Annotated in this window: 57 protein-coding genes (2 of these 57 cut by a window edge); 30 read left to right on the top strand and 27 right to left on the bottom strand. The window is 68.2% G+C overall.

The annotated features are described in order from the left end of the window. Together FVP33_RS03405 and FVP33_RS03400 are read right to left on the bottom strand one after the other, a co-directional pair. Window positions 1–60, bottom strand: partial view of a sensor histidine kinase gene (locus tag FVP33_RS03405; RefSeq protein WP_147782231.1) — the start only. 1296 nt of this gene lie to the left of the window's left edge; 60 of the gene's 1356 nt are visible here — the first part of the coding sequence; the start codon lies at window positions 58–60; its stop codon lies off the left edge, out of view. Further along, window positions 57–731, bottom strand: coding sequence for a response regulator transcription factor (locus FVP33_RS03400; protein WP_147782230.1), 675 nt, complete (start codon window positions 729–731; stop codon window positions 57–59). Before FVP33_RS03400 ends, FVP33_RS03405 begins: the two co-directional genes overlap by 4 nt. A gap of 185 nt (window positions 732–916) precedes the next feature. On the opposite strand from FVP33_RS03400, the gene FVP33_RS03395 reads away from it, so the two are divergent. The 5 genes from FVP33_RS03395 (at window position 917) to FVP33_RS03375 (ending at window position 7117) form a co-directional block, all read left to right on the top strand. Further along, on the top strand, window positions 917–2548 hold the full coding sequence (locus tag FVP33_RS03395; RefSeq protein ID WP_147782229.1) for a S53 family peptidase: 1632 nt from the start codon (window positions 917–919) through the stop codon (window positions 2546–2548). Between the two features lie 42 nt (window positions 2549–2590). Beyond that, window positions 2591–3688, top strand: coding sequence for an ATP-binding cassette domain-containing protein (locus FVP33_RS03390; protein WP_147782228.1), 1098 nt, complete (start codon window positions 2591–2593; stop codon window positions 3686–3688). Then, on the top strand, window positions 3685–4560 hold the full coding sequence (locus FVP33_RS03385) for an ABC transporter permease (RefSeq protein ID WP_147782227.1): 876 nt from the start codon (window positions 3685–3687) through the stop codon (window positions 4558–4560). The genes FVP33_RS03390 and FVP33_RS03385 overlap by 4 nt, the downstream gene beginning before the upstream one ends. Window positions 4561–5135: 575 nt before the next feature. Continuing rightward, the gene (locus tag FVP33_RS03380) at window positions 5136–5759 is read left to right on the top strand and encodes a potassium channel family protein (RefSeq protein WP_187270562.1); all 624 of its coding nucleotides are present in this window, start codon (window positions 5136–5138) and stop codon (window positions 5757–5759) included. A gap of 143 nt (window positions 5760–5902) precedes the next feature. Continuing rightward, window positions 5903–7117 carry a GAF domain-containing protein gene (locus FVP33_RS03375; protein WP_147782226.1) on the top strand — a complete coding sequence of 405 codons (1215 nt, stop codon included), beginning with the start codon at window positions 5903–5905 and terminating at the stop codon, window positions 7115–7117. Window positions 7118–7135: 18 nt separating this feature from the next. Here the strand turns inward: FVP33_RS03375 and FVP33_RS03370 are convergent, their stop codons facing one another. Continuing rightward, window positions 7136–8941 carry a gamma-glutamyltransferase family protein gene (locus FVP33_RS03370; RefSeq protein WP_147782225.1) on the bottom strand — a complete coding sequence of 602 codons (1806 nt, stop codon included), beginning with the start codon at window positions 8939–8941 and terminating at the stop codon, window positions 7136–7138. Between the two features lie 221 nt (window positions 8942–9162). On the opposite strand from FVP33_RS03370, the gene FVP33_RS03365 reads away from it, so the two are divergent. Together FVP33_RS03365 and FVP33_RS03360 are read left to right on the top strand one after the other, a co-directional pair. Next, complete coding sequence (locus FVP33_RS03365; RefSeq protein WP_147782224.1) at window positions 9163–10281, top strand: GAF domain-containing protein; 1119 nt, start codon at window positions 9163–9165, stop codon at window positions 10279–10281. 152 nt (window positions 10282–10433) lie between these two features. Then, on the top strand, window positions 10434–11249 hold the full coding sequence (locus FVP33_RS03360; protein WP_147782223.1) for a Pr6Pr family membrane protein: 816 nt from the start codon (window positions 10434–10436) through the stop codon (window positions 11247–11249). Here the strand turns inward: FVP33_RS03360 and FVP33_RS03355 are convergent. Further along, window positions 11173–12582: a flavin monoamine oxidase family protein gene (locus tag FVP33_RS03355; RefSeq protein ID WP_147782222.1), complete on the bottom strand. Its 1410-nt coding sequence runs from the start codon at window positions 12580–12582 to the stop codon at window positions 11173–11175. The two genes, FVP33_RS03360 and FVP33_RS03355, sit on opposite strands and share 77 nt — an antisense overlap. Before the next feature lie 74 nt (window positions 12583–12656). On the opposite strand from FVP33_RS03355, the gene FVP33_RS03350 reads away from it, so the two are divergent. Next, window positions 12657–13823 carry a cation:proton antiporter gene (locus FVP33_RS03350; protein WP_147782221.1) on the top strand — a complete coding sequence of 389 codons (1167 nt, stop codon included), beginning with the start codon at window positions 12657–12659 and terminating at the stop codon, window positions 13821–13823. 145 nt (window positions 13824–13968) lie between these two features. On the opposite strand, the gene FVP33_RS03345 is transcribed toward FVP33_RS03350, so the two are convergent. Beyond that, entirely contained in the window at window positions 13969–14658 is a 690-nt protein-coding gene (locus FVP33_RS03345) for a Pr6Pr family membrane protein (protein ID WP_147782220.1), read from the bottom strand. A 33-nt stretch (window positions 14659–14691) separates the two neighbouring features. Next, window positions 14692–16125, bottom strand: coding sequence for a lipase maturation factor family protein (locus tag FVP33_RS03340; protein WP_425460930.1), 1434 nt, complete (start codon window positions 16123–16125; stop codon window positions 14692–14694). Window positions 16126–16162: 37 nt separating this feature from the next. Between FVP33_RS03340 and FVP33_RS03335 the strand changes: the two genes are divergently transcribed. Next, a complete protein-coding gene (locus FVP33_RS03335; protein ID WP_147782218.1) occupies window positions 16163–16651 on the top strand; it encodes an 8-oxo-dGTP diphosphatase in 489 nt (162 codons plus the stop codon). A 21-nt stretch (window positions 16652–16672) separates the two neighbouring features. On the opposite strand, the gene FVP33_RS03330 is transcribed toward FVP33_RS03335, so the two are convergent. The 3 genes from FVP33_RS03330 to FVP33_RS03320 are packed head-to-tail and all read right to left on the bottom strand — an operon-like array spanning window position 16673 to window position 18804. Then, window positions 16673–16879 carry a DUF6186 family protein gene (locus FVP33_RS03330; protein ID WP_147782217.1) on the bottom strand — a complete coding sequence of 69 codons (207 nt, stop codon included), beginning with the start codon at window positions 16877–16879 and terminating at the stop codon, window positions 16673–16675. Next, on the bottom strand, window positions 16876–17469 hold the full coding sequence (locus FVP33_RS03325) for a hypothetical protein (protein ID WP_147782216.1): 594 nt from the start codon (window positions 17467–17469) through the stop codon (window positions 16876–16878). Before FVP33_RS03325 ends, FVP33_RS03330 begins: the two co-directional genes overlap by 4 nt. Before the next feature lie 9 nt (window positions 17470–17478). Beyond that, a complete protein-coding gene (locus tag FVP33_RS03320) occupies window positions 17479–18804 on the bottom strand; it encodes a GNAT family N-acetyltransferase (protein WP_147782215.1) in 1326 nt (441 codons plus the stop codon). Between the two features lie 251 nt (window positions 18805–19055). Here FVP33_RS03320 and FVP33_RS03315 point away from each other — a divergent pair, with 251 nt between their 5' ends. After that, window positions 19056–20363, top strand: a complete 1308-nt coding sequence (locus FVP33_RS03315) for a M18 family aminopeptidase (RefSeq protein ID WP_147782214.1) — start codon at window positions 19056–19058, stop codon at window positions 20361–20363. 4 nt (window positions 20364–20367) lie between these two features. Next, on the top strand, window positions 20368–20655 hold the full coding sequence (locus FVP33_RS03310) for a putative quinol monooxygenase (RefSeq protein ID WP_147782213.1): 288 nt from the start codon (window positions 20368–20370) through the stop codon (window positions 20653–20655). On the opposite strand, the gene FVP33_RS03305 is transcribed toward FVP33_RS03310, so the two are convergent. Both FVP33_RS03305 and FVP33_RS03300 read right to left on the bottom strand, forming a co-directional pair. Continuing rightward, window positions 20652–21176: a DUF6226 family protein gene (locus tag FVP33_RS03305; protein ID WP_147782212.1), complete on the bottom strand. Its 525-nt coding sequence runs from the start codon at window positions 21174–21176 to the stop codon at window positions 20652–20654. The genes FVP33_RS03310 and FVP33_RS03305 overlap by 4 nt on opposite strands. A gap of 37 nt (window positions 21177–21213) precedes the next feature. Then, entirely contained in the window at window positions 21214–21645 is a 432-nt protein-coding gene (locus FVP33_RS03300) for an HhH-GDP family DNA glycosylase (protein ID WP_147782211.1), read from the bottom strand. A 159-nt stretch (window positions 21646–21804) separates the two neighbouring features. On the opposite strand from FVP33_RS03300, the gene FVP33_RS03295 reads away from it, so the two are divergent. After that, window positions 21805–22626, top strand: a complete 822-nt coding sequence (locus FVP33_RS03295; protein ID WP_147782210.1) for a DUF4433 domain-containing protein — start codon at window positions 21805–21807, stop codon at window positions 22624–22626. A 22-nt stretch (window positions 22627–22648) separates the two neighbouring features. Here the strand turns inward: FVP33_RS03295 and FVP33_RS03290 are convergent, their stop codons facing one another. Then, window positions 22649–23011, bottom strand: coding sequence for a hypothetical protein (locus tag FVP33_RS03290; RefSeq protein ID WP_147782209.1), 363 nt, complete (start codon window positions 23009–23011; stop codon window positions 22649–22651). Window positions 23012–23033: 22 nt separating this feature from the next. Next, window positions 23034–26429, bottom strand: a complete 3396-nt coding sequence (locus FVP33_RS03285) for a DEAD/DEAH box helicase (protein ID WP_147782208.1) — start codon at window positions 26427–26429, stop codon at window positions 23034–23036. 155 nt (window positions 26430–26584) lie between these two features. Between FVP33_RS03285 and FVP33_RS03280 the strand changes: the two genes are divergently transcribed. The 5 genes from FVP33_RS03280 to FVP33_RS03260 all read left to right on the top strand — a co-directional run bounded on the left by FVP33_RS03280 (window position 26585) and on the right by FVP33_RS03260 (window position 32177). Beyond that, window positions 26585–27892: an HsdM family class I SAM-dependent methyltransferase gene (locus tag FVP33_RS03280; protein WP_147782207.1), complete on the top strand. Its 1308-nt coding sequence runs from the start codon at window positions 26585–26587 to the stop codon at window positions 27890–27892. After that, window positions 27889–29040 carry a restriction endonuclease subunit S gene (locus FVP33_RS03275; RefSeq protein ID WP_147782206.1) on the top strand — a complete coding sequence of 384 codons (1152 nt, stop codon included), beginning with the start codon at window positions 27889–27891 and terminating at the stop codon, window positions 29038–29040. The genes FVP33_RS03280 and FVP33_RS03275 overlap by 4 nt, the downstream gene beginning before the upstream one ends. An 83-nt stretch (window positions 29041–29123) precedes the next feature. After that, entirely contained in the window at window positions 29124–29819 is a 696-nt protein-coding gene (locus FVP33_RS03270; RefSeq protein WP_147782205.1) for an endonuclease/exonuclease/phosphatase family protein, read from the top strand. Window positions 29820–29916: 97 nt separating this feature from the next. Continuing rightward, the gene (locus tag FVP33_RS03265; RefSeq protein ID WP_425460933.1) at window positions 29917–31359 is read left to right on the top strand and encodes a GntT/GntP/DsdX family permease; all 1443 of its coding nucleotides are present in this window, start codon (window positions 29917–29919) and stop codon (window positions 31357–31359) included. 14 nt (window positions 31360–31373) lie between these two features. Further along, window positions 31374–32177: an EI24 domain-containing protein gene (locus FVP33_RS03260; protein WP_147782204.1), complete on the top strand. Its 804-nt coding sequence runs from the start codon at window positions 31374–31376 to the stop codon at window positions 32175–32177. On the opposite strand, the gene FVP33_RS03255 is transcribed toward FVP33_RS03260, so the two are convergent. Then, the gene (locus FVP33_RS03255; protein ID WP_147782203.1) at window positions 32152–32790 is read right to left on the bottom strand and encodes a hypothetical protein; all 639 of its coding nucleotides are present in this window, start codon (window positions 32788–32790) and stop codon (window positions 32152–32154) included. The two genes, FVP33_RS03260 and FVP33_RS03255, sit on opposite strands and share 26 nt — an antisense overlap. A gap of 65 nt (window positions 32791–32855) precedes the next feature. On the opposite strand from FVP33_RS03255, the gene FVP33_RS03250 reads away from it, so the two are divergent. After that, window positions 32856–33323: a methyltransferase family protein gene (locus FVP33_RS03250; RefSeq protein ID WP_147782202.1), complete on the top strand. Its 468-nt coding sequence runs from the start codon at window positions 32856–32858 to the stop codon at window positions 33321–33323. Between the two features lie 53 nt (window positions 33324–33376). Here FVP33_RS03250 and FVP33_RS03245 read toward each other — a convergent pair whose 3' ends face one another. Continuing rightward, a complete protein-coding gene (locus FVP33_RS03245; protein WP_246142154.1) occupies window positions 33377–34003 on the bottom strand; it encodes a TetR/AcrR family transcriptional regulator in 627 nt (208 codons plus the stop codon). A gap of 62 nt (window positions 34004–34065) precedes the next feature. On the opposite strand from FVP33_RS03245, the gene FVP33_RS03240 reads away from it, so the two are divergent. The 5 genes from FVP33_RS03240 (at window position 34066) to FVP33_RS03220 (ending at window position 40122) form a co-directional block, all read left to right on the top strand. Beyond that, the gene (locus tag FVP33_RS03240; protein ID WP_147782200.1) at window positions 34066–35172 is read left to right on the top strand and encodes a flavin-containing monooxygenase; all 1107 of its coding nucleotides are present in this window, start codon (window positions 34066–34068) and stop codon (window positions 35170–35172) included. Window positions 35173–35212: 40 nt separating this feature from the next. Then, a complete protein-coding gene (locus FVP33_RS03235) occupies window positions 35213–36211 on the top strand; it encodes an LLM class flavin-dependent oxidoreductase (protein WP_147782199.1) in 999 nt (332 codons plus the stop codon). A gap of 70 nt (window positions 36212–36281) precedes the next feature. Further along, a complete protein-coding gene (locus tag FVP33_RS03230) occupies window positions 36282–36992 on the top strand; it encodes a DUF1294 domain-containing protein (protein ID WP_147782198.1) in 711 nt (236 codons plus the stop codon). Window positions 36993–37097: 105 nt separating this feature from the next. Then, window positions 37098–38285 carry a winged helix DNA-binding domain-containing protein gene (locus FVP33_RS03225; RefSeq protein ID WP_147782197.1) on the top strand — a complete coding sequence of 396 codons (1188 nt, stop codon included), beginning with the start codon at window positions 37098–37100 and terminating at the stop codon, window positions 38283–38285. Window positions 38286–38715: 430 nt separating this feature from the next. Beyond that, window positions 38716–40122, top strand: coding sequence for a recombinase family protein (locus FVP33_RS03220; protein WP_147782196.1), 1407 nt, complete (start codon window positions 38716–38718; stop codon window positions 40120–40122). A 170-nt stretch (window positions 40123–40292) separates the two neighbouring features. Here FVP33_RS03220 and FVP33_RS03215 read toward each other — a convergent pair whose 3' ends face one another. The 3 genes from FVP33_RS03215 to FVP33_RS03205 form a co-directional block, all read right to left on the bottom strand. After that, a complete protein-coding gene (locus tag FVP33_RS03215) occupies window positions 40293–40949 on the bottom strand; it encodes a rolling circle replication-associated protein (RefSeq protein ID WP_246142153.1) in 657 nt (218 codons plus the stop codon). 495 nt (window positions 40950–41444) lie between these two features. Beyond that, complete coding sequence (locus tag FVP33_RS03210) at window positions 41445–42572, bottom strand: hypothetical protein (RefSeq protein ID WP_147782194.1); 1128 nt, start codon at window positions 42570–42572, stop codon at window positions 41445–41447. Window positions 42573–42702: 130 nt separating this feature from the next. Continuing rightward, a complete protein-coding gene (locus tag FVP33_RS03205; RefSeq protein WP_147782193.1) occupies window positions 42703–43914 on the bottom strand; it encodes a DUF222 domain-containing protein in 1212 nt (403 codons plus the stop codon). 137 nt (window positions 43915–44051) lie between these two features. Here FVP33_RS03205 and FVP33_RS03200 point away from each other — a divergent pair, with 137 nt between their 5' ends. The 3 genes from FVP33_RS03200 to FVP33_RS03190 are packed head-to-tail and all read left to right on the top strand — an operon-like array spanning window position 44052 to window position 45014. Then, entirely contained in the window at window positions 44052–44252 is a 201-nt protein-coding gene (locus FVP33_RS03200; RefSeq protein WP_147782192.1) for a DUF2188 domain-containing protein, read from the top strand. 7 nt (window positions 44253–44259) lie between these two features. Further along, window positions 44260–44607, top strand: coding sequence for an MmcQ/YjbR family DNA-binding protein (locus tag FVP33_RS03195; protein WP_147782191.1), 348 nt, complete (start codon window positions 44260–44262; stop codon window positions 44605–44607). Then, the gene (locus FVP33_RS03190) at window positions 44604–45014 is read left to right on the top strand and encodes a PPOX class F420-dependent oxidoreductase (RefSeq protein WP_147782190.1); all 411 of its coding nucleotides are present in this window, start codon (window positions 44604–44606) and stop codon (window positions 45012–45014) included. The genes FVP33_RS03195 and FVP33_RS03190 overlap by 4 nt, the downstream gene beginning before the upstream one ends. On the opposite strand, the gene FVP33_RS03185 is transcribed toward FVP33_RS03190, so the two are convergent. Together FVP33_RS03185 and FVP33_RS03180 are read right to left on the bottom strand one after the other, a co-directional pair. Next, complete coding sequence (locus tag FVP33_RS03185; RefSeq protein WP_281289364.1) at window positions 44992–45636, bottom strand: M50 family metallopeptidase; 645 nt, start codon at window positions 45634–45636, stop codon at window positions 44992–44994. The two genes, FVP33_RS03190 and FVP33_RS03185, sit on opposite strands and share 23 nt — an antisense overlap. Before the next feature lie 97 nt (window positions 45637–45733). Continuing rightward, window positions 45734–46735: an HNH endonuclease family protein gene (locus FVP33_RS03180; protein WP_147782188.1), complete on the bottom strand. Its 1002-nt coding sequence runs from the start codon at window positions 46733–46735 to the stop codon at window positions 45734–45736. A 133-nt stretch (window positions 46736–46868) separates the two neighbouring features. Between FVP33_RS03180 and FVP33_RS03175 the strand changes: the two genes are divergently transcribed. Further along, a complete protein-coding gene (locus tag FVP33_RS03175; RefSeq protein ID WP_147782187.1) occupies window positions 46869–47840 on the top strand; it encodes a 1-phosphofructokinase family hexose kinase in 972 nt (323 codons plus the stop codon). A gap of 48 nt (window positions 47841–47888) precedes the next feature. On the opposite strand, the gene FVP33_RS03170 is transcribed toward FVP33_RS03175, so the two are convergent. Further along, complete coding sequence (locus FVP33_RS03170; RefSeq protein ID WP_147782186.1) at window positions 47889–48137, bottom strand: glutaredoxin family protein; 249 nt, start codon at window positions 48135–48137, stop codon at window positions 47889–47891. A gap of 248 nt (window positions 48138–48385) precedes the next feature. On the opposite strand from FVP33_RS03170, the gene FVP33_RS03165 reads away from it, so the two are divergent. Then, window positions 48386–49171, top strand: coding sequence for a nuclease-related domain-containing protein (locus tag FVP33_RS03165; protein ID WP_147782185.1), 786 nt, complete (start codon window positions 48386–48388; stop codon window positions 49169–49171). Window positions 49172–49259: 88 nt separating this feature from the next. Further along, the gene (locus FVP33_RS03160; RefSeq protein ID WP_147782184.1) at window positions 49260–49472 is read left to right on the top strand and encodes a DUF1653 domain-containing protein; all 213 of its coding nucleotides are present in this window, start codon (window positions 49260–49262) and stop codon (window positions 49470–49472) included. Window positions 49473–49483: 11 nt separating this feature from the next. Here the strand turns inward: FVP33_RS03160 and FVP33_RS03155 are convergent, their stop codons facing one another. Further along, entirely contained in the window at window positions 49484–49834 is a 351-nt protein-coding gene (locus FVP33_RS03155; protein ID WP_147782183.1) for a YciI family protein, read from the bottom strand. A gap of 193 nt (window positions 49835–50027) precedes the next feature. Between FVP33_RS03155 and FVP33_RS03150 the strand changes: the two genes are divergently transcribed. After that, window positions 50028–51806 carry an MFS transporter gene (locus FVP33_RS03150; RefSeq protein WP_246142150.1) on the top strand — a complete coding sequence of 593 codons (1779 nt, stop codon included), beginning with the start codon at window positions 50028–50030 and terminating at the stop codon, window positions 51804–51806. Window positions 51807–51854: 48 nt separating this feature from the next. Here the strand turns inward: FVP33_RS03150 and FVP33_RS03145 are convergent, their stop codons facing one another. The 5 genes from FVP33_RS03145 to FVP33_RS03125 form a co-directional block, all read right to left on the bottom strand. Continuing rightward, complete coding sequence (locus FVP33_RS03145; RefSeq protein WP_147782182.1) at window positions 51855–52994, bottom strand: alkaline phosphatase family protein; 1140 nt, start codon at window positions 52992–52994, stop codon at window positions 51855–51857. A gap of 43 nt (window positions 52995–53037) precedes the next feature. Then, on the bottom strand, window positions 53038–54243 hold the full coding sequence (locus tag FVP33_RS03140) for a cation:proton antiporter (protein ID WP_147782181.1): 1206 nt from the start codon (window positions 54241–54243) through the stop codon (window positions 53038–53040). A gap of 16 nt (window positions 54244–54259) precedes the next feature. Then, window positions 54260–54748, bottom strand: coding sequence for a cation:proton antiporter regulatory subunit (locus tag FVP33_RS03135; protein WP_147782180.1), 489 nt, complete (start codon window positions 54746–54748; stop codon window positions 54260–54262). 62 nt (window positions 54749–54810) lie between these two features. Then, a complete protein-coding gene (locus tag FVP33_RS03130) occupies window positions 54811–55473 on the bottom strand; it encodes a histidine phosphatase family protein (protein ID WP_147782179.1) in 663 nt (220 codons plus the stop codon). Between the two features lie 25 nt (window positions 55474–55498). Beyond that, window positions 55499–55886, bottom strand: partial view of a glucodextranase DOMON-like domain-containing protein gene (locus tag FVP33_RS03125; protein ID WP_222706606.1) — the 3' portion only. Its footprint extends 2930 nt past the window's final position; 388 of the gene's 3318 nt are visible here — the last part of the coding sequence; its start codon lies off the right edge, out of view; the stop codon is at window positions 55499–55501.

The raw sequence follows: 55886 nt of genomic DNA, 5'->3' as shown, positions 1-55886 counted from the left end.
GATCACGAGACTGCCGATGGTGATGCGCCAACGGATCGACAGGCGGCGCAGGAGTCTCACTCCACGACCTCGAGCGCGTAGCCCGTGCCGCGGGTCGTGGTGATCCGGACCCCCGTGCGCTCCGCGTCGAGCTTGCGCCGCAGGTAGCTCACGTACTGGTCGACGATGTTGGGGTCGATGTTGTCCGCCGACCCCCACACCTCCTGGAGGATGGTGGGCCGCGTGACCGTGGATCCGGCGTTGCCGGCCAGGAGCCGGAGCAGCGTGAACTCCTTCGGACTCAGGGAGAGGGGGCGACCGTCGGCCGTCACGGTCAGCGCGAGCGAGTCGATCGTGAGGTTGCCCACGGTGATGGAGAGCTTCTCTGTGGCGGCGTCCCTTCGCAGCAGGGCCCGGATTCGGGCGCTCAGCTCGATGAAGGCGAACGGCTTGGTGAGGTAGTCGTCCGCACCCGAGTCGAGGCCGTACACGCGGTCCTCCACCGCATCCCGGGCCGTCAGAAGGAGGATCGGCAGCGAGCTGCCGGTCTCGCGGATCCGGCGGCAGATCTCGAAGCCCGACATCTGGGGCAGCATGACGTCGATCGCCGCGAGGGCGAAGTCGTCGTGCGCCACGGCGATGAGGGCGTCGATTCCGTTGTCGACGACGACGGTCTCGTAGCCCTCCGCCGTGAGCCCACGGTCGATGAGACGACCCATCTCCGGGTCGTCCTCCACAATCAGGATCTTCACAGCGCTTCTCTCCGGCAACCACTGCCTGGGCGCCGCCACACGGTCGTGGCGGCGCTCCAGCAATGTTCTCACCTTCGAGTGAACTCTCCCTCAGCGCACTCTCGCCGTGGACGCGGGTTGTAGATCGGCGGCAAGCGGTGTTGGCTGGGGGCAGCGAACACAACGATGGGTCGAGGCGGATTCCGATGGACCAGGACAACGAACCAGTGCAGCCAGCAGTGCGACCACCGGCAGCGCCGTCGGACGCGGGGCTCGAACTGCGGCCCCTTCCCGGAAGCGAGCGTGCCCCGGCCCGCGGGGTGGTGCCGGCCGCCGCCGAACTCTCGAGCGAGGGCACGATCGAGGCGACGGTGATGCTGCGACGCAGGAGAGCCGTGGACGCGGAAACCGTGCTCGCGGCTGCTCCGATGTCTCGGGAGGTGCTCGCCGAGTCGATGGGGGCCGACCCGCGCGATGTCGAGCTCGTCGCATCCACCCTGGAGTCGCTCGGCGTCACCGTCGTCTCCACCGACCTCGCCTCGCGCCGGGTGCGAATCTCGGGCACGGTCGCCACGATGGGCCGGGTCTTCGGCGTGCAGCTTCACGCCGTCACCAGCCTCGCCGCCGACGGCTCGCCGACCAGCCACCGGCATCGCACGGGAGGACTCATGGTGCCGGCGGCGCTCGACGGCGTGGTCACGGCCGTGCTCGGGCTCGACGACCGGCCGCAGGCGCGGGCGGAGTTCCGGGTCGCCGAGGCGCGAGCCGTTTCGGTGAGCTACACCCCGATCGAGCTCGGGCAGATTTATCGTTTTCCGCCCGGCACAGACGGCTCGGGCCAGAGCATCGCGATCATCGAACTCGGCGGCGGGTTCGCCCAGGCCGAGCTCTCGACCTACTTCACAAGCCTCGGCATCACGGGCCCCACGGTCACGGCGGTCGGGGTGGACGGAGCGAAGAACCAGCCGGGCAAGGACCCAGCCGGCGCCGACGGCGAGGTGCTTCTCGACATCGAGGTGGCCGGCGCCCTCAGCCCGGGGTCCGCGATGGTCGTCTACTTCGCCCCCAACACCGACGCGGGATTCGTGGATGCCGTGAGCGAGGCCGCCCACGCCGCGACCACTCCCACCTCGATGAGCATCAGCTGGGGCCAGAACGAGGACGCCTGGACCGAGCAGGCCCGCCGGGCACTCGACGACGCGTTCCTCGACGCCGCCGCCCTCGGCATCACGGTGACGGCTGCCGCCGGCGACAACGGCAGCTCCGACGGTGCGAACGACGACCGTGACCACGCCGACTTCCCGGCCTCGAGTCCCCACGTGCTCGCCTGCGGCGGAACGAGCCTGCGCGCATCCGCCGGCACCGTGCGGTCGGAGACGGTCTGGAACAACGGTGCGGGCGGGGGAGCCACCGGAGGGGGAGTGAGCGACGTGTTCACCCTGCCCGCATGGCAGCAGAGGGTGGGCGTGCCGCCGTCGGGAACCCAGACCGGCGGGCGCGGCGTGCCGGATGTCGCGGCCGTCGCGGATCCGAACACCGGCTATGCTGTGCTCGTGGATGGCGAGCACAAGGTCTACGGCGGCACGAGCGCCGTCGCGCCGCTCTGGGCTGCCCTCGTGGCGCGGCTCGCCCAGGCGACGGGTCGACCCCTCGGGCTGCTCCAGCCCACGCTCTACCGCGCCGCCGGCACTGGCGAGGGTGAGGCCGGCTTCCGCGATGTGATCTCGGGAAACAACGGCAGCTTCTCGGCGAAACCGGGCTGGGACGCCTGTACCGGCCTCGGGGTTCCGGACGGCGTCGCGCTTCTCGCGCTGCTCGAGGCGCAGCCCGCTCGCTGAGAGAGGTTGCCCGATGTCGGTGACGGCGGATACGTTCGCAGCATGACCTTCATCGAGGCCAGAGGCCTGAGCAAGACCTATTCCCCCCGCGGCGCGGGCCCGGTGCACGCCCTCGACGGGCTCGATCTCGTGGTACCGCGGGGAACGGTCACGGCCCTGCTCGGCCCGAACGGAGCGGGCAAGACTACGACCGTCAAGGTGTTGACGACCTTGATTCGACCCGACCACGGCACCGCGACGATCGACGGCATCGACGTCATCGCTCACCCCGACCGCATCCGCCCCATCATCGGCGTCTCCGGACAGTACGCGGCGGTCGACGAGAACCTCACCGGGTTCGAGAACCTCGACATGGTGGGGCGGCTCTACCACCTCGGCGCCCGGCAGTCTCGGGCAAGGGCTCGCGAGCTGATCAGCCTCTTCGACCTCGAGGAGGCGCAGAACCGACCGGTGAAGGGATTCTCGGGAGGCATGCGTCGGCGGATCGACCTCGCCGGCGCGCTGGTCACCCGCCCCAAGGTGCTCTTCCTCGACGAGCCGACAACCGGACTCGACCCGCGAAGCCGGCTCGGCATGTGGGACATCATCACGACTCTGGTCGGCCAGGGAACTACCGTGCTGCTGACGACCCAGTACCTCGAAGAGGCTGACCGGCTGGCCGACAGCATCTCGGTGATCGACGACGGAAAGGTGATCGCCGAGGGCACGGCCGACGAACTCAAGGCCTCGATCGGCGGGCAGCGGGTGGAGATCAACCTGGTCGACCCGGCCGACGCCCCCGTCGCCTTCGAGATCCTGCGGCGATTCGGCAGCTCGGAGCCCACGGGCAGTCTGGAGGGGCGGGAGTTAACGGTCAATGCAGTGGATGCCCCGGTCGCGCTGCAGTCCATCCTCGCCGAGTTCGGTGCACGCGACATCCGCCTGTTCGACGCGGGAATGCGTCGCCCCACCCTCGACGACGTGTTCCTCAAGCTCACGGGGCACATGGCCACCGAGGAGGACCAGGATCAGGACCACCAGGGAGGCAAGGCCGGCCGGGCCGGCCGGAAGAAGCCCGGCAAGGAGTCCGGGAAGACGGCGACCGGGGCGGACTCCGGCACGAACATGGCCAACAAGGACGAAGTGGGGGCGGCATCATGACCGAGGCGAGCCTGGCAGCCACGGACCGCTCCACCGCGCGCCAGCCGGAGTTCAGACAGCGGAACACTGCCGCGGCCATCGGCAACTGGTTCTCCGACGGCTGGATCACGACTCGACGCAACCTCATCAAGATCAAGCGGGTGCCGGACATCCTCGTCTTCACCACGCTTCAGCCGATCATGTTCGTGCTTCTGTTCACCTACGTCTATGGCGGCGTTGTCAAGATTCCCGGGAGCAACTACACGGAGTTCATCATGGCGGGAATCTTCGCCCAGACCGTCGTGTTCGGCTCCACCTACTCCGGATCGGCGATGGCGCAAGACCTCAAGGACGGCATCATCGATCGCTTCCGCACCCTGCCGATGAGCCCGTCGGCCGTGTTGATCGGGCGCACCAACGGTGACCTGCTGATCAATGCGATTTCGATGGCCGTGATGATGACGACGGGATTCATCGTGGGGTGGCGCATCCGGTCGAGCTTTCTCGAGGCGGCGGCCGCCGTGGCTCTCCTTCTTCTGTTCGCCTATGCCTTCTCCTGGGTGATGGCCTTCATCGGCATGAGCGTGCGCAGTCCGGAGGTCATCAACAACGTGTCCTTCCTCGTGTTGTTTCCGCTCACCTTCATTTCGAACGCCTTCGTGCCGAGCAACACCCTGCCGACGCCGCTGCGCATCTTCGCCGAGTTCAACCCGGTCTCGGCCCTCGTGCAGGCGGCGCGCGAACTCTTCGGGAACGTGCCGCCCGGCTCTCCCGTGCCGGACAACTGGGCCCAGCAGAACCCGGTGCTCACGGTCCTGATCGGAATCACTGCGCTGTTGCTGGTGTTCGTGCCGCTCGCGATCCGCAAGTTCGCCCAGGTGAGTTCGCGGTAGAGCTGAGCCACTAGGAGTACTGCCCAGGCAGGTTGGTTGATTGGGTGCGGCACTCGCTTGCCCTGGCGCGGGTTGTGCAGGACGGCTCCGCCGTTCACGGGCACACGCCCCGCAGACTCCAGTTATGCAGGACAGGTTGTGCAGGACGGCAGGCGGGTTCTGCAGGACGGCTCGGGCGGATGGCGAGGACGATGAGTGCAGAACCGACGGGAGCGCACTGCAGACCGGGAGTCTTCCGGTCGCCACACCCCTGCCGTGTCCTGCACAAGCTGTCCTGCATAACCAGAGTCTGTGGGGTAGGCGCCCAAGCCTCCGGGGCCCGTCCTGCAGAACACGGCCCGACCGTCGCGGGCGGCACCGCCAGAGGGCCGAGAAGGTCCGGCTTCAGGAACGCGTCGTCGCGGCGACCGGCGTGCGGCGGAGGGCGGCCGGGGCGGCCGCGACGGGGTCGAGGGACACGACCACGAGATCGGCAACGTCGCAGACGGCCAGACGCAGCGTGGGACAAGAGGACCTCGCTCACGTTCACCGACTGAAGCGAGTCGTCACGAACGGCCGGTGAGATCGCCCAAGTCGTGATCTGGGGCAGCTGGGGGCTCTTCGCCGTCGACTTTCTGATCAAGCTCGTGTTGGCTGAGGACCGCGCGCGCTGGTTCCTCGGCCACCTCATCGACTTCTTTCTCGTGGCCCTGCCCTTTCTCCAGCCGCTCAGGCTGCTTCGCGTGTTCACCCTCTTCGCGGTGATGCAGCGCATCTTCGGCAAGGCGCTGCGCGGACGGATCGCGATCTACGTCGTCGGCTCATCGGTGCTGTTGGTGTTCCTCTCAGCACTGGCGGTGCTCGAGGCTGAGCGTCCAGCGCCGCACTCGAAGATCACCAACTTCGGCGACGCGATCTGGTGGGCGTGCGAGACCGTCACCACCGTGGGGTTCGGTGACTTCGTTCCGGTCACGGTCGAGGGCAGGGTGGTCGCGGTCGGCCTCATGGTCTGCGGCCTGGCCCTCGTCGGGGTGATCGCCGCGACCCTCGCGTCGTGGCTCATCGCCCAGGTATCGATCGTCGAGGAGGTGGAGGCGCAGGAGACCCGCGCCGAACTCACCGAGCTGATCGAGATGGTCGGGGCGTTGCGCGTCGAACTCGCGCAGCTGAAGATCGCCAACCCGAGCGCGCCAGACGGATCGCCGCCCGGCCGCTCCTGACGCGTCCGGCGGCCCGCGGGCCCCGTGGCGGTGACATTGAGACACGGCGTTCCTGATGCGGCGGCGCGACGAGATGCTGAGCCTACAATGGGCTGTCGTGGTCGCTGTGCCACGACCTGGTTGTCTTGTCGGGGGGCATGCGGATGCTGTGGTGGTTCGTCTCCGCGCTCGCCCGCCCGGCGGTGCGACTGTGGACGACGACGATGTCCCGCTATTGGAGCGCCCTGCCCCGGCCGTCTGGGCTTCCCCAGGTGCACAGCGCCGGGAGTGCGCCGGACCAGATCCTGCTCATCGGCAACGGCCCGGCGGTCGGTCACGGCGTGCTGAGCCACGACCTCGCCCTTCCCGGCGCCCTCGCGCGGCAATTGTCGGCTCGCACCGGCAGGGCGGCCGACATCGACGTGCACGCCGACGGCACCCTCACCGCCGCAACCATCGTCGCCGCGCTCGGTTCCACGCGGCTGGAGCGATTCGATGCCGTCATCACGACCATCGGGCTCAACGAGGTGCTCGGACTGTCGTCCTGCCGCGCGTGGGAGAGCCACCTCGGCGCGCTCATCGACCATGTCGAATCCGCGTCACCGACCGGCCCCCAGTTGCTGATCGTCGGGGTGCCACCGATGGAGGCGATCTCGCACTTTCCCCGACCCCTGCGCGTGCTGTTCAACCACCACGCGCGACTCATCAATGCGCACAGTCGACGCGCGTGCTCGGGTCACGAGAGGGCCACCTTCGTGCCGTTCGTGCCTCCGGCGGCGACGGACACGGATCGTTACCGCGGCCGGGACACCTATGAGCGCTGGGCGGCACTCATCGTGCCGTGGCTCCACAACCGGATCGACCCGACCGATCGGTACGCGCGCACGGCCGGGCACGACGAGGAAGCCAGGCAGCGGGCCCTCGACGCGCTCGGTATCCTGGACACGGAGCCGGAGGAGGAGTTCGACGCCATCGCTCGCACGGCCAGGGACCTCTTCGGCGTCTCCGGCGCGGCGATCACCTTCATCGACCACGATCGGCAGTGGATCAAGGCGGCCACGGGCATGCCCAACGAGATGACGCCGCGAGCAACCGCCTTCTGCAAGGTGACGATCACCGGCACCGAGACCTTCGTCGTCGAAGACGCGACCGGGGACGCGCGATTTCGAGATCATCCGCTCGTGCGGGGCGAGACCCACCTTCGTTTCTACGCCGGGCAGGCGATCGAGTCATCCAATGGCCATCGCGTGGGCGCGTTGTGCATCGTCGACACGGAGCCGCGCAGCTTCTCCCGGTCGGACTCCGCCCTTCTGCGCTCGCTCGCCATCCGGGTGCAGCGGCAACTGTGGGCCCGGTCGGACCGCGACCTGGCCGGCTGACGAGCGTCGGCCGGGGTGCTACCGGCCGGCCGCGTAGCCCTGCGCCCCGCGGGGGTTCGCCGCGGCGCTGAGAACCCCGGTCGTCGGATCGATGCCGACGGCCGAGATGCGACCGAGCGTCCAGTCGCCGACCCGGGTGACCCGATGCCCACGGGCGATCAGGTCGTCGATCACCCCGTCGCCCAGTCGCCCCTCGGCCACGACGCCTCCCGGCTCCCAGGTGCGCGGCCAGAACGAGCCAGGATACGACGTGGAGTGGAACATCGGTGCGTCGATCGCCTGTTGGGGCGCATAGCCGCCGACGAGCGTGCGCAGGAGGTACAGCAGCTGCCACAGATCCTGCTGGTCGCCGCCGGGGGAGCCGAGCGCGGCGATCGCCTTTCCGTCCTTGAGCACGAGGGTGGGCGTGAGCGTGGTGCGAGGCCGCTTCCCCGGAGTCAGTGTCGACGGCGAACCCGGCTCGAGCCAGGTCATCTGCAGCCTCGACCCCAGACAGAACCCGAGCTCGGGAATGGTCGGGGACGACTGCAGCCACCCGCCGGAGGGTGTCGCGGCGATCATGTTGCCCCAGCAGTCGACTACGTCGATGTGACAGGTGTCCCCGCGGGTCTCTCCGCTCGAGGCCACCGTGGGCTCCCCGACTCCGGCGAAGCTCGGGTCGTACTCGGTGCGCAGGGTGGGCACGAACGCGTCGAAGCCCGGCACGGTGCCCGGCCGGAACTCGAGGGACGCCCGATCCGAGATGAGCGCCATTCGCGCCGCGCTGTAGTCGGCGGAAAGCAGGTGCTCGAGCGGCACCCGGCGATCGCCGTAATACGCCTCCCGGTCCGCCATGGCGAGCTTCTCGGCCTCGAGTATCGTGTGGGCACCGAGCGCCGTCGAGGGGTCGAGGTGCTCGTCGTCGAATCCCTCGAGGATCGCGAGCATCTGCAGCAGCGCCGGACCCTGACCCCACGCGCCGGTCTTGGCGATGGTGTAGCCGCGGAACGTCGCCGTGACGGGCGCCTCGAATCCGGCGACGAAGAGCTCGAGGTCGCGGGCGGTCATCACTCCCGCGTGGTCGGTGCCCGACGAGTGCCGGTGCGGTCGCCGCACGAATTTGTCGATCTCCCGCGCGACGAAACCGGTGCGCCAGGCGTCTCGCGCGGCGTCGATCCGAGACTGTCTGGTCGGTCCGCCGTCGGGATGGCTGGAGGTCTTCGCCACCTGCACGAGCCGTTCGAGCGTGCGAGCGTATGCCGGGTTGGTCACGATGTCGCCCTCGACGGGCGCACGGCCGTTCGGCATCCACTGGGCCGCGGATGTCGGCCAGTGCTCCGTGAACAGGTCGGAGACGGCGGCGATGGTCGCGCCAACGCGGGAGAGCACCGGATGCCCCTTGCGGGCGTACCCGATCGCGTAGGCCAGCACATCATCGAGTTCCCAGGTGCCGAGCTCGCGCAGCAGCAACAACCAGGCGTCCACGGCGCCGGGCACCGCCGCGGCCAGGGCGCCAGACCCAGGCACGAGATCCAGGCCCTCTGACCGGTAATGCTCCGGCGAGGCCCCCTCGGGAGCCGGCCCCTGGCCCATGAGAACGACCGCCGTGCCCGGGTCACGCGCCGTGGCGAAGAGCCCGGTCATGTCGCCCCCCGGCCCGTTGAGGTGGGGTTCGACGACGTGAAGCACGAACGCGCCGGCGACCGCCGCATCGAAGGCGTTGCCCCCGCGCTCCAGCACGGCCTGGGCCGATGCGGTGGCGAGCCAGTGCGTGGAGGCGGTCATCCCGAACGTGCCCGTGAGCGTCGGACGGGTCGTGAAGGCTTCAGGTGGGGTAAAGGTCACAGTGTTCCGAGAGTAGACGCCGTCTCGCGGATCCCGAAAGGATCCGGCGAAACCGGCCAGGTCGCGGGGCGGTAAGCCGAGCGAGACCCACGCCGCGGCGGTAGAATCGCCCAAACGACTGCCCAGACCCAGCAGACCGATTCTTCCGGTCGAAAGGGCTGAGGACTTTGCCTATAGTCACCGCACTTGTCCGACCGATCGCACGGGTGTGGCTCGCCTCGGTGTCCCGGGCATCTCTCGATCTGTCGAGACCCACAGGAACTCCGCAGGTTCATGCCGACGGAGTAGATGCCGACCGCATCCTTCTCGTTGCCGACGGGCCATCGGTCGGGCACGGCCAGCTTTCGCACGAGCTCGGCCTCGCCGGACACCTGGCCAGGAGACTCTCGGCGCTCACCGGGCGGGGCGCGGACATCGACATCGTCGCCGAGGGCAACCTGACCGCGGCCGGATGCCTCTCCACTCTGGCCGGCATGGATCTGTCGCGCTACGACGCCCTCGTCCTCACGATCGGAGCAAACGAGGCGCTCGGGCTGTCGTCGCTCGGCATGTGGCGGCGACAGCTCGTGGACCTGCTCGATCATGTGGAGAACACGGCTTACGGCGTGCCCACCTTCGTGATCGGCGTGCCGTCCTCGACCTCCCGCATCCACTTCCCGCGGATGCTCGCGCGGATCGTCGACCGGCAGGTGGTGCTCCTCAACGACGCGACGGCCGCCGTGTGCGTCGGACGGCCGACCGTCACCCTCCTGCCGTTCGACCCGCCGCTCTCCGCCGGCGGCAACCGCAATTCGAGCAAGTCCTTCGACGGCTGGGCCAGCCTCATCGCTCCCGCCATGTGGGAGAAGCTCGACATCGCGAGCGAACGGCCCCACGAAGTGCGCGCCCCGGCCGAGGTCGCCCTCCAACCGGCGTTCGACGACCTCACCGCGCTCGGACCGGAGTCCGAGGCCAGGATCAATGTCGTCACGGCGCTCGCCCGCAACCTCTTCGGCACGACCGGTGTTGCCATCGTGTTCAGGCAGGGGGACGACGTGTGGGTGAAGTCCTCGCTCGGAATGGAAGGCTCGGCAGACGCGAGGATCGCGGAGTTGTACCGTCTCACGTCCGGCGAGGTCGGACTCGCGGTCATCGAAGACACCTCGACCGACCCCAGAACCGCCCACAGGCCGTCCTCCGGCCAGGAGCAGATCCGATTCTTCGCCGCCTTTCCGTTCGCCTCCCCGGATGGACGATCGGCGGGGGCGTTGTGCATCGTCGACTCCGGTCCTCGCACCATGTCACGGCGCGAGGAGGGGCTGCTTCAGGCACTCGCCGGTCGGGTGCAGGAGGAGCTTTGATCCCGGCGCGCCGACGGCGACCTGTGCTGCGCGGGCTCGGACGCTGCGCGATGGCTGGCTCTCCGTGAGAGAACGCTCGAGGCGACGCGGCGCTCCGCACTGACCGCGACTGCCGATGAGGGGAACCCGGACGCGGGTTCGTAGACTGCCAGTTGCAGCGTGACGCGAGATTCGCGCGCGGTGCGGCGGAGGTGGGCGGCACGGTGACGGTTCGGGCGGCGTTGGGCGCCCTGCGACTCGGCATGGCCACGCTCTGCCTCGTGGCACTTGTGGCACGCTTCGTCTGGGGTCTCGGCTCGGCGACGTTCACCCCGGGCAACTTCTTCGCCTACCTCACCGTGCAAAGCAACATGGCATTCGTCGTGGTGTCCGTCATCACGGGCCTGATCGGCCTGAGAGGAGCGGATGATCCGACCTGGCTCGACACCACGAGGGCCTGCGTGCTCAGCCTGACCGTGTCTTCCGGGGTGGTGTTCGGCTTCCTCATCGAACAGGCCGGGGCCCGCGGCTTTCGCATCGACGTGCCGTGGTCCGACCAGGTGCTGCACTTCTGGCTGCCGGCAATAGCCCTGCTCGACTGGATCGCGGCACCCGGGCGACGGCGTGCCCTGTGGCGCACGGTGGCCGTCGTGCTCGTCTACACCGTGGGTTGGGGGCTCGTGACACTCGTCCGCGGCCCGATCGTGGGGTGGTACCCGTACTTCTTCCTCGACCCGGCCCAGGTGAGCGGACCGGGCGAATTCTTCCTCTTCGGCGGAATCGCCCTCACCCTCTTCGGCGGAATCTCCAGCGGACTGGTCGCAATCAGTCGAACCCGGCCGCTCTACGAACGATGGGCCATCGTGTCACGGTCCGGTGCGGCCAGTTCCGGTGCCGCTACCCCGGGCTCGGCTACTGCGAGTGGGGTTTCGAACCCGCGAAGGGCACGAGTGCGCGCAGCGCTGAGTCGACTACCTGGTCGTCGCTGAGCTGGGCAACCCGGCGGGCCGCGTCGCCGCCCACGATCCCGACGAGCACCGGCTCTCCCGTGACGGCCTCGAGATTGATCCAGCTGGTGAAGTCATCATCGGTGCCGACGAGGTTCCAGGCCGCGGCATCCGTCGACCAGAACGGCTTGTCGAACCTCAGCCACACCGTCTCCACCGCGCCCGAGCCCAGGGCCTGAATCGCGGCGCGGTGCGAGAACGGCAGGAGCGGCTCGAACGCGATGGAACCCTGCTGCAGCACGCCGAGCGGCACGGTGACGACCGCGCGGTCCACCTTGAGGGACTCCCCGGTGCCGAGCTTGAGGCTCACTCCCGAGTCGCTGTACGCCACTCCGACCACGGCCGTGGAAAGCGAGGTCTTCACGCCGTCGAGGGCGTCGGTGATGAGCGCATCGAACCCGCCCATGACGAGACGGTCGTAGTGCACGTCCTCGTCGATCCCGAACCAGCTGGACAGGCGGGAGTCGGTCGCGCCGTTGGTGGTGGCAAGCGAGGCCAGGTACTGGTCGAGCAAGGCGGTGCCGGCGAATCCGTCGATCGTGGAGGCGGCGGCGGTCTTGGCCGCTCCCGACCTCTCGAGCGAGGTCTTGAGGCTGGAATCGGTGGCCTGCGCGGCGGCCCAGTCCGTGGCGGTCTTCACGGCGGTCGGACCGACGGTGTTCACGGTCGAGGCGCTCGCCCCCGGGCGCGCAAGGAGCGTGCCGGTGAAGGGGTTCGTCTCCACGCCGAGGGAGGCGAGCCTGGTGAGCAGCGCGGCATCGGTTGCCTTGCCCAGTCGCCAGGCGCCCAATTCGACCGACAGTGGCCACGACTTGGATGTGCGGGTGTCTATGCGGCCGCCGATCCGGTTTCGCGCCTCGATCACCACCACGTTGTAGCCGTCGAGGGTGAGCAGTCTCGCGGCCTCGGCCCCCGCCGCACCCGCGCCGATGACCGCGATCCGCTCGCCCATCGTGGCGGCATCGGCGACGGCACCCGCGGCGCGCGCGCCGGAGTTCTGCGCGCCGAGAACGGTGCCAGGCAGGTCGTTCGAGGTGGCCTCGCCCGCGAAGAAGAGTCGGCCGATCACGGGCTCCCGCAGATCGTCGCGGTGCTGGGGCGTCGCTCCGACCGCGAGAAAACTGTGCGACCCCAGGCTGAACGGATCGGTCGTCCACTTGCTGCGCAGCATCCCCGCGGGCCGCGGAATGGCGATCGTGGGGCTCGGCGACGAGGTGGGTGTGGGAACCGGTTTGCCGTCGGTGCACGCCGTCAACACGAGCAGGGAGAGACCCGAACCCGCCCCGACCAGGAAACTGCGGCGACTGAACGACATTTCATCGCCACTGTACTCGTAAATGACAGGCCCAAGCCTCGGGCCAGGTCGCGCCAGGAAGCTAGTGTGACCCCATGAGCTTCTCTCTGCTGGCGCTCGTCGTGCTTGTCGGGCTGCTCGGTCCGGTGCTCGTCGGCCGCTCGTCGTGGCATCTGCCGGTAGTCGTCGGCGAGCTTCTCGGGGGGATCCTGATCGGCGCATCCGGGCTTCGGCTCATCGATGCGGGGGAACCCACCTTCACCGCCCTGGCCAACATCGGGTTCGCCCTCACCATGTTCGTCGTGGGCTCCCACATCCCGGTGCGGGATCAGGCCGTGCGGTCCGCTCTCGGCCGTGGCGCCGTCGGCGCAGTGCTCGCGGCGGTGGTTGCGGTGGCCGCGGGGCTGGCGATCGCCGCGCTGTTCGGAACCGGGCATCCTGCGCTGTATGCGGTGCTGATCGCCTCCTCGTCGGCCGCGCTCGTGCTCCCCATCGCCGCGGCGATCGGCCTCACCGGCCCATCGTCGCTGCAGCTTGTGGCGCAGGTGGCCATCGCCGACACGCTGTGCATCGTGGCTCTTCCGCTCGCGATCGACCCGGCGAACTCGGCTCCGGCCGCCCTCGGCGCCCTCGCGGTGATGGGGATCGCCGTGCTCGCGTTCTTCGGGCTGCTTGCCCTCGACCGCCTCGGCCTGCGCCAACGGGGACACAAGCTCTCTGAGCGTCGCAAGTTCGCGCTCGAGTTGCGGATCAGCCTGCTCCTGCTGTTCGCCCTCGCCGGCCTCGCCCAGCTCACGCACGTGTCGATCATGCTCGCCGGCTTCGCCCTCGGCCTCGTCGTCGCCGCGATCGGCGAACCGCGGCGGCTCGCACGCCAGTTGTTCGCCGTGACCGACGGATTCTTCGGACCGTTGTTCTTCGTCTGGCTCGGCGCCTCGATCCAGCTTTCCCACCTGGCCGCCCATCCCTTGATGATCCTGCTCGGCGTCTGCCTCGGGGCGGCGGCAATCGTGGCTCACCTCGCCGTTCGGCTGGTCGGGCAACCCCTACTGCTCGGGGTGATGGCCGCCGGTCAGCTGGGGGTGCCCGTGGCGGCGGCCACCCTCGGCACGCAGTTGCATCTCCTCCGGCCCGGCGAGGATGCCGCGCTGCTTCTCGGGGCACTCGTGACTGTCGCGGCCACGACGGTCGCCGGCAGCCTGCGGGCCAGGCGCACCGCGGGCCCGACCGACTCCGCGCGGCCCGGGGTTCCGGCCGAGTAGCGAGGACGGCAACCCCTCGCGGAGGGAGATGACGTGCCCTTCGGCGGGGTCACGGGCTCGCGGAGGGAGTCATGCCTCCCGCCGCCGGCCCATTTCTCCCGCCGGGACGTTCTCGGTGCTGCGGCGCGGGAGGCCGGGTGTGCCCCTAGGACGGCTCGTTGTCGGCGGCGGCACTGCTGGCAACACCCAGCCGAGGACGGCGGGCATCGACGCGACCGATCACGATCGCTGCCGAAGCGACAACGAGAATGAACGCCGAGATGCCCAGCACGTAGACGAGCACGCTCAGGATGCCGCCAGGGCCGCCCGGTTCGAGGAACGGGTACGGGTACCAGCCGGTCACCGCGCCGCGCAGCATCGTGAACGCGAGCCAGGCGAGCGGGTACGAGACCACGAGCCACAATCGCACCCAGCCCACCCGCGATCGCCCGGGAGCGAACAGCCAGTCGATCACGATCAGGATCGGCACCCAGACGTGCATCACCTCGTTGGGCCACTGCACTCCGTGATAACCCGTGCTCGGGATGTTGCGAAGCAGCACGTTGTACACGGCCGCGGTGATCACGGCGTAGGAGAGCACCGCCACGCGAACGCTGGTGAGCAGCTCCGTCTCCGCTCGTCCCCGCACGGCGAGCACGCCGGCGACGAGAAGCACCACAACGTTGATCAGGCTGGACTCGATGGTGAAGTAGGCGAAATACTCGCCGGGTTTGAACGCGTCGTGAAGCAGCTCGTCGGTGATCTGGGTGATGATCGCGGAGAGCACGAGCAGCCCGAGAACCAGTCTCAGTCCGCCAAAACTCCGGCGAAGGGGGGCGTCGGACACCGTCGTCATCCGCTCAGGCTATCCGCTCACGGTTCGCACCGGTCACTCGGGGGCCCGCAACGCCATGGGGGGCATCAGTTCCCGTCGCTGGTCGCGAATCCAGCGCTGTCCGGTGGCCCTCTTCTCTGCCCGGGTCGTGAACCGGTACCGGTAGCTGAGCACTCGCACCAGCCGCGGGCGGTCCCCGTGGAATGGGTCGCGTCGCAGCATGCGGAGCGTCGGCGGGTCCGCCTCGAGCAGCCTGGCAAGGAACGCGTAGAACCACCCCTCATGCACCGAACCGAGCGGCAGGAACCACATCAGCCAGTCCAGGCGCAGGTGGTACGGCGCCCACTGCCGCGGAATCCGTCGGAGATCACCCGGCTTGCCCTTGAACTCGTACTCGCTCCACGCGGTGTCATCGCCCGGGTCGTCGTCACGGGTCCCCTCGACGACGATCTCGATGCGGCGTCTCGTGACGGAGCCGAAGGCGCCGTAGGCGTTAACCAGTTGCCAGCGGTTGAAGCTCGCGTTCATGAGCTGCCGCCGGGAGAAGAAGTTCCTGATCGGCCAGTAGCTGAGAACCACGAGAAGCAGCGACACGACGAGCACGATCGCGAGCCACCAGATCGGACTCTGCGCCGATGCCCGGCCCAGCGGGATCAGCGGCAGCACGGCATGGGCGACCGGGTCGCTGATGGCCGCGAAGGCCAGAACGATGGTGATCCAGTTGAGCCAGGCGAAGTTGCCGGTGACGACCAGCCACAGCTGGGTGAGCACGATCACGGCGGCCGCCGCGCTGCCTACCGGCTGCGGCGCGAAGAGCAGGAAGGGCACCACCAACTGGGCGAAATGGTTACCGACAACCTCCGCACGGTGCGCCCACTTCGGCAGCAGGTGGGCCTGACGGCTGAGTGGGCCCGGCATCGGCTGGGTCTCGTGGTGGTAGTACAGCGCCGTCAGGTCGCGCCAAGCGGTGTCGCCGCGTAGCTTGATCAGCCCTGCCCCGAATTCCAGCCGGAAGACCAGCCAGGCGATGAGCAGCAGGATCGTCCTCGGCGGAGGCACCTGATTCGAGCCGAGGAATGCGACGGTGAATCCCGCCTCGAGCAACAGCATCTCCCAGCCGAAGCCGTAGAAGGTCTGGCCGACGTTGACCACCGACATGTAGAGAAGCCAGAGTCCGAGAAAGACGATCATGGGCAGCCACGGCGGTCCGACCTGAGGCAGTCCCAGGATGACGGAGGCGGCGAGCAGCATCCCCGTCACGCAGACCGCGATCAGCAGCCGGTCGCTATAGCGCCAGCGGAAGAGGGTGGGTCCACGCAGGCGTCGTTTGCCCTCGAGCAGCCTCGGCACCGGCAGCAGGCCGTGCTCGCCGAGGAGAACGCGAAACTGGTTGGCCGTGGAGAGGAACGCGATGAAGAAGATCACGGCGATGCCGCGCTGCAGCACCTGCCGCGCGAATTCGAAGTCCTGGGCATCGAACCAGTCCATGCGGCTCACGATACGCGCGCGCGGCTAGGCTCGCTGCATGAGTTTGCCGGAGGTGTGCGTGTGCTACCTCATCCGGTCAGGTCCTTCGGGGGACGAGGTGCTGCTCGGGGCGAAGAAATTCGGCCTCGGGGAGGGGAACCTCGTCGGCCCCGGCGGCAAGATCGAACCGGGGGAGACGCCCGTTCAGGCGATCGTCCGAGAGGTGGCGGAGGAGACCGGGGTGGTCGTGGCCGCCGAGGGGCTGAGGCTCGCCGGGGAGCTCAGTTACCCCTTTCCGCACCGACCGGCCTGGAGCCAGAAGTCCTGGGTGTTCGTCAGCCGTGTCTGGTCCGGCGTGCCGCGGGAGTCGGACGAGCTGGCCCCCGAGTGGTTCCCGATCGGCGCGATCCCGGTGCACCGGATGTGGGACGACGCGAAGTATTGGCTTCACGACGCGCTCGGCGGTGGCTTCGTCACCGCCACGTTCGAGTTCGGGGAAGACCTGCGCACGGTGGCCGCCTCCGATCATCCGCGGTTCGTCTCCTGAGGCGTGGGGCGGCTCGCGGAGTCAGACCGTGGGCGCGAAGAAGAAGTGCCAACCGAACCACCACCAGCCCGCGATGATGCCCACGCGCACGATGCGGGACGTCATCACCTCGGTGAGCATCTCATCGAGCGGGGCCACACGATCCGGTTTGCTGCGCGAATAGGCCTCCAGGGCGATCATCGCCCCGAGAATCACGAGATATCCCGAGATGACGACCAGGCGCGTCACGGCCGGCTCCAGACGCGAAGAAGCCCCAGACCGCCGAACAGCCAGAGAACCACCACGATCGCCCGCCCGATCGGTGAATCCACGAACGGGTCGAGAAGGATCGAAACGGTCGGGTACTCCTGCAGGGCCGCGGTCGACCTCGTGCTGAGAATGAACGCGCCCGCCTCCCAGAGGCAGAGGGTAACGCCCAGCACCGACCAGAGCACGAGCGACCGGCGGATGGCCTTCGGCGGGCGGGCGGCACCCACCGGATCCGGTACCCAGGCGAGCAGGAGAACCGTGATTCCGATGAGGACCATCCCGAGCAGGTCGAGCCAGCTGTGCCGCGGGGCGACCACGAGGAACACCCCGAGGCCCGCAGTGATCGCCAGGATCACCCAGCGCGGTGCGGTCAGGGGCCGGCTGAGCAGATGGATGCGCCCGTCGGTCTGGTTGTCGACGACGAGCACGGCGACGAGGAGCCCGAACACCACGCCGTCGACCCATGCTCCGCGCCAGAGCTGGAATCCGGCCATGATCGCGAGCACGAGCGTCCAGAGGACGTCACGACGCCTCCATCGAACGGACCTAGGCCTGGTGGGTGTGCTCACGAGCCAAGGTTAGAACCAGATGCTCAACCACGGTTCGACGGGCGATCGGAAGGTGCGGTCCACCGCGACCGCGGAGTCCTCGCGCAGCTCGGTGATCCGTCCGGCCCGGGTCAACGACACGGCGGACACCCCGCCGAGGTAGAGCGCGCTGAGGGCGTTCACCGAGAGCCCCACCGCCGCGGCGTCGTCCGGAATGTCCCCGTCGAAGGGTTCAGCGGTCGCCGAACCGTCCGGGGCGACATCCAGCAGCACGCGCGTTGCGGCGAAGCCGAGCGGGTCGCTCACCTCTAACACCGTGCGGCCGGGACGGGGGTAGTGCCGGGCCTCGAGCGCCGCCTTCACATCCAGGATGCGCGTCCAGAGGTGGTCCCGCTGCTGGGCGACGCGCACCGCCCGGAAATCCGACACCTGCCAGAGCACCGCTTCATCGACCGGACGCAGGGATGCCGTCAGTTCGCTCACGAGATCCTGCTCGAGCAGGAAGCGCCACAGCCCCGCGTAGGCGTCATCTGTCGCCGCGACCAGGAATTTCACGTCGAGGGTGTGCGCGGCGAAGTCGGCGGGGGACTCGGTGATCCGGTAGACCGCGAAGCCCTGGGGGACGCCGGCCGCGTCGTCGAACCGTACCGCGCGCAGGTGCTTGGCCGCGTCCTTGTCGTCTCCGACGAGCCCGAAGAGCCGCACCCACAGCTGGCCGCCGAACTCCATCTGCCCCGGCGTCTGCAGACGCACCCGCTCCACGATCGGCAGGCCCTCGTCGCGCAGGTGTTCGAGCGACACGAACTGCACCCGGCCGGAGGTCTCCGGGCCGGTCCACCTGGCCCGCGTCGTGTCGATGCGCCAGTCCGTGGTCATCGCCGCCGGGGCGAACCCGAAGCGGCCGTAGATCGTCGCCTCCGACACCGTGAGCATCGCCACCGGCACCCCGAGGCGGTCGGCGGTGCGCAACTCGGCCTCGAGCATCGCCCGGGCGATGCCGAGCCGGCGATGAGTGGGCGCCACGGTGACGGCGCTGATGGCCCACGCGGTGACCGAGCGCTGCCCGGGAACCGTGAGTTCGGCCGGCCACGAGCTGACCGTGGCGACGGGGGAGTCCGGCTCGGCAGCAGTGGCGTCCCACACTCCGCTGGTGCGTCGGTCGGAATAGCCGGCGAACTGCTCGCCGAGCGACTCCTCGGACGGTCGCGGGGCGTGGAACCCGCGGGCCTCGGCCCGCAACCACAGGTCGAGCGTGGCCCTGTCGCCCGGGTCGACGAGGTCGAGTCGCAGACCCTCGGCGGCGAGGCGTTCGCGGGAACGGGAATCGATCGGGGTGCGCTGGAATTCGGAGGTCATCGCTTCAGGCTATCGGTGCCCCGCCCGCCCCGACCCGCTCCCCGCTACCAGCGTTTCTCCGGAGGTTTCGCTGCGCGAGGCAGTCAAAATGTCGCTTTGGGGACGGATGGGATGCCCCGGCGGCGCAACCTCCGGAGAAGCGCGCGTGCGCCACCGGAGAAGCGCGGGTGCGCCACCGGGGAGTAGCGCGACTGCGCCTCCGGAGAAGGGGGCGGGACGCGGAGAACCGACGCGGATGCTTGAATTGGCCCATGAGCGAATCCCCCTCCTCGGCCGCCGCCCACCTGCACGACCTCGCCAGCTTCGTTGAGGCGTCGCCGTCGTCGTACCACGCGGTCGCCGAAGCGGGCAGGCGGCTCGGTGCGGCCGGATTCACCGCGCTCGACGAGGCGGAGCACTGGGTGACGAGCCCCGGCCGGTACTTCGCGATCCGGGATGGCGCGATCGCCGCCTGGATCCTGCCACCGACCGCCGGCCCCGCCACGCCGTTCCGCATCGTGGGCGCCCACACGGATTCGCCCGGCTTCAAGCTCAAGCCGAAGCCGACCACCGGATCCCAAGGCTGGCTGCAGGCGGGAGTGGAGGTCTACGGCGGGCCGCTCTTCAATTCCTGGCTGGACCGCGAGCTCGAGTTCGCCGGTCGGCTCGTGTTCGACGACGGCACGAGCGCCCTGGTGCGCACCGGCCCCTTCCTGCGCTTTCCGCAACTCGCCGTGCATCTCGATCGGGGAGTGAACTCCGACGGGCTCACGCTCAATCCGCAATCCCACCTCAACCCGGTGATCGGCGTGGGCAATGCCGCGGACACCGACGTGATCGCCCACCTCGCGGGGCTCGTCGGCCGGGCGGGCCGGCACGTGGTCGGCTACGACGTGGTCGTCGCCGACACTCAGCCGTCCGCCGTCTTCGGGCTCGATGACGCCCTGTTCGCCTCGGCGAGGCTCGACAACCTCTCCTCCGTGCACGCGGGTCTCACCGCGCTGATCGGACTCGCGGAGGACGGCGAGGACGGAGTCGACGACATCCCGGTCTTCGTCGCCTTCGACCACGAGGAGGTCGGCTCGGACACCCGGTCCGGCGCGAGCGGACCGTTTCTCGCCGACATCCTCGCCCGCATCAAGCCGGACGCCACCGAATCGGACCGCGCCCGGGCATTCGCGAGGTCGTGGTGCCTCTCGGCCGACGCCGGTCACGCCGTGCATCCGAACTATCCGGAACGGCACGATCCGGCCAACCGCCCGGTCGTCGGCCGAGGTCCCCTCCTCAAGATCAACGCCAACCAGCGCTACGCCACCGATGCCTTCGGGGCCGCGGAATGGGCGCGGTCCTGCAGGCAGGCCGAGGTCGGCTACCAGGAGTTCGTGTCGAACAACGCGGTGCCGTGCGGCTCGACGATCGGTCCGCTGACGGCGACCCGACTGGGCATCCGCACCTTCGACGTGGGAATCGCCCTGCTCTCCATGCACTCCGCCCGCGAGTTGTGCGGCGTGGGGGACCCGGCCGCCCTCGCGGCGGCGATCGGCGCCTTCCTCGCCCCGTCCACGCCCCCGGAAAGGTAGACCGATGTTCCTTGCAATCGCCCACTACACGGTCGCCGACGGCAACGAGAGCGCCGTGCTGGCGCTCGTCGCCGAGCTCGAGTCGGCGAGCCGAGCGGAGCCGGGCTGCCTCGCATTCGACGCCTACCTCAAGGTGGGCAGCGCCCGCCGAGTGGTGCTGATCGAGCGATACCGATCGGAGGCAGACTTCGCCCTGCACCGCGAGACGGAGCACTTCGCGCGGCTCGTGCTCGCGCAGATCGTTCCCCTCCTCGAGGAGCGCAGCGTGGAGAGCTGGGAGCTGCCGGACTAGGGTCGGTCGACCGGCCGCCGCGGCCACGGTGCCCAGCCGCCCGGTGAGGCGGCGAGGGTTGCTCGGGCCTCGGCGACGCGCTCCGGCGGAAACTGGCCGCTGTGGCACTCCCCGGACTGCCAGCCGCTGGCGTGACGCAGGGTGAAGCTCACCATGTCGCCGTCAACCGTCTCCGTGTAGCCGCCGTTCACGATCGTGAGGATGAGGTCCTCCAGCTGTCCGATGAGGCTCGCCGCATCCTCCCGGGTTTCGTCGCCCAGGGGCGGGAAGCAGAACTCGTGGAGCACGCCGGCGCGCACGATCACCCTCGGCTCGGTCGTGATGGCGAGCAGGACGGACGCGCCGTGCGGCTCGGCCGGCACGACCAGCACGGCCTCGCTCACCGTAGCTCCCTCGTGGCGGTAGCCCGGCAGTGCGGACACGGTCACGTCGTAGTCAGACGCGAGCCTGCCCAGCAGTCGGTGGGCGGCCAGGGTGAGGGGCTCGAGCCCGTCGCTGGTGGGTCGCGTGTTCTCGGGCATGCACCGAGTGTATGCAGACGACGAAAGGCCGGGGGAGCTAGCGGCTGCCGATCACGGCATCCGGCACCTCCCGCAGGAAGATCTCCACGGTCTTCGGGCCCACGCCCGCGAGGGCATCGAGCCTTTCGCTGAGTTCCTTGCGCGACCCGGAGGTCTTCACCAGGGCGCTCACCGAGCCGTACTGGCGCTTCACTGTGGCCATCACCTCATGCAGCTCGTCGGTCATCAGGTAGTCGAAGCGGGCGTAGTGGCCCTCGTCGAGCAGGGCGCGAAGCTGCTCACGGTCGTAGTCGGCGAAGCTGTCGAGCGTGGTGAGTCCATGGGCGATGAGCACCCGCCAGGTCTCCGCAGCGACCTCCTGCTGGATCGGCCGGCCGAAGAGCAGACTCGCCAGAAACCAGCGGAAGAGCCCGTCCGCCTCGGCGTGCGTCACGTCGATCCCCAGGTCGGCGGCGGTCAGGTAAGCCATGGCATCCCCTCCAATCTCGCGGTAATCGCACGGTACGCCCCGCACGAATCCAAGGAAAGAGGGTATTCGTGGCCACTTTGGGTGAATTGTGTGTTGAATTGCACGTAACGTGGAGAGGTAGCGCTCGAGCGGGGCGCCGCGATTACGAAGGGTTCTGCCTTGGCCGACGAATGTATTCATGGATTGGATGCCGGCCTCTGCGACCAGTGCTATCCGAAACCGGCCCCCGAGGTCGAGGTTGTCGTCTCCACCGGCACGCGCACCCCCACAAGGCCGAAGCTCTCCTCCCGCGCCGCGCCGCGCCGCACGCTGACGCCGCGCCGCCTGTCGACAACTCCGCTCGACGACGTGGGCGAGCAGCGCATCTATCACGTCACCCACATGAACAACCTGGGCGGAATTCTCGGCAGCGGCATCCTGTCCGACCTGAGCGAGGCCTGGGAATCGCGCCCCGTCGTGGACATCTCCTCGGCCGACGCCCGCGAATCGCGCCGCAGCACCCTCGTCGCCGGCTCGGAGGGCCCGAGCGTCGCCCACTACGTGCCGTTCGTGCTCTCTCCGAACGCGAGCATCTGGCAGAGCATCCGCACCGGTGTCGCCGACCCGCGCCTCTCGGCCGAGATCGCCCACACCGCGCCGTCGGACTTCGTGTTGCTCGTGACCACCGTCAAGAAGATCGTCGACAGCGAGGCCGAATCCGCCGTCACCGACGGGGACGCGGCGCACGTGCTCACCCGCTTCGGCTCCACCCCGGAGGCGGCCGAGCGAATGCTGCGCCGCCTGCGCGCCGACGAAGACTCGATCCTGCATGCCGAATACCTCGTGCGCGATACTGTGCCGTTCGAACTCGTCACCCTCATCGGGGTGGCGAACGACAAGGCCCGGGATGCCGTCAAGGCGATCCTCAAGGCCTCGCCCACGAAGCCCAAGGTGGCCGTGTACCCGCCGTGGTTCCAGCCGGTGGACGAGGGCGCGGTCTGACCGTCCCTCGCGGGACGGCGGCCTAGGCCTTCTCGTCCACGATTCCGACGAATCGGCTGCCGATCCCGTCGATCTCCCGGCGGTGCACGGTCGGCGCGGGCGGCGGAAGCTCCTCCGCCAGGTGGAAGTCGCAGCTCAGGTAGGTGAAGGCCGGCCACCACTTCTTCGGCCGCGCCGCCTCGGTGAACCCGCAGACGTCGCACTTCAGCTGCACCCAGACCGGCTTCTTTCCGGTGCGGTTGGCGCGCGACTGCTGCAGCCAGGCCGGCGGGTTGGTCTCGATCTCGGCGAACTCCGCCTCGCTCAACTTCGACGGGATGCCGTGGCGGTGCGCCATCTCGAGGGGGATATCCAGCCGCAGGGCGGCCTCACGTCTCGTAATCATGTCCCTCAACGATAGGGGCAGCTCAGCCGTCGAGCAGCCCACGGATGTCCTCCGCCGTGAGGGCTGTCGAGAACATGGCGTCGTCATCCATCACCGCGTCGAACAGCGCGGCCTTTCGGTCGCGCAGCGCCATCACCTTCTCCTCGATCGTGCCCGTCGAGACGAGGCGGTAGACGTTCACGGAGCGGGTCTGACCGATCCGGTGGGTGCGGTCCACGGCCTGGGACTCGGTCGCCGGGTTCCACCACGGGTCGAGAAGGAACACGTAGTCGGCCTCGGTGAGGTTGAGCCCGAATCCGCCGGCCTTGAGGCTGATCAGGAACACGGGGGCGTCCCCGGTCTTGAACCGAGCAATCACCTCCGGGCGATGCAGCGTGGATCCGTCGAGGTACTCGTGCCGGATGCCGGCGGCGTCCAGCCGCTCGGCGGCCCGGCCGAGGAACGAGGTGAACTGGCTGAAGATCAGGGCACGATGGCCCTCCGCCACCACGTCGTCGAGCTGTTCGAGCAGAGCGTCGAGCTTGGACGAGGGGATGTCGGCGTACGCCTCGTCCACGAGGGAGGCGTCGAGGCTCAGCATCCTCAGCAGGGTCAGGGATCGGAACACGATGAAGCGGTTGCGGTCGAGGTCTTCGATGAGACCGAGCAGCTTCTGCCGCTCCTTCTGCAGGAAGGTGTCATAGAGCTTGCGGTGTCGCGGCGCGAGGTCGATGCGCAGCACCTGCTCCTGCTTGGCCGGGAGCTCGGTGGCAACGAGTTCCTTGGTGCGCCTCATCATGAGAGGACGGATGCGACGCCGAAGCCGCGCCAACCTCTCGGACGCGAGGGCGGAGGCCTCGGCCTCGGTGACGGAGACCGCGAACCGGGCGCCGGCGGCACCACCGCTCGGTCGTCCGCTGATCGGACGCAGGTACTCGTCATCGAACCGCCGCCCGGAGGCGAACAGGCCGGGGGCGACGATCGCGAACAGTGACCACAGGTCGGCGAGGCTGTTCTCCATCGGAGTGCCGGTGATGGCGAGCTTGAAGGGCGCCCGCAGTTCCACGGCGCACACGTGCGCCTTCGAGGCGTGATTCTTCACGAACTGCGCCTCGTCGAGAATCAGGCCACCCCAGTCGATGGCCTGATAGGCCTCGAAGTCGAGCCTGAAGAGGGCGTAGGAGGTGACCACGACGTCCGCGCCGTCCGGACCGGCCACGATCCCCGCGATCGAGGTGCGGCTCTTCGACTCGGTCGCCGTGACGGCCTGCACCGCGAGTCCAGGCGTGAAGCGGCCGGCTTCGGTCACCCAGTTCGACACCACCGAGGTGGGCGCCACCACGAGGAACGGCCGGAGTTCCGGCGCGTTTTGACTGTCAATGTCCTGACGTTCCCCCCGGGCGTGCTCCATGAGCGCGAGCGCCTGGAGCGTCTTGCCGAGGCCCATGTCGTCGGCGAGAATCCCGCCGAGTCGGTGCCGCCAAAGGAACGCGAGCCAGTTGAAGCCCTCCTGCTGGTACGGCCGCAGGGTGGCTTTCACGCCGCCGGGGAGCGGAGTCGCCTCGACCGACTCGACGGCGAGAAGACCGGCGGCGGCCTCCCGCCAGGTGGCGGCCTGTTCCGTCTCGTCCGCGAGATCCTCGAACTCGGCCCAGAGGCTCGCCTGGTAGCGGCTGATGCGCAGGCCGGTCTCCCATTCCGCGAGGGCGCTCGCCTCCTCGATGAGCAGCTTGAGGTCGTCGAAGATGGGTTGGTCGAGCGACAGGTAGGAGTTGTCCACGAGGAGGAGTTTCTTCTGGCCCTTTGACAGCGCCTTGAAGAGCTTGGTGAACGGGATGTCCCGGCCCTCGACCGTGACGTAGACGCCGAGGTCGAACCAGTCCCGCTTGTCGGTCTCGACCGTCTTCACGGTGAGCTTCGGCAGGTCGGTGAGCTCCCGGTAGTCCGGACGCTCACCGACGGTCTCGACCGTCACCCCCACGATCGCCTCGATCGCGGGAAGCACGGTGCCGGCGAACTCCGCGGCCGCGAGTCCCTGGAGGGTGGTGTTCGGCGTGAGGCCGCCCGTGAGGCGCTCGACCCGCTCGACGATCTCGGCCTGCTCGTCGTCGATGGCGGCCGCCCGCAGCGCGCTGCGAGCGCCGTCACAGCGCCAGGCCCACTCGAGCCGCACGGTCTGTTTCGGCGCGAACGTGACGGTGAGCAGCAGCTCGGGGCGGGCGAGCTCGGGAAGCGTCACCGAGTCATCGACACTCGTCACCTCGAGCCTCCGGCGCAGTGCGGGGTAGAAGTCGTGCAGGAACTCGTCAACGTCGTCGCGCGGCACGACCAGCTCGGGCTGGCCGAGCAGACGCCGCTGATCGCGCCCGATTGCGCGTTCCGTCGGCGCAAGGGTGAACGTCCACGGCGCGACGGCCCAAGCGTAGATGCCGTGGTCGCCGACCGTGGCCGCAGCGGACACCGGATGCCGCGCCCCGTCGATCGCGAGCATGCTCGCGAGCCTCAGATCGCCGGCCTCGTCCGTTCTCACGTCGATGCTCAGGTCGGCCCTGGTGCCGACCGTGATGGACACGTCCTTCTTGCTCCCCACCAGCGGGATGCCGATCACACGGGCGTCGTCGAGCAGTCGCCACAGCAGCGGGCTCTGGAAGTCGTCGAGGTAGAGCCAGTCGGCCTCCTGCCCGCTGAACGTCTCGCGAGTGGCGCGGTGCAGGGCAGCGAACTGGGCGAACCAGAGCTGCTGGCCTGGTTCGAGTTCGAGCCGATTGCCGAGGTAGGCCAGGGAATTCCAGGTGATGTTCGATCGCACCCAGTTGCCGGTCTTGCTCCGGATCACCGGGCGCACCCCCAGCCGGTGCGTCGCCGTCTGGTCGACCGCCGCCCCTGCCGGTCTCGCGGTCGGACCGTTCCAGCGGCTCCGGGACCGGAGGAGCTGCTCTCGGAGTTCGAACTGGAGCGCCATCGGGGTGTGCGCCGCCGCGCGGGGCGTCGAGGGGCCGCCGGCGAGGTCGGACAAGGCGGTCTTCCAGGCCGGCGAACCGGTGGCGGGGGTACCGACGGGCGTGTCGGTCACTGAAGCGGAGCTGCCGCCGGCGAGCCCGCTCGCGACCTGCACCCGGTCGAACCGACGCACCTGCGCCGCGTTATTCACCAACAGCGTCGCCGCCACGTGCTTGCAGTCGACCTCCATCGGGCAACTGCAGATGCTGCTCGTCGGCCGCACCCTGCCGCCCGGTGTCGACGCCAGCAGCACGCTGCACTGGTACGGGTGCGGCCTCGTGCCCCGCACGGTTCCGGTGAGGATCTCGGCGTCAGCGTCCCAGTGCGTCTCGACGACGGAACCGAGCCTGGCATAGCCCTGCCCCCGCTGAAACGCGTCGGGTCCGACGAGGCGGATGATGTCGCTCACGTCCACCAGCGGAGCGGCTTCGGACGGCATCCGCCAATCGTCTCACGGGCCTCCGACCGTGCCGAACCCGTGCGGCGGGGCGGGGGCGCCCACCCCGTTCTGGGACTGCCCCCGCGCACCCCCATCCGGTTAGGTTCGAAAGACTGGTACTCGATCCAGGGCCCGAACCCCGAAGGAAACCGCAATTGTTCGCAGCGGAACTCACCGCCCACGTGGATGGGGTGCTGCACGCCTTCGAACAGGCCGGGGCCGTGGATCCGCTCGAGGCGATCGAACAGATCACCAGCCTGCTCGACGATCGCGCCAGCGTCACCTCGGCGTTCCGCAACGCGGAACTTCGCTCCGAGGTCGTGGGTCTTCTCGACAGCGCACCGATGCGCGACCGCGCGACCCAGGAGCGCGTCTACGAGTACCTGCTCGGCAAGCTCGGCACGTCCGGGGCATCGCCCACGGCCCCGACGCCCCGGCACATCGTCTCCCTCATGGTGGAGATGACCGCCCCGACGCCCACGGACACCGTCATCGACCCGGCGGTCGGCACCGCGGGCTTCCTCGTGGCCGCGGCCGACTATCTGCGCGATCACCACCCCACGGCCTGGCTCGACTCCGACCTGCGCGACCACTTCAACAATGCCGCCTTCACCGGCGTCGACTCCGACGCCGCACTGTGCAGCATCGCGCGGATGAACCTCCGACTGCACGGGGTGCAGAACCCCGAGATCCTGCACCGCGACTCGCTCGCCGAGGAGGGCGGTGCCGGCCGGTATTCGCTCGTCTTCGCGAACCCGCCGACCGGCGGAACCCGCGACCTCGTCGCGGCGAAGCAACTGCTCTCCGTGGTCAAGACCAGGAAGACCGACCTTCTCTTCGTCGCCCACAGCCTGCGCCTGTTGAGCGACGGTGGGCGCGCGGCGATCATCGTTCCGGACGCCGTGCTCTTCGGTACGACGAAGGCGCACAGAGACCTGAGGCGCACGCTCGTCGACGAGCACTTGCTGGAGGCCGTCGTGCGCCTCCCTGCCGGTGCCGTGCGGCCGAGTTCCCCGTCGGCGGCCAGCCAGTCTGTGTCGATCCTCCTCGTTCGCCGGGGCTCCGTCACCACGAACGTCTGGTTCTACGACGTGCGGGCCGACGGTTTCACCCCCGACGAGAATGGCCAGCCGAGCGAATCGAACGACCTGCCAGACGTGCTGTCCCGTTGGCGGGCTCTTTCGTCCGAGGCACAGGGATCGCCCGAAGTCTCAGAGGACGAACGCCCACGCACGGCCCAGTCATTTCTCGTGCCGCGCGAAGAGATCGCCGAGCACGACTACGACCTCACCTTCAACCGCTACCGGGTGGTGCCTGCCGAGCGTGTCGTGCACCGCTCGCCCAACGACATCCTCATCGACATCGCTCGGCTCGAACTGCAGATCCAGCAGGCCGCGGCCGCCCTGGCCCGATCGCTGAGCGAACTCCCGACGGTCGCGCCCCAGCCGGGCACCTGGCAATGAACATCGCGATGCGGCTCTCCGACGTCACCGACGTCGTCGAGCCATCGGCACCTGACCCCGGTTCGCTGGAGTTCCTGTACATCGACCTCGGATCCGTGGATGCGGTCAGCAAGGTCGTCGCGTTCCCGAACCGGATTCTCGTTTCGGCGGCACCGGCCCGCGCCCGGCAACGCCTGAGGCGCGGTGACGTGCTCGTCTCGACCGTGCGGCCGGGACTCAATTGTGTGGCGTCCGTCTCTCCGCCGCTCGAGGGCGCGACGGCGTCGAGCGCGTTCTCCGTCCTTCGGCCGAGGCCCGAACTCATCGATGACCGCTACCTGTTCCACTGGGTGCAGACGCCCTCGTTCGTGGCCGAGATGACGCGGCTCGCCACCGGTGGCGCGACGCCGGTCGTCTCCGATCTTCAGGTGCGGGAGTCGTCGATTCCGGTTCCATCGCTGCCCGACCAACGCCGCATGGCCGACATTCTGGACCAGTCCGACCAGCTTCGGCACGAGAGGCGTAGCGCCATCGCCCTCCTCGACGAACTGGTCGACGCGACTCTCCTGGATCTGCTGGAATCCGCCGAGCGCGTGGGTCGGCTTCAGAACCTGATCGAGTCGGCGACCCCGGGCTCCCCGGTGAAGCAAGGTGGCGAGGTTGCCCTGCCGTTCATCCGGGGATCGAACATTGTCGACGGCGAAATCGATCTGGCCGACCTCTCCGAGGCCAGCCCGGACGCGCGCGGCGTCGACTCGCGCGGCCCGGATTCGCCCGACGAGAGCCGACTGGTGCGAAACGGCGACGTCCTGTTCTGCCGCACCGGCAACTCCGCGACGATCGCGAAGGCGGCGGTGTTTCGCGGCGAAATGGCGTCCTACGGCGTCCCGCTGCTCCGGATTCGGCCCGCCGTGGCGCACGCGGGGGACTTCCTTGCCGCCTACCTCAACAGCGTTCCGGGAAGGGCAGCCCTCCGATCCCTGGCGTCGATCACCGCCAAGAGCCTGGCGTCGATGCCGGTTCCCCTCCCGACCTCCTCGGCGCTCAGCCAATTCTCGGGCCGGCTGCACGACATCCGCCAGGCGCGGGCGATCGAGCGCCTCCAGTCGGCCAGGCTTGACGAGTTGCAGGCGTCGCTGCAGTTCCGCGCGTTCACCGGTCGGCTCTGAGCGTTTCCCCTGCGAGTCGGCGCTGCACGCCGACTGACCTTAGGCTTGAATGTCGCAACATCGATCCCCGGGGCAGGTCACGAGTGCAGGTCATCAGCTACAACCTCCGCAAGAACCGCGCGAGCACAGAACTGGCTGCTCTCGCCGCCGACTTCGAGCCGGACGTGTTGTGCCTCCAGGAGGCGGACACCTCGGCGCTCCCGCCGGATCTCGGCGTGCTTCACCTCGCCGATTCGACCCTTCGGAACCGTCTCGGCCTCGCACTCTACTATCGGGAGGACCGCTTCAGCGCGGTGAAGACCCAGGCCTTCGAGCTGAAGAAGTCACTGCACGACCGCCTGCTTCGGCCCGCGCACGAGCGGCTCATCGCCACCCGGCTCGTCGACAGGGCAGCCAAGCGGGAGCTCGTGGTCGCCTCCTTCCACGCCGCACCGCTGACCGCGCTCAACTCGCTGCGCCGGCACCAGATCGCCGCCGCCCACGAGCAGTTGCGCGTGCTCGGACCCAACCTTCCCACCCTCATGGTGGGCGACTACAACTACCCGATCTTCAAGAATCACCTCAACGAGCGGATGCTCGAGTCCGGCTATGACCTCACCCTCAGCGATCGGCGCACCTACACGCGCTACAAGTTCTTCCGCGGGCACTTCGACCTCGCGACATCGATCGGGCTCACGATCGACAACGTCACCACCCTCCCGCGCGGCACGTCCGACCATCTTCCGATTCTGGTCACGGCCTCCTACAGCGCGGATGCCCCGGTCGCCACTGCGGGATGACACGCCTCAAATGAGGCGTAGTGTCTAACGTCGGGCAGGGGTCGAGCATGGCCCCCGCAGCGAGACCACGACCACCAGGGGATTCACCGTGAGCATCATCCAAAGTGCAGCAGTCGCCAGTAGACACCTCGCGGCGGCGGTGAATCCGGCGGACCAACCCTGGACGGCACACGACACCCAGGTTCTCGTGGTGGCCGCGATCGGCATCGCGATCGTCGTTCTGCTCATCGTGGTGGCGAAGTTCCATGCCTTCCTGGCCCTCACCATCGGGGCGCTCTTCGTGGGGATCGCCTCCGGCATCGCGCTCGATAAGATCACCCTCTCGTTCGAGACGGGCGTCGGAGGGGTGCTCGGCTATGTCGGCGTGCTCATCGCCCTCGGCGCCATGCTCGGCAAACTGCTCGCCGATTCCGGGGGAGCCGACCGCGTCGTCGACACCCTGCTGCGAGGAAAGCCGGCCACCCTGCCCTGGAAGATGGCGCTCATCGCGTCGATCATCGGCATCCCGATGTTCTTCGAGATCGGTCTCGTGCTGCTCATCCCGATCGTGATGCTCGCCGTGCACCGCGTCAAGGGACCCGCGATGCGCCTCGGCATCCCGGCACTGGCCGGGCTGAGCGTGCTGCACGGCTTCATCCCGCCGCATCCCGGCCCCCTCGCCGCGATCGGAATCCTGCACGCCAACGTCGGAATCACGCTCGCCCTCGGCCTGCTCGTCGCCATCCCGGCCGTGATCGTCGCCGGGCCGCTGTTCGGCCGACTCGCCGCGCGCTGGGTGCCGATCGGCGCGGCAGGCGCGGCCCTCGCCGTCACCGGCGGATCGAGGAGCGCAGACGGCAAGCCGGGGCGGGCCCAGGATTCGGATGCCACGCGCACGCCCTCCTTCGCCCTCACCCTCGTCACCCTGCTGTCGCCGCTCGTGCTCATGCTCGTCAAGGCCGCCGCGGACATCTGGCTGCCGGCCGGCTCCGGCATCCGCCCGTTCCTCGACTTCGTGGGCGACCCGGTGTTCGCGCTGCTCTTCGCCGTGCTGCTCGCGATGGTCACCTTCGGCACGAGCGTGGGATTCAGCGCCCCGACGCTGAGCACCAAGATCGGCCAGAGCCTGCTTCCCATCGTCGGGGTGATCTTCATCGTGGGCGCCGGCGGCGGCTTCAAGCAGATGCTCGTGGACGGAGGCACCGGCACCGCGATCGCCAAGATCGCGATCGCCACCAGCGTGTCTGTGCTCGTGCTGGGCTGGATCGTCGCGGCGCTCATCCGCCTCGCCACCGGCTCCGCGACCGTCGCGACCGTCACCGCGGCGGGGATCGTCGCGCCGCTCGCGGCCGGCCTCTCGCCCGCGCATCTCGCGCTGCTCGTGCTGGCGATCGGCGCCGGGTCACTCATCTTCTCTCACGTGAACGACGCGGGATTCTGGCTGGTGAAGGAGTACTTCGGTCTCACCGTCGGACAGACCCTCAAGACCTGGTCGGTGATGGAGACGATCATCTCCGTCGTCGGGCTCGCCGTGGTGATGCTGCTGTCGGTTCTGCTCTAGCGAGCCACCGGATCATGGGCGTCGCGCGACGATTCGGCACCGGGGTGGGCTACCTCGGCTCTGGACTCCGTCTCTGGCTGACCTCGCCGCGACTCATGCTGCTCGGTGCGATCCCGGCGTTCATCGTCGGCGTCGTCTACACCGCCGCGTTCGTGCTCGTCCTGGTGAACCTCGAGTCGATCGCCTCCTGGGCGGTTCCCTTCGCCGCGCAGGGGAGCGAGCTGTGGCGCACGGCCACTCGGGTCGTCGCGGCGGCGGCGCTCGTGGGCGGCCTGGCATTCGCGGCGGTCTTCACCTTCGCCGCGGTGACCCTCGCGGTGGGCGACCCCTTCTACGAGAAGATCTGGCGCGCGACGGAGCGGACGCTGGGGGAGGAGCCCGCGGACCCTGGTGAGCCGGCCTGGCGTGCGGTCGCGCGCGGCATCGGCAGCGGCATCCGCCTGTTCGGCCTCACCGTCGCCGTGGGCGTGCTGCTTTTCGCCTGCGGCTTCATCCCGGTGGTGGGCCAGACCGTGGTCCCCGTGCTCGGGGCCGTTCTGGGCGGCTGGATCCTGGCCCTCGAACTCACCGGCTTCGCCTTCGAGGCGCGCGGACAGCGCCTGCGGAAGCGGCGCCGGGCGCTCGGGGCGAATCGGGCCACTGCCCTCGGCTTCGGCATCCCCACCTACCTGTTGTTCCTCGTCCCATTCGCCGCCGTGGTGATCATGCCGGCGGCCGTCGCCGGAGCCACCCTCCTCGCCCGCCACGCGCTCGAGGCGACGCCAGCGAGCCCGGCACGACCGACAGACGCTACTACGAACCCAGGGCCTCCACAATGAACTGCGCACGCTCCCAATAGCGGTCGTAGTGATGCGGATCGTCGTTCACCTGCACGGCGTGGGCCGCCTGACCCGGCGTCATGTTCTTCCAGCCGGGGATTCTCACGAGCTTCTTGAAGAAGTTGAGAGCCGAGACGTACGGGTCCATCCTGTCGGCCAGCGTGCCCCAGGCGCCGTTGTCGCGTTGCTGGAACAGGCCGCGGCTGTCGACGCCGGCAGCATCGCCGTGGTCGAGAACGCGCAGTCCGGACTCGCCCATCGCGGTCATCACCCCGATGGCCTGGGTGTGCCGCCCGATGCCGAGCGAACGCGCGGCCGCGATCACCTGTGCCGCGTTCACGAGCCGGTCCTGGCAGTAGCCGGCCACCGGACCGGACGGCACGGAGATGTTCCGCACGGTGATCGCGGCGGCCGAGGGACAGACCGGAGCGGATGCCGTGCTCCAGATCCTGGCGAAGATCGCCGGCGCGAAGGCGGCGGTTCCGGCCACCGCCGCCGCGAGGATGCCCGCGAGCACGACGAGGAGCGTGATCCCCTTGCGCATTCGCATCACCCTCTTCGAGCCGCTCGAACCGCGCCGGGCGGCGCCTTCGACGACCGCCGTCGAGAACACAGCGTAGCGAATTCGGCTTGGCCGCACCTTATAGAACACTGCGCGCCAGGGCGTAGCCTCGACCCATGAGGCGTGCGCTGGCGTTCGGTTTGGTGGGTGCGCAGTTCGTGCTGCTCGCCGCGCTGGTCTTCGTTCCGCACGGCACGATCTGGCCGGTCGATGGCGTTGTCGTCGCGGTCGCGGTTGTGGTCGTCACTGCCGGCATGCTGCTCGCTGTCCTGGGTCTCGTCGGACTCGGCCCGGCGCTCACGGCGAGTCCGATTCCGAAGGAGAATGCGCCGCTCGTCACCGGCGGCGTCTACGCAGTGGTGCGCAATCCGATCTACACCGGGCTCATGGCCGGCGGTGTGGGCCTGGTGTTGCTCGGCGCCTCCGTCTGGCACATCGTCGTGTGGGTTCTGTTGGTGGTGCTGCTGTCGTCAAAGACGCGGTGGGAAGAGCGGATGCTCCTCGCCGAACACGCGGAATTCGCCCACTACGCGGCGCGCGTCGGCCGGTTCCTCCCGGGCATCGGGCGGCTGCGGAAACGATAGTCGCGACCGATGGCCGCGACGGCCACTGTCGTGGCCCTGCCACCGCGTCCCAGTCAGGCGATCCCGAGCGCGCCCCCGAGTGCCTTGCGCAGCCAGTCGCGGTAGGCCGCGACCGTCCAGCCTGCCCCGCCGACCAGCACCTGGTAGGCCTCCGGGTTGCCGATGGCCCAGATCGCAGCGGCTCCCTCGTCGTCCGTGAGTCCGGCAAGGCATCCGCGCGATCGCAGCTCGGCGGCGGCGAGTCGGTAGTTGCGCAGCCGCTGCTCATTGCGCGCCCGTTCCATGGCGGCCGCCTCCCCGTCCACGGCCGCGGCCTGGTGAATCACCGCCCAGACGCTCGCTGTTCGCCCGTGCACCTCCACGAACCAGTCCGCGAGCACGTCGATCACCCCCGCGGCGTCCACGGCGGCGCGCGAACGCTCCCGCATGAACTCGGCAACCGGGGTCGGGGCCGCCGGCCCGGACGCCGCCGAATCCAGCATCGCCGAGAGCAGCGCGGCCTTGTTGCCCACGGAGTTGTAGATCGTCTGCACCGAGACTCCGGCGAGTCGCGCGACCGCGCCGATCGAGGTCCCCACGTAGCCGTTGGCCAGAAAGAGCGTGCTCGCCGCGTCGACCACCTGCCGCCGGGTGACGGCGGCCTGGGCCTCGCGCAGGGTCGGGACGGCCTCGGTGGTCACGAAAATTAGTATAGCGTTCCAGTCAGTAGAACGCTATTCTAGTGAGAACTCAAGGAGCAGCCATGGAACACATCGACACCATCGTGGTCGGCGGCGGCCAGGCCGGCCTCGCCACGGGATACCACCTCGCCCGGCTCGGCAGGGCGTTCGTGATCCTCGACAGCGAGCAACGAATCGGGGACGGCTGGCGCCGGCACTGGGACTCGTTGCGGCTCTTCACTCCGGGCAGATTCAGCGGGCTGCCCGGAATGGCCAACCCGGTGGGCCGCAACTCCACTGCCAGCAAAGACGAGTTCGCCGACTACCTGCAGGCCTACGCGAACGCGTTTGCCCTGCCCACCCGCTCCGGAGTCACCGTGACCGCTCTCAGCCGCAGCGACGACGGCTTCGTCCTCGCGACCACGGCGGGGCCGATGACCGCCCGGCAGGTAGTGGTCGCCGGCGGACCCAACCGGTTGCCGCGCGTTCCCGACCTCTCCCTCGAGCTCGACCCGGGCATCCGGCAGCTGCACTCGTCGGAGTACCGCAACCCGTCGCACCTGCCGGCTGGAGACGTGCTCGTCGTCGGCGCTGGCACCTCCGGGGCGCAGATCGCGCTCGAGCTCGCGACCACCCACCGGGTGACCATCGCCGGTCGGCCGACGGTGCACATCCCGGACGCGGTGTTCCACTACGCCGGGGCGGCCTACTGGTGGCTCGTGAGCAACCTGCTCACCGTGGACACTCCGCCCGGCCGCCGGGTCGCCGCGGGGTTCGGCAAACGGGGTGCGCCGCTCATCAGCGTCTCGATGCGCCAGCTGGATGCCGCGGGCATCACGCGCCTGCCCCGCATCACCGGGGTTCAGGGCGGCCATCCCGTCGCCGGTGAGGCCGGGCCGGTCTGGTCGCCGGAGTCCGCGGCCACCGTCATCTGGGCCACCGGCTACCGTCCGGACGTTCGCTGGCTGCCCGACCTGCCGATGAACGAGGATGGGCTGCCAGTCACCAGCCGCGGAGTGGTCGACGACGTTCCCGGCCTCTACTTCGTGGGGATGCCGTTCCAGTACGCGCTCACCTCGGGGCTCATCGGCGGAGTCGGCCGGGACGCGGCCTTCATCGCCGATCGAGTGGCCGCGCGGGCGACGTCGACGGAATCGGGAACGATTGGGGCGTCGACGCGGTTGGCATGAGGGGTGCGCCTCGGCGGCGCACGACAGAAAGGCTCGGTCCATGTCCATCCCGCTTTCCATTCTCGACCTCGCACCGATCGCGCCGGGGCACACGGTTCGGGAGAGCTTCGCCGCGAGCGTCGCACTCGCACAGACCGCCGAACGGCACGGCTACGCGCGAGTCTGGTACGCCGAGCACCACAACATGCCCACGATCGCGTCGTCGGCCACGAGCGTGCTGGTGGGCTACATCGCCGCCCACACGTCGACGATCCGCCTCGGCTCGGGCGGCGTCATGCTGCCGAACCACTCGCCGCTGACCATCGCGGAGCAGTTCGGCACCCTCGCCGAGCTGTTCCCAGACCGCATCGACCTCGGCCTCGGCCGGGCTCCCGGCAGCGACCAGACCACCGCCCGCGCGATGCGACGCGACCCTCGCGCCTCCGACCAGTTTCCGCAGGACGTGCTCGAGCTTCAGGCCTATCTTCGCGGCGAGTCGATCATCCCCGGCGTGCAGGCTGTCCCCGGGGCGGGCACCAACGTGCCCCTCTACATCCTCGGATCCTCCCTCTTCGGCGCCCAGCTCGCCGCAGCCCTCGGGCTGCCGTACGCGTTCGCCTCGCACTTTGCGCCGGATGCGTTGCACGAGGCAATCGCGACCTACCGGCGCGACTTCCAGCCGTCGCACCAACTCGCCGAGCCGCACCTGATCGTGGCGGCCAACGTGATCGCCGCCGAGGACGGGGCGGATGCCGCCCACCAGTTCGAGACGACCCGCCGCTCTCGGGTACGCAGCATGATCGCTCGGGGGCCGTCGGCGCCCGACTACTCCGACGACCAGATCGACGCGTTCCTCACCACACCAGAGGGACGCAACATCGCGAACATGATGCGCTACACCGCCGTGGGTACGCCCGCCGAGATTCGCGTCTGGCTCGAGGACTTCGCCGCCTCCACCAACGCCGACGAGCTGATTCTCGCGCACCAGTCCCGAGACGTGGCGGACCGCCTGCGTTCGGTGGAACTCACGGCCGAGGCGATGAGCGGGGCGACGGTCTAGTCGGGCCACCCGTTTTCGGCGCCCGCGCGGTCGGATCGCGGCCGCCGGGTGCTGCCGTTACGATCGACTCATGGCCGTCCCGCGAGAACCCGTCGTCGGGCGCCTCGAAGGCACTCTCACCACCTGGAACGATGAGCGCGGCTTCGGGTTCATCACCCCCTCCGGCGGCGGCAGCACCGTTTTCGTGCACATCTCCGCGTTCGGGCACCGTGACGCCCGGCCGTTCACCGGCGAGTTGCTGACCTTTGAGAGGTCTGCCGGCCAGGGAGGACGCGAGAAGGCCACAGGCGTGAAATCGGTCGCGCTGCCGGTACCCAAGTCCTCCAATCGCGCCGCTACGGGCCGGATGGCCGTGCTGCACACCGCAGTGCCGCGCACCGCAGTGCCGCGCCGCATCCCCGGGCCGGCGAATCAGAGTCCGGTGAGCTACCTCGCCATCCTCGCCTTCATCGCGCTCTACGTGTTCGTGAGCGTTGCGTGGGCACTGCCCTACTGGCCGATTGCGGTCTACCTCGTGATGAGCGTGCTCGCCTTCTTCACCTACGCCTCAGACAAGGCCGCGGCGACGGCCGGGCGGTGGCGAACGTCCGAGAGCACCCTTCTCGTGCTTGGCCTCCTCGGGGGTTGGCCGGGGTCGATATTCGCCCAGCAGAGGCTGCGGCACAAGACGCGCAAGGCGAGCTTCCAGCTCGCCTTTTGGGGGACCGTGCTTCTCAACATCGCGGCCTTTGTCACTCTCGCCTCGCCGAGCTTCGCCGCACTGGTCGCGCACCTGTCGTGATTGTCGGGTAGCCTGCCCGGCGGTGGGCACGGCCGAATCGGCCATTCGCCGCGATTCCCCAGGCCTCGGAACCGCCCCGTCGGCAGTCGCGGCTAGCCTGATCGCATGAGGTGGACATGGCGTCAGGCCGTGAGCCGGCGCATGTCGCGCCATTTCCTCACTGTGCCCGTCGCCGCGTCCGCGCCTGCGGCGATCCCGGCGGCGGCCGCCGCGATCTGCGGCGTGCACGCCCAGATCGCCTCCGCCGCCGAGTTGCAGCTCGGTGTGAGGATGCCCGTTATCACTCGTACCGACGTGCGGCGCGCCCTCTGGACTGACCGGTCGCTCGTGAAGACCTACGGGCCGCGAGGTACCGTGCACTGGCTCCCCGCGGCGGATCTCGCGATCTGGAACGGCGCCCTCTCCGCCATTCCCGCCCGCAGCGGCCTCCCCGAGAGCGCGAGGCTGTCCGCGGCGCAAAGCGCCGAGGTGATTCGGGCGATCGCCGACGCGCTCGACCGAGGCGCGCCCACTCTCGAGGTCCCGGTCGGGCCCGTTCTCGACAGCGCGTGCCTGACCCTCGATGAACTCGATTCCGAGGTGGTCAGGCGCACCGGCCCGTGGGCGGCCGACCCGGTGGTGCCGATGTTCGGTGGCATGGCCCCGCGCTGGCGACAGGCGATTGCGGCCGCGTCGTACACGGGTGTGCTCGTCTTTGGTCCCAACCGCGGGCCCAAGACGACCTTCACTCGGGCCCCGGTCTCGTCGTTGATCGACGAGACCGGGCCCGAGCCGGAGGTCGAGCTGCTGCGCCGGTACCTCCACGCCTACGGTCCGGCGTCCCCGCGGGACTTCGCCCAATGGCTCGCCGCTCCTCTCGCGTGGGCCTCCGACGTATTCGAGGGCGCCCGCCTCGAGCCGGTGAGCCTTGAGGGAACGGAGGTCTGGCTCAACGCCGGCGACGCTGAGCCGGTGGACCCGCCCGCGCGCGGCGTGCGGCTCTTGCCCTACTTCGATCCGTATGTCGTCGGTTCCCAGCCGAGATCGCTGGTCTATCCCGGGCGCGCCTCCGAGCGTGCGCTCGGGCGTGGCCAGGCCGGGGTGTTGCCTGTACTGCTCGTCGATGGGGTCGTCGCCGGAGTGTGGCACCAGCGTCGCGCGGGACGTCGCATCGTTGTGACGGTCGAATCGTTCTCGCCGCTGCGGGCCCGGCAGCTCGCCCAGCTCGAGCCGGAGGCGCATCGAATAGGCGAGATCCTCGAGGGCGATGCTGAACTCACGATCGGCGACGTCGCCGTCCGCGCGCACGCCTAGCGCAGGAGTTATCGTCCTTCGCCATCCCATTACCGAATATCGCGTCGCTGGTCAGCGGGGTGCGGGGCACCGGGCCGCTAGCCCTCGCGCCGCTAGCCCTCGCGCCGCTGGTCATCGCGCCGCTGGCCGTCGCCTGGCCGGCCCATCGCGTCGCTGACCCCGGATGCCCGGCGCGGAGCACCCTCGGCCCTGCCGCAAAGCGTTCCTGACCTGTACGGGCGTGGGGCAACACTAGCTCGCCCTGACCGTCTTCATGAGTGGGTTGCGGCTGCGCAAGGGCACCAACGTTTGCTCGGGGTCTTTGGCCGCTGGCGGTCTGAGGTAGTAGTTACCGCCCGCCCGGATGACTTGGTACCCACTTTTGTGCATCCAGAGGTGATGTCGGCGGCAGAGAAGGATGCCGTCTGGGTCTAGTTGCTAATGTGACCCCATGAAACTACCCATCCGAGCTGCTATCTATGCGCGTATTTCCAAGGACATCTCTGGACAGGCATTGGGTGTTGAGCGGCAGCTCATCGATGCTCGAAAGTATGCGGCTGATAACGGTTGGATTGTTGCCGAGGAGTACGTCGACAATGACGCTTCGGCCTACCGCGGCAAGAAGCGGCCCGAATATCGGCGAATGCTCGAGGACATTTCGGCGGGCCAACGGGATGCCGTGATCGTCTACAAGTTGGATCGATTGACGAGACAGCCGCGTGAGCTTGAGGAATTCGCCGATGTGATGGCTCAGGCCAAGGTCAAAGACTTTGGAGTCGTAAGCGGTGAAGTACGACTTGCCAGCAGCGAAGGTATCGCTATGGCGCGGCTCTTAGGCACATTCGCGGCGCTCGAGTCCGACATAAAGTCGGATCGGCTCAAGCGGAAAGCGCAGGAGATCGCAGAGGCTGGAAGGCCGAACGGGGGCAACCTTCGACCATTCGGCTACGAAAAGAACCAACTCACCATGGTCGAGTCCGAAGCGGTGGCCATTCGTGAACTCGCGTCCCGCTATTTAGCCGGGGAGTCACTGGGGTCACTGACAGCATGGCTGCAGGACAACGGGATCTCGTCAGTCGCGGGCTTGCCATGGCGGACGACAGCGCTGCGTCAAACCCTCACGAATCCTCGGATAGCGGGTCTTCGTGCCCACAATGGCGTCATCGTCGCGACGGCAGTGTGGCCGGCGATCATTACGCCGGCGCAACACAAACAACTTGTCGCGGCGTTCGCGCGGAAGGCACAATCCAACCGCCGCGCGCCACGTCGCTACCTGCTCTCGGGAATGCTGCGCTGCTCCAAATGCGGGAACAAGCTCTACAGTTCCGCGCGACGCGACACCCGCCGCTATGTCTGCATGTCCGGACCCGACCACGGTGGCGGCTGTGGACGGCTGACTATCGTCGCCGCCCCAGTCGAGGAGTGGATCGCCGAAGCTGTGCTGATGCGGCTCGACAGTCCGGAGATCGCGGATGCTCTTGCGGGACGCGCGGCCGTTGACGAACGCCATTCGGTGTTGGTGGAGGAACTGCAAGCCGACCAGGCGCAGAAGCTCGAGCTGTCCGGAATGTGGGCACGGAAGGAGATCTCGTCCGCCGATTGGAAAGAAGCACGCGATATCCTCGACGCCAAGCTCTACACCATCGAGCGGCAACTGAGCCAGATCACCGGCACGAACACCTTGGACGGAATCGCCGGACACGGAGGCGAACTTCGCACGTCGTGGGACTCCTTGAACCTGACCCGGCAGGCGGCAATAGTCGCCGCCGTCTTGGACTTCGCGACCATCAGCCCCGGAACCGGCGGAGGTCGACGCGAAGTAGATCCCAACCGAATCGTTCCCAGCTGGCGGCTATGAGGGACGGGTGCTGCGATCCGCCCCCTGCGGGGGCATCCCCGCAGCACCCCGCCCCCTCAAGAGCACCCCAACTTGGGCTAGCAATCCCGGATCGGCCACCACCACCGGGACGCCCTGCGCCACGCACGAGGCCTCAAGCCATGCGCGCAACGCCACCCGATCAACAGCCATCAGGCACCCCACTGTGCCCAAATGGCGGGTGGACCCTGCCAGTCCTCTACCGACGAGGACGACCACTCAACCGACGGGACGCTGCCCAAGGCATCGGATGCTTGTGCCAGCACATCTGCCGCCGACCGGCCCGAGAGCGCCACAGGGAGCGGAAGGAACCCTTGAGCGACGTCGTACCGGTGCAGGCCAAGAACGCGCGCGCTCGGCTCCGCGAACGACTTCGCTACGTACTTCGACAAGTACCCTGCCGCGCGCCGCGCTTCGGAGAGGTTCGTGGACCCGACCGGCAAGTCGCCGAGCAACTTGATGTGCACGAACCCGTGCCCCCACGCCTCTGCGATGAGGGAGCGGCGGATGAACCGCCCGACAGCGAAGTGGACGTGCAGCCCATGGCCCTTCGGGTGCCATTCCGGAACCCACACGTACGGGAACGCAGCGCCGCCCAACGCAAGACGGAGCGAGCGGAAGAAGTCGCTCAGGTAGGCGCGCAACTCGGCAGGATCGTGACAACCGTCCCCGGCAAAGGTGAGGGTCCCCAGTCGGTTCAGCCGATTGGCGGTGCAATACCGGCGCAGCTTCGCTCGCGCGCGTCGCCCTGCCTCGGACGCTGAGCGCTCGGGATCGAGCGCGTAGCCACGTGACACATACGTAGGCACGCGCCGAACGGAGGGTTGGAACGACCCGCCGCCTTCCCGAGCATCGGGGTAGAGGGTAAATTGCCATCCGGCATCTGCGCGCGACAGTGAGGCGATGGTCGATGGGAATGACGAGGGACGCATGGAAGGCCTGAGGTTGACGCCGACAGTGGACCACTGACACAGACGTCGATCCGGTTAGAGACTGAACGGTGCGCCAGTACCCGGAGTACTTACCGGGAAGGCCTCTAACCGTTGAATGTTCTGAACGGGGGCGCAGGCCTTACGCCGTTCAAACCCCGATCTCGGGGTCCCTCTAACTTTCCTGAGTGTTTTCGCATTCCTTGCGTATGACTCAGTTATACGGCATAACTTCACCGTTGTCATTCAGAAATGCAAAAACGGCTGCCGCGGTTTCGAGCATCCTACGGATGCCCGAAACCTTGCCCTCGGTCGCCCTGCCGGGCTCCCGAGTTATGTTGCTTATTCAAGTAAAGGAGCGCACCTTCGGAGCGCTCACGCGCTGGCCTGAGTGAGACGGTCTCGCCAGGCACTCATCATTGCTAGACCCTCCAGGAATCGAGAGGTTGCTCGATCGAGAACTTGGACAACCGGCCGCAGATCCTTTGAGAAACTCCTGAGTCCGCGCACAGTCTCTCGGAAACGAGCCGTGCCTACCGCGCCCGCGTCGGCGGCATCAACCAGCCGGAGGACGGTTCGAGCGAAGTCGACTAGGCCTTCCTTCTCTTCTCCTGTCAGTTCCTCATCGGTCAGAATCCGAGTGACGACGTAGTCGACCATTGCGTCGAGCGACCGAGCGTCCTCGTAGTACGCGTTTGACGCGCTCTCCAGCTCCGCTGCTGGCTCGCTGAGTGCGTTACTAAGACTTCGAGCTACGCGAAGCCGACCCGCGAAGCCGCCCTGTCGAGCGTCTGACTCACTCACAAGCACCGTGTGCTCAGTCATGATTTCGCCAACTTGGCTAGTTAGAGCTGTCGCCTCAGTCATCACTTCGCTGATGTGCTCGATCGCAGTTTCACCGTCCGCGAGAATATCCATTGATCCGGGTTGCGAGTCATCCTGCCAGTCATCTTCGGGGCTTATAGATGCTTCAGAATCCGCAGCGACCCGTGCCGACGCCGACGGCGATTCACCCCAAATTGTGGTGACGCGGAGCGGAGACCCGCCGCCTTTCAACCCATCACGCAAGGCGTCAACTAAGTCATCCCTGGCGCCAATCAATCCCGATTCGGTGCGATTGAATTGGATCGTGCGGATAGTTGTCACGTCGAATGGAAGCAAATTGTACTCGCCGACCTGCAATGTGATTCCGGGGCGCGTGTGTCGCAGGCCCAACTCGTACATGACATTCGGGTTTGCGTGGCTCACGTCGGCGATGACCACATCGGCATCTCGTAGATAGGTAAAAATTTGTTCTGGTATTTCACCAGCGCTCGAGATCTTGTCTGCTCGAACTGGTGTGAGGCCGAAGGCAATACATGCAGGCTCGAACACGTTTTCCCACATGAATATAGATTCTTCGTACCGATTTCTGCCCGGACTGCCGACCGGATCGAGCTTTGAGCCGATCGGGGAAACTATGAAGCAGGTCTTGTCTAAACCAAGTTCTTCGTCGCCGTTCACGGAACGCCCTCTCCATCAAGTTGCCTCAGTGTACATACCGGTTGGTGTTGACACTTGGACGATGCGTGAATGACGAGCAGTGAAGAGCAGTGAAGAGCAGTGAAGAGCAAGAATCTCGCGTAAGGGCGTATTAACAATTTGTCCCGTCTGCGATGTTCGTCTTGCCGCCGTCACGTGCCCATTGGTCGATGTGGTGAGCTTCGCAGTGGGAGGGCGGTCGATCGCATCCTTCAGCCAGGCATCCACCGTCTCGGACGGCCATGCCGGTGCGTTGCCGTTCGGTGAAGAGCCTCTTGTCGCGTCCGACGTTCACGCATTGGCCGTCGTCGTCGAATCCGATGGAGATCGCCCCGGTGTCGCAGAGATGCCGTTCGATCGTGGCGAATGAGACCGGGTCCGGGTGGCCTTCGATGTGGCCGTGGCCGGCCCGTTGCCGGAGTTGCGTTTCGGTGACGATCACCCGTACCGCGGGCCGGCGCCTGCCGAAGAGCGTGCCCGGGTCGGCATCCACCGCGACCCTGACCATGTCGACTAGCGCGTCGGCGGCGACCTGTTCGGTGGTGCGCTCGTCGGCAAAGACGCCGGTCGACCGGGCCGCGCCTTCCTCGGTCACGAACCGTGGACCGCCGCGTCTCGGCGAGAGGAGATCGTCGAACGCGCTGGCGAGAATCACGCCCTCCTCGGCCGGCAAGCGCCAGGTGCCGCAGTACATTCCCGCGGCATCCCACCACGCCCGCACCGATCTCAGGTCGCGGCGCTCCATTTCGCGCCTCGCAATGCCGTCCTCATCGAGGGCATCCCGCTCAGAACGCGCATTGCGGTAGATCTGTTCGGGGGTCTTGCCTGACGAGGTCTCGATCAATCGCGCGCAGGCCAGCGCGATCTGCTCGGCGCCGACGGCCGGATTGATGTCGCCGAGTCCACGTCGAATCGCCTCGACCGCATCCAGGGAGATCGACGCCGATTCGAGCGCTGCGGCAAGCAAAGCAGGAAGCGACCACTCGTCGGCAGCGGCCTCGGACTGCGCGATCAGGGTGCCCACGCCGATCAGCTTCACCGCGTCTTGCCGGGAGACCCCGGTGATGGATTGGATCATCTGTTCCGTCGACGAATACCCACCTGCCCGTGCAAGCCCGGCTTCCCCCAGGTCATGATGCGAGCGGCGCGCGATCTCTCCCGCCGCCAGGGCCGCAAACCTGTCAGCGCAGGCCCGCAGCACCGTGATTTTGCCCTGCGCCGCGAGCAGTTCCGCGTTCGAGAGCGCGGCGAAATCGGCGGCCGCGTCGCCGAGCAACGCCACGTCGCCAGCGGCGTTGCGGAGCCTCTCGGTGAGCGTTTCCATGCCACTATTTTCGCATAATCGAACGTATGTTCGAAGAGTGTGCGGCAAATGGGGATAACTTCTTCTCCACAGATGCCCTGCGGAGAAGAGCCCGCGGTGGCAGGCTAGGGGGAGTACCCCGACGAAACGGAGCGATCATGCCTGACGGCGACGTGGAAACGATCGACAAGGGTGGCCAGTGGGTGAACCGGGTGATCGGTGAGCCGGAGCTCTCGGAGAGCTTCTCCAGCAGGGATGAGGCCATTGAGGCCGGCCGATCGCTTGCCCGTCAGCTCGGCACTGCCCACATCGTGGTGCCCTCCGAGCCGACCGGTGTCATTACCGACCCGGCGGAGTAGCCGCCGGATGACCCCGGACGACCTGCGCGACCTGTGCCTCGCCCTGCCCCAGGCGACCGAGACGTTTCCCTTCGGCGAGGAGACGAGCGTGTTCAAGACGAGCGGAAACGACAAGATCTTCGCGATCTCGGCGCTCGGCGACGAGCCTCTCTCCGTCACCCTCAAATGCGACCCCGAGGAGAGCATCGCCCTCCGCACCGAGTTCGCACAGATCACGCCCGGCTACCACATGAACAAGAGGCACTGGGTCACTGTCCGGCTCGAGGGCGGCATTCCGGATGAGTTGGTCGAGCAGCTGCTCGCCTCCAGCCACGCGCTCGTGCGGCCGAGAGTCCCGCGCCGGACGCCCTCGTGAACAGGCGACTCACCCCCGATGCTGCCGAGTTCGTGACCGAACGCCACCTCGCCGTGCTGTCGACCCTCGGCCCGACCGGCCGCATCCATTCGGTGCCGGTCGGCTTCACGGTGCAGGACGGCATCCTGCGCATCATCACGTCAGACGGCACCCAGAAGGTGCGCAATGTGGAGCGGTCTGGGCAGGCGACTGTGGCGCAGGTCGACGGTCGACGCTGGATCACCCTCGACGGCGACGCGACCATCAACCGGGATCCGGGCGCCGTGGCCCACGCCGTTGAACTGTACTCGCGGCGCTACCGGCAGCCCGGGGTCAACCCCCGGCGCGTGGTGATCGAGATCGCGATCGACAAGGTGATGGGGTCGCCGGGGATGCCGCGGCCGGCTACCGAGCCAGGTACGCCATGACGGTGAGCACGCAGCATCCACCGATCAGGGCCGCGAAGATCGCCAGCCAGACGACAGAGGGAACCCCGGTGCGGCGGTAGAGCAGGTATGCGTCCGAGGTCTGCAGCTGACCGCGGCGCCGCACGTGCACGCCGATCACCGTGACAAGGCCTCGAACCGACCCGACGAGAAGCGCGACCCCGAGCACGAGCAGCGCGTAGCTCTGCACCGCCGGCGTGGCGTAGACCCAGAGGGCCGCGCTCACCGCCGCCGAGGCGAGCACGACGAGGGTGCCGAACAGGTTGCGGATTACCAGAAGCGTCAGCAGAAGCACCACTCCGCCCGCGACCAGCGCGATGGCCGTATAGCCGTTGAACACACTCAACAGCTGTGCTGCCCCCACGATGGCGGGTGCCGGATAGCCGAGCACGCCGCTCACGACGGTGCCGAACGCGCCGCGACCGCTACTGAGCGCGTCACCGGAATGGTTGCGCCGGATGCGGATGCCGTGCACCACCCGGCCGGACAGCACCGCGGCGAGGGCGTGGCCGAGTTCGTGCACGAGGGTGGTGAACAACCCGAAATACTGCCAGGTGGCGCGGGGAATGCTCAGCGCCGCCGCGGCGACCAGGATGCCGAGCAGCAGGGGAGGGGAGATCGGGACCGGGGCGGTCCTGGCGAATAACGCAGCCCAGTCGGTGAGAGAAGTGGAAGTATCGATGCCCCCAGTCTCTCAGCCCCTAGGCGGCACGCCAGCGCAGGCGCGGATCGGTGGGGGTGGTCGTGCAGCGCATGGCGGCGCCCTTCACGGTCACGCCTGTTGCCCCCGCCGTCGAACAGAAGGCCCCGGGATGGACGACGCCGGCCGGTGCCGGAGCAGGAGCAGGAGCAACCGGAGCGGGTGGAACCGGAGCGGGTGCGGGAGCCGACGCGAACGGCGACGAGACGGCAGCCTCGGCCGGGCACGCGGACAACACTCGCAGCATCGCGGCATGCTCCGCCGGCGTCACCCAGAGCCCGTAGGTCGCCTTCACCGACACCTGGTGGCTTACATACTCGCAGCGGAATGCTTTCGCGGCGGGCAGCCAGGTGGCGGTGTCACCGTCGCTCTTCTGCTCGTTGGAGCGGCCGTCCACGGCGAACAGGTTGATCGGATCGTTCGCCAGGGCAACCCGCTGCCCCTGGCTGAGGCGCTGCGCCCCGGTGCGCCACGCGTCGCCGAGCGACACGACATGGTCGATCTGCACGGCGGTGGAGGTGCGGTTCCCACGCACGAAGTCGATCGTCTTCCCCGTGTACGGCGAGACCAGCTTGCCGCTCAGCACCCGACAGCTGCCCGACTTGACGACCTTCACGAGGTCGCGGCTCAGGATGTCGTTGCGGGTGTCGCATCCGTTTCGATCCTGGTCGATCCAGGCCGCGCCGAACATCACCGTTCTGGTATAACCCGTCATCGGCGACTTACCCTTCACCGGCAGCGTGGCGAGAAGAGCGAGTGCAGTCGTGTCGGTGCTGGACGAATCGGCAATCGCCACCAGTGCGGTGCCCGTCGTCGCCGAGCCGAACCGAGACTGCGTCGAGGCGGAGGCACCAGTCCGGGCCGCCGAGTCCGCGCGGTGCGCGGCCGGCACCAGCGCCCCGCCGACGATGGCGGCGAACACCGACGCCGCCACGACGAGTACCCAGAATCTCGGACGAGTGAAGTAGCGCGAGACATGCACGGGTTCGGAACTGTCGGGCATCGGCTCGCTTTTCTTTAGTTGTCCTCAGTCGAACCTAGAGGCGGATCGCCGGAACGGTCAGTCCCAGTGCGCGGGTCGTGCCGACAACTCGGAAATCCCGCCGCGCCACGGACGAGCGTCTTACAGTAAGGGCATGGCATCGATCCCGGGCACGACCCACGGCGCGACGCGGGCGATCGTCACGATCACGGTCAACCCGGCGCTCGACCTCAGCACCTCGACGGCGACGGTCGTGAGCGAGCACAAGCTCCGGTGCGGCCCGACCCGGCTCGACCCCGGAGGCGGCGGCATCAACGTGTCGCGTGTCGTGCATCGGCTCGGCGGGGAGTCGCTCGCCATCTTCGCGGTGGGCGGGCTCACCGGGGAGTCCCTGCGCCGCATGCTCGATACCGAGGGAATCTCCAGCCGCGCCATCCCCATCGCCGGCACCACCCGGCAGAGCTTCACCGTGGACGAGACGGAAACCGGCAAGCAGTTCCGATTCGTGTTGCAGGGTCCCGAGCTCACGGAGGCCGAATGGCGCTCCTGTCTCTCCGCTCTCGAACAGACCATCGTGACTGGCGGCTACGTCGTGGCGAGCGGCAGCCTGCCGCCGGGGGTGCCCGACGATTTCTACGCTCGAGTCGCGCGGCTGGCCCGCGACCGTGACGCGCGACTGGTGCTGGATGCCTCGGGCGACTCCCTGCGCGAGGCGCTCTCCGAGGGCGTCTACCTGGTCAAACCGAGCCGGCGGGAACTCGGCGAGCTCCTCGGCGAGCATCTCGAGAGCGAACAGAGCGAGGCGGATGCGGCATCCGAACTCGTGGCCAAGGGATCCACCGAGCTCGTGGCCCTCACCCGCGGCGCGGAGGGCGCGCTGCTCGCGTCATCCGCGGGCATCTCCCGGCTGACCGTTCCGCCGGTGCACGTGGTGAGCACGGTCGGAGCCGGCGACGGCTTCCTCGGCGCCTTCGTGTTGCGGCTCGCCCAGGGTCGCGACCCGGAGGCCGCCTTCCGCACGGCCGTCGCGGCGGGGACCGCCACCACGATGACGCCGGCCACGGACCTCTGTCGACCCGACGACGTGGTAGACCTCGAGGCGCGGCTGTCGCCCGCGACGCACTGAGGCATCGCCGCCTTCCTCAGGCCGCGCACAGGGAATACTTCCCGCGTGCTAGACCGAGAGCGCCGCGATTCGCGAGCGCAACTCCGCATCACTGGGCTCTACAACGTGGCTGTCGTCGGCAAACACGATCACCGGGATGTTGGTGCGCCCGCTGATGGCGTATGCCCGATCGGCTCCCGTGATGTCGGCCTCGAGGTCCACGTAGTCATAGTCCACGCCCAATTCGTCGAGGACGCGCTTCGACCGGCGGCAGTCTGTGCACCAGTCGGCGCCGTACATCGTGATGGGTGTGCTCATGTCAGGCGTAACCGGCGCAGGTGTGCAGGAATTCCCGGGGGCGGCGATTGGCCCGCTCTGCCAACTTGCAGAGCTAGCGCCGAGCCCCTCGACAGCCGACACCCCTCGCACTGGGGATTCAGGGGCGGAGGGAAAGTCGCTAACGTCGAAACCTGTCGACGCGTCCGAAGCGGAGGATGGCAAGGCTCCCAAGGCGCGCGTAGACGACATCACAGTGGTCGGCGATCAACACCCGAGGAAGATGCTCGATGACTGAGTTCAGCACGATGCGGTCACGTCCGGCCGCCCAATCGCTCATCGAGAAGCTGCTCGCGCTGCACGACGCGCGGCCGGCACAGTCCGGGCTGGCGAAGCTCTTCGGACTGCATCCGCTGAACGCCACGGAAATGCCCTGGTATGTGGGCGCGCGAGGCGAGATCGCGGTGGCGCGAGCCCTCGGGAGCCTTCCGACTGCATGGACCGTGCTGCATTCCGTGCCCGTGGGCAAGGACGAGGGTGACATCGACCACGTGCTCGTCGGCCCGGCGGGCGTCTTCACCATCAGCACCAAGCACCACAGCGGCAAGAGGATCTGGGTGGGCGGGCGCGGATTCTTCGTGTCCGGGCGGGGCACGTCGTACATCGACGGTGCGGAGTCCGAGGCCGCGAGCCTCGGCCGGCTGATCGCCAGCCACCTGCCGGGCGGCACCCTCGTGCGGTCGATGATCGTTCTCGTCGACCCCGGGTCGATCAGAATCCGGGAGCGGCCCGAGTTCGTCACGGTGATCGACGCGCGGCACCTGGTGCGCTGGCTCGTGAAGCAGCCGGTAGCGCTCGGTCCAGCCGAGATTGCGGATCTCGCCCATCTCCTCGACAATCCGGCCGTCTGGCGGGAGACCGCCGAGCCGGCGGTGGACACCCCCATCCGCTTCGCGGCGCTCGACGCCGCAGTGCGCTCCGCCGCGCAGCGTCAGACGCTCTGGGCCGGCGGCGGGGTCGTGCTGCTCGTCGGTGCCGGCATGGCCGTGGCATCCCGGCTGCTGGGGATCGTGTAGCACGTCCGGCATAGCTGGTGCGGACCCGCCGTCAATGTCGTCAGCGCGGGGGACATCACCCGGCGGATGACTCCGGTACCGTGTGCAGATGTCCGAACTCGAGCCCGGCCTCTACCGTCACTACAAGGGCAACCTCTACGAGGTCGTCGACACCGCCACCCACTCCGAGACCGAGGAGAAGCTGGTCGTGTACCGGGCGCTGTACGGCGACCAGGGACTGTGGGTGCGACCGTTCGCGATGTTCCGGGAGACCGTCGAGGTCGAGGGGCAGAGCGTGCCCCGGTTCGCCCGAGTGGAATAACACGCGAATCCTCAGGGCCGCAGGGACTGCTCCATGCACTGGCGGACCTCGACCGGGGACTCGACCATCGCGGCGACGCTCGCGGCGATGGCGATCGCGCGGGACTCGTCAGGCACCTTCACCACCCAATAGCGCGAGAGCGGTGCGTCCGAGCGGTTGAACGGGCCGCGGCTCGTCGCAGCGTCCTGGCCGACGAGAGTCGCGGCGTCGGCCGCCTCCAGCACCTCGGAGTAGACCAGTTCGCCGCTCCGGGCCAGCTCGTCGTCGAGGCGCACCATGAAGGCCACCATCCGCTCGATCCACTCTGTCGGTTTCGCGTGCAGTTCCGCCCGTTCGCCGAACACCATGATCATGAATCTCATCACCGCTCCGATCCCTTGCACCCACTGTGCCAGCAACGGACGTCCACCGCCATCGAATCCAGTCGCCTTGCGGGAGGAGCTCGAGAGCCGGACCCCCACCCCGTCGGCGCGAGCCCGTGACGAGCGTATTGTTAACACACAGCAAGTAACTATTGGCGCTCAACGACGCCGCCCCTGCAGCCTGGAGGCCCCCGTGACCGCAACCGCGACGCGCAACGGAATGTTCAACAAGGATCACCCCCGCTACAAGTGGGTCGCACTGAGCAACACGACGCTCGGCATGCTCATGGCCACCATCAACGGGTCGATCGTACTCATCTCGCTCCCGGCGATCTTCACGGGCATCAAGCTCGACCCGCTGCAACCAGGCAATGTGAGCTACCTGCTCTGGATGCTGATGGGCTACATCCTGGTCACGGCCGTGCTCGTGGTGAGCTTCGGACGCCTCGGCGACCTCTATGGGCGCGTGCGCATCTACAACCTCGGATTCGTGATCTTCACGGTGGCCGCGATCGCGCTCGTCTTCGACCCGTTCACGTCGGGCGCCGGCGCGATGTGGCTGATCGGCTGGCGTGTGCTCCAGGCCGTTGGCGGGTCGATGATCTTCGCCAACTCGACGGCCATCCTCACCGATGCGTTCCCGGCCAACAAGCGCGGCATGGCCATCGGCATCAACCAGATCGCGGCCATCGCAGGCACCTTCCTAGGCCTAATCATCGGCGGGGTGCTCGCCGAGATCGACTGGCGCGCGATCTTCCTCGTGAGCGTGCCGTTCGGCATCCTCGGCACCATCTGGTCTTACAAGTCCCTGCACGAGATCGGCGTGAAGAGTTCGGGCAGGGTGGACTGGCCGGGCAACATCGTCTTCGCCGTCGGACTCACCGCCCTGCTCGCGGGAATCACCTACGGGATCCAGCCCTACGGCTCGAGCTCCACCGGCTGGCTGAACCCCTGGGTGCTCACCGGGATCATCGGCGGCATCGCGCTGCTCATCGGGTTCGTGTTCCTGCAGCTGCACACCGCGGAGCCCATGTTCAACATGCGGCTGTTCCGCATCCAGACCTTCGCCTGGGGCAACTTCGCCGGGCTGCTCGCGTCGGTCGGACGAGGGGGACTCCAGTTCATGCTCATCATCTGGCTGCAGGGCATCTGGCTACCGCTGCACGGGTTCTCCTACGAAAGCACACCGCTCTGGGCGGGCATCTACCTCCTCCCGCTCACGGTCGGGTTTCTCGTCTCCGGACCGATCTCTGGCACGCTGAGCGACCGGTTCGGCGCACGCCTCTTCGCCACCGGAGGCCTCGTGCTCGTCGCGGTGACCTTCATTGCCTTGCTGCTCATCCCGGTCGACTTCAGCTACCCGGTCTTCGCCCTCCTGACCTTCCTCAACGGAATCGGGTCGGGCATGTTCGCCGCACCCAACCGCACGGCCATCATGAACAGCGTGCCGGCGAACCAGCGCGGCGCGGCATCGGGCATGACCGGCACCTTCCAGAACGCGGGAAACTCTCTCTCGATCGGCATCTTCTTCTCCCTGATGATCGCGGGCCTCGCGGACACCCTTCCCAACGCCCTCCGCAGCGGGCTCACCTCGCACGGAGTCGGCACAGCCGTGGCCAACCACGTCGCCGCGACCCCGCCGGTCGGCAGCCTGTTCGCCGCGTTCCTGGGCTACAACCCGATCGAGAGCATCCTCGGACCCACCGGGGCGCTCAAGAACCTGTCGGCCTCGAACGCGGCGGCCCTCACCGGCAAGACCTTCTTTCCCGAACTGATCTCACAGCCGTTCCACTCCGGACTCGTCATCGTGTTCATCGCCGCGGTGATCATGTCGCTGATCGGTGCGGTCGCCTCCCTGTCGGCCGGCGGCAAGTACGTGCACGCGGACACCGCCCCCGTGGACACGACCGAGTCCACGGAGGCGGAATCCAACGACGGCCGGCAGCTCGCCGGCGAGCTCAGCGACCTCTGATCGCCGCCACAGGCGCTCCCGCCCGATGACGGCGCAGGGCCGGGCGCCCTACCGCTTGCCGGTGAACATCGGCCACATCGGCACCACTCCACCCGCCGTGTCCCCGGCATGGCCGAGGTAGCCCAGGCCGAAGTTCTGCTCGATGGTGGTGAGCAGCGAGTAGTGGTTGTACGCCGTGTGGTCCACGAAGTGCCGGGGTCCGGACGCGGTCACCACGATCGCGGGGATGAGCCCGCCACCGTAGGTTCCGCCCGGCCAGCTCGCGCTGATCCGCGGGTCGGCGGCACTCACGTACGGTGAGTCGCAGCATCCGGCCGCGCTCTCCCAGCCACCGGTCGTGGTGTTACCGGTGTAGTCGTTCTCGTCGGTGACGATCACGATCGCCGAGCGCTTAGTCCACGCCTGAGACCCGGTGATGGTGGCGACCGCCGTCTTCACGAAGGTGTCGGCCTTCTGCTTCAGCGCGGCGTCGTTGGCGTCGTCCTTGACGCTTCCGTACGGGCACGGTGTCTCCGGATGCCCGGCGATCGTCGCGTAGACCCCACCGTGCATGTCGTTGCACTGGTTGGGGCTGATCCAGACGAACTGCGGCGCCTTCGGTCCGTTGAGGTCGGCGGAGAGCTGGGAGTAGTCCTTCACCTGCGCCATCCGTGCCGGGTTGTTCTTCACGTCGTCGAAGAGCACGAACGGGTTGTGCTTCTTCGCATAGAGCGACGCGACGGTGCCGTCGGGGAGAGCCGGGCCGAACCGGTCCAGCTTGTTGGCCGGAAGGGTCTCGAGGTAGGCGCCCCAGCCGATGTGACGAGACTCGAGCTGATCCACGAGGTTCATCCTGTTGAGGTTGACCACGTTCTGGTCGTTGTCGTCCTGGATGCCGAAGTTGTCACCGGCGATGGTGGCGATGTAGTTGGGCATGGAGGGATGGGTGACGCCGTAGTAGTTGTCGGCCGTCGAATACTGGCTGGCGAGGCTGGTCAGGTACGGCGCATTCGCGTCACCGATGACGCTCGACTGGGAGTGGTTCTCGAGCATGATCACGAAGATGTGGTCGAAGGACGGCCCGTCGTGATGGGCCGACGCACCCTCGGATGCGTCTTGATGGGGAGCTGCACTGGCCGCGGTGGCGGTCAGTGCGAGTACCGCGACGGCCGCCGTGGCGACGGCCGTGAGGCGGGATCTCGTGTGCATGGCAGATTCCCTTCGATATGGAGTTGGCACGAACAGGTAAAGGCTAGTGTCCGTCCACGCTCTGCGCGATGGTTGCCGCCCGAGTGCCACGGGCCGCCAGCAGGCGGCGGAACCAAGCGGTGTCCGTCATCCTGGCCAGGAGGGGACCTGCGACCACGGTGAGCAGAACGTACGCCGTCGCGAGCGGCGCGAGCCGCGGTTCGATGCCCGACCCGGCGGCGAGGCCAGCGATCACGATCGAGAACTCGCCGCGCGGGGTGAGGGCGAACCCGGTGCGCCATCGGCCGGGGATTCCGATGCCCGCCGCGGCCGCAGCACGATACCCGGTGAGCGTCTTGGTGGCGATCGTGACGACGGCGAGGATCGCCGCCGGCAGCAGCACCGGGAGGATGCTGGCGGGCTCGGTCGAGAGGCCGAAGAAGACGAAGAAGACGGCGGCGAACAGGTCGCGGAGCGGCGCGAGGAGCTGTTGCGAATTGTGCGCGACGCGCCCGGACAGGGCGATGCCCACCAGGAAGGCGCCGACCGCCGCCGACACGTTCACCTGCTGGGCGACACCGGCCACGAGCATCGTGAGACCGAGCACCCCGAGCAGCAACGACTCCGGGTGGTGGGCGGCGAACAGCCGCGAGATGACCTTGCCGTGGCGGAGCGCCACGTAGAGGATCACCACCACCACGAGCACGGCCACCACGAGGGCCGTCGCACCGGCCAGGAAACCGGCGCCGATCACGAGGGCCGAGAGCACCGGCAGGTAGAACGCCATCGCGAGGTCCTCGATCACGAGGATGGAGAGGATGGTGGGGGTCTCCCGGTTACCGAGCCGGCGAAGGTCGCGCAACACCTTGGCGATCACCCCGGAGGAAGAGACCCACGTGATGCCGGCCAGGGCGACGGCGGCGATCGGCCCCCAGCCGAGGATGAGCGCGCAGGCCGCGCCGGGCAGGGCGTTGAGCACTGCATCCAGGATGCCGGCGAGCCTCGAACGCTTGAGACTCGTGATGAGCTCGGTCGGCGAGTATTCGAGGCCGAGCATCGCCAGCAACAGGATCACGCCGAGCTCGCTGCCGAAGCGGAAGAACTCGTTGCCGGCGTCGAGGGGAGCGAAGCCGCCGACACCGAAGGCGAGCCCCGCGATGAGGTACAGCGGAATCGCGGAAATGCCGATCTTGTCGGCGAACCGGGAAAGCAGACTCAGTCCCAGCAGCACGGCCCCGACTTCGATGAGGAGGAGGGCGGCGTCATGCATGGGTGATGGCTGCCTTTCAGCCGTCGGTGAGCACGCGGGCGAGCGCGTCGAGACCCGGCCTGGTACCCACGGCGATGATGGTGTCGCCTGCTTGCAAAGGCGAATCGGGGGTGGGGGACGGGATCACGTCCGCGCCTCTCACGATGGCGACAATCGAGGTGTGCGTCCGGGTGCGGGCCTTCGTGGCGCCGAGCACCTCTCCCGCGTAGGGGGATCCGGCCGAGATGAGCAGCTGTTCGGTGAAGAGGCCGGCGGCCTGCTCCCGGATGCCGGCGAGCTGGCCCAGCATGAGCGAGGCGCCGAGGACGTCGGCGAGGGCTGCGGCCTCGTCGTCGGTGAGCGCGATGGAGTCGATGGCCTCGTCCGGGTCCTCGACCCCGAACAGCGCGAGCTCCCGCTCACCCGACCGATGGGAGACGACGCCGATGCGTCTGCCCTTCTTGGTGATCACGTCATGACGCGTGCCGATGCCCGGCAGATCGACCTTCTCGACTCGTACACTCACGCGGCAACCCTAACAGGGGTGCCACCCGGCGGCCCGGCGGTCGGCGGTCCAGGCCACCTGACCTAGGCGTTCGAGACCGGCCCGCCGGTCGGATCCTGCGCGGATTCGTCGGCGAGTCGCGCCCCGCCCACCGGCAGCCCTGCCCAGGAGACGAGGGTCCAGCCATCCTGTGGCGACCCGATCAACTCGACCACCCCGGTGTTGCCGAGCTCGTTCGTGCCCGCGAAGGTGGGCGGCACATTGTGCGCCCGAGCCGCCGTCCACACCCTGATAGCCGCGCCGTGGCTGAACACCGCGGCCGTGTCGGCTTCCGCGGCCGCGATCTCGATGTCGGCGTCGAAGCGCTGGAAGAAGGAATGACCGTCCGCGGCGCCCGGCATCGTGGCGTCCAGGTTCCCCGTGCCCCAGGCGAAGATCGTCTCGAGGTACGCGCGAACCGACTCGCGATCGCTTCGCCCCTCGAGCGCCCCGGCCTCGATCTCGTGCAGGCCGCGCCCCACCCGCACCTCCAGTCGCCGATCGAGCGAAAGCGGCTCGGCCGTGAGCTGGGTTCGCACCAGCGTCGACGCGAAGATGGCATCGATCGACTCGAAGCGCATCGCATCCGGGATCACCGCCGCCTGGCGCGCGCCCAGTTCAGTGAGACCGGGGCCGGGGCTCGCGGTGTCGAGTTGCCCGAGCACATTGGCCGGCGTCTGGCCGTGACGGATAAGGAGGAGTCGCATGTGCGCCCAGTTTAGGCGTCCCAGGCTAGGGAATCACGAGCGCCTGCAGCGTCACCGGGGTCGTCGCCGTGTAGTCGAGTTCGGTCGATTGACTCACTCCGCTCGGAGTGATCGTGTCCAGCACCTTGGGAACAGAATTCGGATCGGCCGTGCAGAGCGGTGAAGCGCTGGCCGTGGCGCAGACACCGAAGCTGTATTGGCCCGGCGTGCTGGTGAACGCGCGGGTCTGGTCGAAACCGTGAGTGCCGTCCTGACCGGTGAGGGCAACGGCGAAAGTCCACCCGCTCGCTGGAGTACCACCGAGCGCGGCCGTGTCGACGCTGAACGTGATGTAACGCGAGACCGAGTTGGCGGCCACGGTCACCGTGCCCGCGCTCGTTCCCGTCGTGTCGACGAACCGGTTGTTGCCGAAG

Source organism: Lacisediminihabitans profunda, from assembly GCF_008040105.1.
In the GTDB taxonomy this organism is placed as follows: domain Bacteria; phylum Actinomycetota; class Actinomycetes; order Actinomycetales; family Microbacteriaceae; genus Lacisediminihabitans; species Lacisediminihabitans profunda.
Note: the sequence above shows the minus strand (reverse complement) of the source record. Positions and strands in the feature narration are given on the sequence as shown.

Bases quoted from the DNA above. Each gene is read 5' to 3' on its own strand.
- FVP33_RS03170 (WP_147782186.1), bottom strand. From the start codon at position 48,137: ATGAGCACACCCATCACGATGTACGGCGCCGACTGGTGCACAGACTGC.
- FVP33_RS03165 (WP_147782185.1), top strand. From the start codon at position 48,386: ATGACTGAGTTCAGCACGATGCGGTCACGTCCGGCCGCCCAATCGCTC.
- FVP33_RS03345 (WP_147782220.1), bottom strand. From the start codon at position 14,658: ATGACGACGGTGTCCGACGCCCCCCTTCGCCGGAGTTTTGGCGGACTG.
- FVP33_RS03260 (WP_147782204.1), top strand. From the start codon at position 31,374: ATGGGCGTCGCGCGACGATTCGGCACCGGGGTGGGCTACCTCGGCTCT.
- FVP33_RS03375 (WP_147782226.1), top strand. From the start codon at position 5,903: ATGCTGTGGTGGTTCGTCTCCGCGCTCGCCCGCCCGGCGGTGCGACTG.
- FVP33_RS03395 (WP_147782229.1), top strand. From the start codon at position 917: ATGGACCAGGACAACGAACCAGTGCAGCCAGCAGTGCGACCACCGGCA.
- FVP33_RS03300 (WP_147782211.1), bottom strand. From the start codon at position 21,645: ATGGCTTACCTGACCGCCGCCGACCTGGGGATCGACGTGACGCACGCC.
- FVP33_RS03200 (WP_147782192.1), top strand. From the start codon at position 44,052: ATGCCTGACGGCGACGTGGAAACGATCGACAAGGGTGGCCAGTGGGTG.
- FVP33_RS03160 (WP_147782184.1), top strand. From the start codon at position 49,260: ATGTCCGAACTCGAGCCCGGCCTCTACCGTCACTACAAGGGCAACCTC.
- FVP33_RS03140 (WP_147782181.1), bottom strand. From the start codon at position 54,243: ATGCATGACGCCGCCCTCCTCCTCATCGAAGTCGGGGCCGTGCTGCTG.
- FVP33_RS03145 (WP_147782182.1), bottom strand. From the start codon at position 52,994: ATGCACACGAGATCCCGCCTCACGGCCGTCGCCACGGCGGCCGTCGCG.
- FVP33_RS03290 (WP_147782209.1), bottom strand. From the start codon at position 23,011: ATGATTACGAGACGTGAGGCCGCCCTGCGGCTGGATATCCCCCTCGAG.
- FVP33_RS03225 (WP_147782197.1), top strand. From the start codon at position 37,098: ATGAGGTGGACATGGCGTCAGGCCGTGAGCCGGCGCATGTCGCGCCAT.
- FVP33_RS03390 (WP_147782228.1), top strand. From the start codon at position 2,591: ATGACCTTCATCGAGGCCAGAGGCCTGAGCAAGACCTATTCCCCCCGC.
- FVP33_RS03385 (WP_147782227.1), top strand. From the start codon at position 3,685: ATGACCGAGGCGAGCCTGGCAGCCACGGACCGCTCCACCGCGCGCCAG.
- FVP33_RS03240 (WP_147782200.1), top strand. From the start codon at position 34,066: ATGGAACACATCGACACCATCGTGGTCGGCGGCGGCCAGGCCGGCCTC.
- FVP33_RS03350 (WP_147782221.1), top strand. From the start codon at position 12,657: ATGAGCTTCTCTCTGCTGGCGCTCGTCGTGCTTGTCGGGCTGCTCGGT.
- FVP33_RS03305 (WP_147782212.1), bottom strand. From the start codon at position 21,176: ATGCCCGAGAACACGCGACCCACCAGCGACGGGCTCGAGCCCCTCACC.
- FVP33_RS03285 (WP_147782208.1), bottom strand. From the start codon at position 26,429: ATGCCGTCCGAAGCCGCTCCGCTGGTGGACGTGAGCGACATCATCCGC.
- FVP33_RS03340 (WP_425460930.1), bottom strand. From the start codon at position 16,125: ATGGACTGGTTCGATGCCCAGGACTTCGAATTCGCGCGGCAGGTGCTG.
- FVP33_RS03335 (WP_147782218.1), top strand. From the start codon at position 16,163: ATGAGTTTGCCGGAGGTGTGCGTGTGCTACCTCATCCGGTCAGGTCCT.
- FVP33_RS03230 (WP_147782198.1), top strand. From the start codon at position 36,282: ATGGCCGTCCCGCGAGAACCCGTCGTCGGGCGCCTCGAAGGCACTCTC.
- FVP33_RS03250 (WP_147782202.1), top strand. From the start codon at position 32,856: ATGAGGCGTGCGCTGGCGTTCGGTTTGGTGGGTGCGCAGTTCGTGCTG.
- FVP33_RS03175 (WP_147782187.1), top strand. From the start codon at position 46,869: ATGGCATCGATCCCGGGCACGACCCACGGCGCGACGCGGGCGATCGTC.
- FVP33_RS03155 (WP_147782183.1), bottom strand. From the start codon at position 49,834: ATGAGATTCATGATCATGGTGTTCGGCGAACGGGCGGAACTGCACGCG.
- FVP33_RS03130 (WP_147782179.1), bottom strand. From the start codon at position 55,473: ATGCGACTCCTCCTTATCCGTCACGGCCAGACGCCGGCCAATGTGCTC.
- FVP33_RS03235 (WP_147782199.1), top strand. From the start codon at position 35,213: ATGTCCATCCCGCTTTCCATTCTCGACCTCGCACCGATCGCGCCGGGG.
- FVP33_RS03195 (WP_147782191.1), top strand. From the start codon at position 44,260: ATGACCCCGGACGACCTGCGCGACCTGTGCCTCGCCCTGCCCCAGGCG.
- FVP33_RS03180 (WP_147782188.1), bottom strand. From the start codon at position 46,735: ATGCCCGACAGTTCCGAACCCGTGCATGTCTCGCGCTACTTCACTCGT.
- FVP33_RS03275 (WP_147782206.1), top strand. From the start codon at position 27,889: ATGAACATCGCGATGCGGCTCTCCGACGTCACCGACGTCGTCGAGCCA.
- FVP33_RS03220 (WP_147782196.1), top strand. From the start codon at position 38,716: ATGAAACTACCCATCCGAGCTGCTATCTATGCGCGTATTTCCAAGGAC.
- FVP33_RS03355 (WP_147782222.1), bottom strand. From the start codon at position 12,582: ATGTCGTTCAGTCGCCGCAGTTTCCTGGTCGGGGCGGGTTCGGGTCTC.
- FVP33_RS03205 (WP_147782193.1), bottom strand. From the start codon at position 43,914: ATGGAAACGCTCACCGAGAGGCTCCGCAACGCCGCTGGCGACGTGGCG.
- FVP33_RS03310 (WP_147782213.1), top strand. From the start codon at position 20,368: ATGTTCCTTGCAATCGCCCACTACACGGTCGCCGACGGCAACGAGAGC.
- FVP33_RS03320 (WP_147782215.1), bottom strand. From the start codon at position 18,804: ATGACCTCCGAATTCCAGCGCACCCCGATCGATTCCCGTTCCCGCGAA.
- FVP33_RS03315 (WP_147782214.1), top strand. From the start codon at position 19,056: ATGAGCGAATCCCCCTCCTCGGCCGCCGCCCACCTGCACGACCTCGCC.